We start from the raw sequence: 56,748 nt of genomic DNA, 5'->3' as shown, positions 1-56,748 counted from the left end.
TGGTAATCGCCTTTTTCTACAGAGCCTGAAATCGGTTTGATTTCTCCTAGAATACTTTTTAAAAGAGTTGTTTTCCCGATTCCATTTGCTCCTACAAGGGCAATCTTTTGACCTCGCTCCATTTTTAGATTCAGTGGCTTAGAAAGCGGCTCTTCGTATCCAATGACTAAATCAGATGTTTCAAAAATTAATTTGCTTGAAGTACGAGCACTCTTAAAGTTAAACTCTGGTTTTGGACGCTCTTGAGCTAGTTCAATTACTTCCATTTTATCCAGCTTTTTTTGACGGGACATGGCCATATTTCGTGTCGACACGCGCGCTTTGTTTCTCGCTACGAAATCTTTTAAATCTGCCATTTCTTGCTGTTGTTTTTTATAAGCTGCTTCAAGCTGCTGTTTTTTCATCTCATATACTTTCATAAAATCGTCGTAGTCTCCTACATAGCGATTTAACTCTTGGTTTTCCATATGATAAATTAAATTGATCACGCTATTTAAAAATGGAAGATCGTGAGAAATTAAAATAAAGGCATTTTCATATTCTTGCAAGTAGCGTCGTAGCCACTCAATATGCTGTTCATCCAAGTAGTTTGTAGGCTCATCAAGTAAAAGAATTTCTGGTTTTTCAAGCAATAGTTTGGCTAGCAATACTTTTGTACGCTGTCCGCCACTTAAATCCTGTACGTCACGATCTAAGCCGATATCTTCTAATCCTAATCCGCGTGCAATTTCTTCGACTTTTGCATCGATAACGTAAAAGTCATTGTTTGTTAAGAGGTCTTGAAGCGTACCGACTTCTTCTAATAGTTTTTCGAGTTCTTCTGGTGATACATCCGCCATTTTCTCATAGAGGCCATTCATTTGAGCTTCTAAATCAAATAAATATTGAAAAGCACTTTTTAGTACATCACGAATAGAAAGGCCGCGCTCTAATGCCGTGTGCTGATCTAAATAGCCAACGCGCACTTTTTTAGACCATTCTACTTTTCCCGCATCCGGTTCTAGCTTGCCTGTAATGATGTTCATAAATGTTGATTTACCTTCGCCGTTTGCTCCAATCAAGCCGACGTGTTCACCTTTTAACAATCGAAATGATACATCGTTAAAAATCGCACGGTCACCAAAACCATGGCTTAGATTTTTTACGTTTAATACACTCATGCTGACACACCTTTTCTTTTAAAATATCTATCGTACGTTTCGTTATAAACAAATTGATTCATAACGATTATAGCGAACTTATATACATAAATCCATATGAGTTTTCCAGCCTTGAAAGTCATATAAAATTCACTCGCGTCTTCCTTTCACTTGATTCATACTATATATATCAATGTAGAAAATCCTTCATGACGACGGGACGGTTATATCGAATCATTCAAATAGAGTATATAGAAGAATAAAAAGGCAGGGGGAAAAGAAATGAACATTTATACGATACTAGTGGCAGGAAGAATGCATAAGGAGCTGGAGGAGATAATCAAACAAAAGCAGCTGTCTCAGACGTTTCGATTTATGGAAGAGCAAGACGTTACAATGGAAGATTTAAACTGGGCTGACGCGCTTTTATCCTTCGGTCCAACGAATTACTTTAAAGACCATAGCTTCAAATGGATTCATTCTCTCGGTGCAGGAGTTGATCGGTTCTTAGAAAGTGCGGATTGGAAAAAGAGCGTGATGTTAACACGTACGGTTTGTTCATTTGGTCAGCGGATCAGTGAATATTGTCTTAGCTATATGCTAGCTGAACTTCAGCACCACGCACAGTTTCAGCATCAGCAAAAACAAAAGCGGTGGAAAGCGGTAGAGCCTCAGCAGCTTTCTGCTCAAACGGTCATCATTTATGGAACAGGTGAAATCGGCGGACGTCTTGCAACCGTTTTAAAATCTTTTGGTGTACGAGTGATAGGAGTATCTAAAAGTGGAAATGAAAAGCCGTCATTTGATCAAGTAGTCTCGATTTCAAATGAGAGAGACTTGCTAAAAGAAGCTGATTGGATTATTAGTACAATGCCACTAACGAATGAAACAAAAAGCTACTTTGACCAAAAATGGATGAATTTAGTTGAGAATGCATACTTTATAAATGTTGGACGAGGTGCAACTGTAGATGAAAATGCGTTAGTAGGGGCTATTGAGCAAAAGCGTATTCGAAAAGCATACATAGACGTATTTGAACGTGAGCCGTTAACGAAAGAATCTTTTTGGTGGAATCATTCACATATCATCATAACACCTCATATTTCGGCGGTGACTACGCCTGCAGAAGCCGTAGAGTGCTTTGTTGAAACGCTGCAAAAAGTTGAGCAAGGCGAATTGCCTTCTAACTTGGTTAATATTGAAAGAGGTTATTAAAGCATTATGATGCGCGTTTCCGCTATGAGGATGGTATACTGAAACTTGCTTTTCTTGGACGAAAAGAATGAAATCTGTTCTTCTAGGGGGGAACAAACGTTGAAGCAAGAAGAATTATTTGAACAAGCACGTGTATTTATAGAGACGTGTTACGCTGAACTTGAAAAAAGCGAAGCGGACAAAAACAGGCGATTAAAAGAAATTCATCAGCAAATTATGTCACTCGGACATTATGATCATACATTTGAAGAGTTAGAGCACGGAGCTCGCATGGCTTGGAGAAACAGCAATAAATGTATCGGACGACTATTTTGGCAATCGCTCAATGTATTTGATAAGCGAGAGGTGAGCACAGTTGAAGAGGTAAGAGACGCTCTTTTTCACCATATTGAATATGCAACAAATGACGGGAAAATCCGGCCTACTATTACGGTGTTTAAACCGAAAACGCAAGCAAAAGAACCGATTAGAATCTGGAATCATCAGCTAATCCGCTATGCTGGGTACGAGACGGAATACGGCGTGATAGGAGATCCTGATTCTGTTGCGTTCACGGAAGTTTGCCAAAAGCTGGGGTGGGAAGGTGAGAAAACTCACTTCGATGTTCTTCCTCTGGTCCTGCAAGTTAATGAAGCGTCACCTCGATGGTTTGAGATTCCAAAACATTTAGTGAAAGAAGTAGCTATTACGCACCCAGAACTTCCTGAATTTGAAGACTTACAGTTAAAATGGTACGCTGTCCCGATGATTTCAGATATGAAGCTAGAAATTGGAGGGATTGATTACGTCGCAGCACCATTTAATGGATGGTACATGGGGACTGAAATTGGTGCCCGAAATTTGGCGGATACGTATCGCTATAATCAACTTCCAAAAATAGCTTCTATGATGGGATTGAATATGGATTACAACGCGACGCTTTGGAAGGACAAAGCTCTTATTGAATTAAACGTTGCGGTGCTTTCTTCTTTCAAACGAGAAGGTGTTAGCATTGTAGATCATCATACGGCTGCTCAGCAATTTCACTTGTTTGAAGAAAGAGAACAAAAAAATGGCCGGGAAGTGACTGGGAACTGGACATGGTTAATCCCACCGGTTTCACCAGCTACCACACATATTTTTCATAAGCTTTATAAAAATAAAGTATTATCACCAAATTATTTTTATCAAGACGCTGCTTATTAAATGAACAAAAAAGAGAGTACAAATTTGTACTCTCTTATTACACGTTAATTAATTTTTGTGTTTATCAAGCAAGTTAGCAAGTACATATGTTTTGTACTTTTCCACTTTGCGGCCTTCATGGTTGCGAACTCCTCGTTTTTTAAGTTCCTCAACATACCAACCTTTGCTTCCTACGTGCATACTCAAACACCCTTTCGTCATTTTTTTAGGATGAACAGAATGAGGTTCATTGTCTGCTCGAATGGAGACATCTTGTCTTTCCAATACGTGCCTCATTGTAACATCTTTTATTTTATGATGAAAGGGAAAAAGGTCAAAAAAACGAGAATGATTTCAGGTGAATTTTAGTTTGTTCATTCCTCGTTTTTTTGAGATAGGAGGAGGAGGTTTAATTCGTCTTTATTTTGGATTAGATCTTCTAATGTATACTGATCTAACACTTTAATGAAGGCTTGCATGGCTTCATGCAAAACACTTTTTAACTTGCAGACGGGGCTAATAATGCAGAAGTTTCCTTCACGGTCAAAACATTCAACAATATGAAAATCTTCTTCAGTTTGACGTACCACTTTGCCAATATTAATGTCTTTTGGAAGCTGAGCTAAACGAATACCGCCGTTTCGTCCTCGGATCGTTTCAATTAAGCCAAGTTTTCCAAGTTCGTGAATGATTTTCATAAGATGGTTCTTTGAAATATTATACGCTTCAGCAATTTCTTTTATATTGCTTAGTTTATTATTATCGCGAACGCCTAAATATAATAAAACTCGCAGTGAGTAATCTGTATATTGTGTGAGCCTCATCTTTTTACCTCTTCTCTTATCAGCAGCTGATATATCTATAATAGCATGTCTATATCTAAGAAATACAGAAAGAATGCTCACATTTTTGACAGGGTGAATTTGTGAACATTTCTTTAAATATGTATATAAAATATATCTTTTTAAGTAGGATATGAGTATTATAAAGATGTATTAAAAATATATCTTTTAAAAATGAATCTTTCGGAGGCGAAAGTTATGAAACAAACAACTATTTCTATTGTAAAAAGTACAGTTCCTGTTTTAGAAAAGCATGGTCAAGCAATCACAACTCGTTTTTATGAAATGCTTTTTGAACAGTATCCTTCTTTAAAAAATGTATTCAACCAAACAAATCAAAAAACAGGACGTCAGCAAATGGCGTTAGCTAATACAGTTTATGCCGCTGCGCAGTACATCGATCGGCTTGAAACGCTGCTTCCAGTTGTGAAGCAAATCGCCCATAAACATCGCAGTATCGGCGTGAAAGCAGAGCACTATCCAATTGTCGGCGAGTTCTTATTAAAGGCAATTAAAGATGTTTTAAAAGAAGCTGCGACCGATGAGATTATGGAAGCTTGGAAAGAAGCTTACGGTGCCATTGCAGACGTATTCATAAGTGTGGAGCAAGAGTTATATGAAGAAGCTGAAGAAAAAGGATGGAAAGATTATAAAAAACTAATGGTTCATAAAAAAGTAAAAGAAGCAGAAGGCGTGTACTCGTTTTATTTAGTATCACCTGATCAAAAAGCACTGCCTGCTTTTCTGCCAGGTCAGTACGTGAGTGTACGAATTCCTGGTCAAGAATATTTATCCATTCGCCAGTACAGCTTATCTGGCTATCCAAACCAACCATACTATAAAATTACGGTGAAAAAAGAAAAACAAATGGAAGACGGGGTCGTGTCAACGTATTTACATGATCAATTGAAAGAAGGAGACTTGCTTGAAGTCAGCGTTCCAGCAGGAGATTTTGTCTTAAAAGAAAATAATAAATCAGTATTTATCAGCGGAGGTGTAGGAATTACTCCAATGATGTCAATGCTTCATCAAGCATTGGAAAACAATCAAGAAGTAACATTTATTCACAGTGCTAAAAATGAGCAGTTTCATGCAATGAAACGAGAGCTTCAATCGTTGTCAGAGACATATACGTTTGAACAGCACGTTTTCTATAGTCAAGCGCAAACAGATCAGCATGATGAAAACATAACGTATGGTCGCTTAACTAAAAAAGAGCTAGCTAAATATGCCGGCGATAAACATGCATATTATTATGTTTGTGGATCTTCTTCATTTACACAAATGGTGTTAGAAGGCCTAGATGAAATGGGCATTTCCCAAGAAAATATCATGTATGAATCGTTTGGCCCGAAAATGAGTATGACTCCTTCCGCATAAATGTATGGAAAAAGGGTAAAAAGCTAACAGTAGACAATACTGTTAGCTTTTTTTATGAAAGGGAGTTTAAAGATGACAAATAAGCAGTATGACATGGTGGGAATAGGAATAGGCCCTTTTAATTTAGGCTTAGCGGCCCTTGCTGAGCCTCTTGATGAAATTGATGCAGTCTTCTTTGATAAAGAAGAGAAATTTGAATGGCATCCGGGCATGTTAATTGACGGCACGGACTTGCAGATTCCGTTTCTAGCAGACTTAGTTACATTTGCAGATCCAACAAGCCCCTATTCTTTTCTAAATTATATTCACAAGCAAAAGCGCTTGTATCCGTTCTTTTTCTTTAATCGTTTTGACATTCCGCGTCAAGAATACAACGAGTACGCAAAATGGGTAGCGGAGCAGCTATCTTCCTGCCACTTTTCTTCAAAAGTTGTGGACGTGATACCAAAAAATGAAGAAGAGTATTATGAAGTAAAGGTAGAAACACCTGAGGGAATTCAAACGGTAAATGCTAAACACGTTGTAATGGGAACAGGAAGCATTCCACTTGTGCCTCCGGCTTTTGAAGAAAAGCTAAATGAGCATATTTTACACAGCAGCGGCTATTTACATAAAAAAGAAGAGATTCAAAAAGGAAAGCATGTAACGATCGTTGGTTCAGGGCAAAGTGCTGCCGAGATTTTTCTGGATTTACTAGAAGAACAGACTGAACATCATTACCACCTTACATGGTTTACAAGATCCTCTAATTTTTTTCAGCTTGATCAATCCAAGCTTGCTCAAGAGTTATTTTCGCCAGACTATGTAGATTACTTTCATTCGCTGGCTTTTGAGGAACGTACAAGCACGGTAGAAGATTTAAACCCCCTACGTCACGGAATTGAATCTTCTACCTTAACGAAAATCTATGATTTACTCTATCATCGTTCACTTAAAGGAAGAGTACCCGTTACGATTCAAGCTTCGACCGAAGTAAGTGACATTCATAAAAAAGCAAATGGATATGAGCTGGAGTGTAAACAATTAAAGGCTGATCGCTCTTTTCAATACGAAGCGGATCGTTTGATATTATCCACGGGCTATAAGCCAAAGATTTCGCCGTTCATCGAACGAATAAAAGATGATATCGAATGGGAAGATGACAAGCGTTTCAACGTCACAAAAGATTACCGGCTTGTCTTTAAACAACCCCGTAACCACCACTTTTTTACGTTAACTAACATTGAACATTCACACGGATCTGGCGCAACAAATCTTGGTTTATCCGTTCAGCGTAATCAGCGTATTCTGAACGTAATTGCAGGTAGAGATGTGTATCCAGTTCCAGAAGAGACGACGTTTCAGACATTTAATTTGTTTTGAATGTCTGATTTATAAAAACCTACACTGTGTTTTTAGATTATTGTAGAAAAGTTTTTTACTCATAAACCATGTTTAAAAGAATAGTGTACGGGTATTTTATTTATAGAACATTAGTACACAAATCAATTAAGGAGTTGCTTAGAATGAGTAAGAAAATTGCAGTATTAGTAACAGATTTATTTGAAGATGTGGAATATACAGATCCAGCCAAAGCCTTTGAAGAAGAAGGCCATACGCTAACAAAAATCGATGTGAAAACAGGCGAAGTAACAGGTAAACAAGGCGAAACAACATTAACAATTGATAAAGCAATTGCCGATGTAAAACCAGAAGATTTTGACGCATTGTTTTTACCCGGAGGCTTCTCACCAGATATCTTGCGTGCGGACGATCAAGTCGTAGCTTTTACAAAATCATTTATGGATGAAGGCAAACCGGTTATGGCTATTTGTCACGGGCCACAGCTGCTAATCAATGCTGAAACATTAAAAGGACGTGACGTAACTGGTTTCAAATCAATTGCTATTGATTTGAAAAATGCAGGCGCAAACTTCCATGATAAAGAAGTTGTGGTATGCGGTAATCAACTAGTTACAAGCCGTACACCAGATGATATGGAAGCATTCGTACGTGAATCAGTAAACGTCTTAAAATAAGTAAATAATATTAGTAAAACTTTCTGTAAAAGGCGATAACAGGGTGGTTTACCACTCTGTTGTCGCCTTTTTTGTATGTAACGTTTTTGACGAGGAATTTACAGTTATATTACCGCATTGGATGAAGCTATTTCTCAAAGTATATGAAAACCTTTTACTATCAATAGCTAGAAGCCGCGTAATATAATCGAAATATTTTTTACATAAGTGTTAGTATAATTTTGGTAGCTTAAAAGACGTTGCGAGTTTCATAGTTTTCGTGCAACAATGAGGGTGCATCACGAGGTTGGCTTGCTACAAGCTTAGATGCGTTGCGGTTTTACAAAAAACTTTATTATCACATAGGAGGATTTCAAACATGAAGAAAAGGTTTCGTATTGCCACTGTCGCAGGTGCCGTATCATTAGGATTACTAACAGCAGGACAAGCAAATGCAGCAGCTCCTGATTGCAACACTCCAAAACAAATTACCATTAAAGATGCTCAAGCAGCACAAAATATAAATGTAGACGAGCTATTAAAGAAATTTAACGCTCAAGGACAATCTGCTCAAGCAGCAGCTCCACAGCAAGAAACACAGGCACCAGATCAAGCTGAAGCAGCTCCACAGGAACAAGCACAAGCACCAGAGCAAAGTGAAGAAGCAAAAGCTCCGGAGCAAACACAGCAAAACACAAAAGCTCAACAATCAGAAAATACTGATAAAGCAGAGCAAACCAAAGATGCTAGTCAATTTGAACAAAAAGTAGTAGATTTAGTAAACCAAGAACGTCAAAAACAAGGTTTAAAGCCTTTAACACTTAACAAAAAATTAAGTGACGTTGCACGCACTAAATCAAAAGATATGATGGACAAAGGGTACTTTGACCACAATTCACCAACATATGGTTCACCATTTGATATGATGAAACAATTCGGCATTGAATATACAACTGCAGGTGAAAACATTGCAAAAGGTCAGCAATCTCCTGAAGATGTAATGAATGCTTGGATGAATAGTGACGGTCACCGCAAAAATATTCTAAACCCTGATTTCACTGAAATTGGTGTTGGATACGTAAAAGGTGATACTACGTACTGGACTCAACAATTTATCGGTAAGTAATACAAAAAGAGCAGGATATACCTGCTCTTTTTTGCGTTTTTAGCTGTCCAATTTGGGTATAGTAAAGTAAGAACACGTAAAGGAGTGCCTTACATTGGGACGTATATTAAAAAAAATTCTAGTCGCTGTTTTTCCCATCCTTTTAAAAGAAGGATATCGTCATTATAAAAATCGTAAAACTCGAACTACGCCGTCTAAAGGGTATAAATAAAAAGGACTCAAAAGAGTCCTTTTTGTTTTATGCTTGAACGGGGATATGCTTGAATTCTTTTACGTTAAATAATCCTTTGTCGGTTAATTTTAGACATGGGATAACAGGCAAGCTTAAGAAAGATAACGTCAGCAGCGGGTTGAATTTCTGTGAAATATCAAGCTCATGAAGAGCCCCGTGAAGCTGCTTAAGTAAGCTATTTACTTCATTGTAAGGGTGAGGTGACATTAACCCTCCGATGGAAAGAGGGAGGGAACCAATCACTTCATTATCTTTTACAATAACAATACCTCCGCCGATTTCTTCAATTGCCGCAATTGCTTTTGCTAAATCCTCATCATTTGTTCCTACGGCTACGATATTATGTGAATCGTGAGCAATCGTAGTAGCGATCGCTCCGTCTTTTAGCTGAAAGCCTTTTACGATCCCAAGACCAATATTTCCTGTTAGATGATGGCGCTCAACAACAGCCATTTTCAGCTGATCGTTTTCTACAGAAGGCTGAAATTCGTTTTGCTTTACTTGAACTTCTTCTACAATATGATTTGTAAGCAGGCTGTTTGGATTAATTTCAATAATATTAGCCCGATTGTGCTGAAGTGGTATCGTAAGTTTGTTAATAGAAAACTCTTTCAAATGAACAGAATTCATTAGTTCTGTCGGAAGATCAATTTGTTCTTCTTGCACAGACAGCATCTCTCCATTTTCAGCAATGAGCTCTCCGTTTTGATAAACATGTGCTGCAGATATATCGGTTAAGTCGTCCAACAGAATAAAATCAGCTTTGTAACCAGGAGCAACCGCACCTCTATCTTTTAACCCGTAGCATTCAGCGGCATTTAATGAAGCCATTTGAATCGCAATTAACGGATCCAGCCCGAGTTCAATAGCAAAACGAACATTGTAATCAATAGAGCCTTCCGTTAATAAATCATCTAGATGTTTGTCATCGGTACAGAATAAAAATCTGCGCGCGTTGCGTTCATTTACAGCAGGTAACAATTGTTTCAAATCTTTAGCAACAGAACCTTGGCGGATTAGAACATACATCCCGCGCTGAATACGTTCAATTGCTTCTTCTGCTGTTACGCATTCATGATCTGTTGAAATATTAGCGGTACGATAAATGTTAACGCCCGTGGCATCTAGCCCTGAGCCGTGCCCATCAATTACGCCGTTTGCATCGTTAGCTGCTTGTAATTTATCGAGCATATCGTCATCTCCATCTCGAACAGCAGGGAAATCCATCACTTCTGCTAATCCAAGCACGCGAGAGTGAGAGAAAAATGGCGCTAAGTCAGCTGCTTTTAAGACGGCTCCAGAGCTTTCAAAAGGAGTTGCTGGCACGCTTGAAGGTAAGTTCACAAATACGTCTAAAGGAATGGAATCCGAGTTTTGAAGCATAAACTCAATGCCAGATTTCCCTGAAACATTCGCAATTTCATGAGGATCCGTTACGACAGTTGTAACGCCTCTAGGTACAAGAAGTTTTGAGAACTCTTTAGGTGTAACCATTGATGATTCAATGTGAACGTGTCCATCAATGAACGTAGGCGAAATGTATTTTCCTTTTGCATCAACGACGTTATTCCCGTCGTATTGACCTATTCCAACAATCACTCCATCAGCAATCGCAATATCGGCTTCAATGATGGAAAGCGTAAAGACATCGATAATTTTCCCGTTTTTCACTACAAGATCTGCAGGTATTTTTTTATTGGCAACAGCAAGCTGTTTTTTTAAGGTTGTTTTTGTATTTGACATGAATGTGACTCCTCTCATTGTATAACTGAATAACAATGAAGGACTATGTAAGGGAGAACATAAAGAAGAATAAAAATGCAGTATGAATGATGTTCAACCCTCGTAGTCCAACTATTTACGGTAGTTCGGTAGAAACTCTTGGACCCTATTTCCAAGACTATACGAGCTTTAGGTATTTCGATACATTCTATAGACAAATAATAAAAACGTCAATTCCTAATAAAAAAGAAAGATTTTTGGGAATATTTCATCTATGTGTATGTAAACGATTTAACTCTTATTTGCTCGCTAAAAGGTGCAGCATTCATGTATAGAAAAAAATGTAGAAAAAACCGTCAATGGCTATTAGTCATTGACGGAGGTGTCATTAAGCTTGTTTACGCAGTGTACCTAATTCTTCCGCGATCGCTTGCATTTCACTTGGGCTAAAAGAATCTTTTCTCATTACCATATCGTATAAGTACTTTAAGTCTTCATACATTTCTTCGTCAAAAGCTTCGGCTTTAATTGCTCCGATATTTAGCATGCGCAATTTTTCACTGATGCTATCGACCATATGTTTAATATTCTCTGGAGATTTTACTGATAAATCCACTTTGTTCATCCTTCCAGTTGCGTTTTTTTTATTGTAACATGTTTTTATCGTGTGAACACTTTTATGTCAGGTTCTTATCCACAGAAGAGTGGAAACGATATAAATAAAAGAAAACTATTTTTTAGTTTAAAAATGATTGTATATAATGTTTGTAATAAGGGAAAGGAGTCGAGACTATGATTAACGTATTATTCGTTTGTTTGGGAAATATTTGTCGTTCACCCATGGCAGAAGCGGTCTTTAAAGATATGGTGAAGAAAAAAGGGCTACAAGGACAAATTCACGTAGATTCTGCAGGCACAGGAGGCTGGCACAAAGGAAATCCTCCTCATGAAGGGACGCAATCTATTTTAACGAAAAACAACATTGATTTTAAAGGGCAAACAGCAAGACAAGTGATTCAAGAGGATGTAGCTAAATTTCATTATATTATTGGAATGGATGTCGAAAATGTAGGAAATCTGAGAAGAATGGCTGGACATACTAAAACAGGTTATATTGCAAGACTTTTGGATTTTGTGCCCGATTTACATATTGAAGATGTGCCTGATCCTTATTTCACGGGAAATTTTGACGAAGTATATGACTTAGTTCAAGAAGGATGCAAGGCTCTTTTAGACGAAATTATAGAAAAGCATTTCTCAGAATAAGTGATACTTAAAAAATAAAAAACGGAGGAGAAACGACAAATGGGTAAACGAAATAAGCTAGTAGAAGGTATGGTCATTGGAGCAATTATAGGAGGAGCTGTTTCTTTATTTGATAAAGAAACCAGAAGTTCCGTCATTCAAGGAAGTAAAAAACTGAAAGACAAAACAAAAACTCTTATTCAGCATCCTGAACTTGTGACGGATACTGTGAAAGAGAAATATGAAACGATCCGTACGACCATTGAGCAAGTTTCTGAAGATGTATCATTTGTAGCAGGAAAAGTAGAAAAGTTAAAAGAAACAACCCCTCAGGTGATGGAAATTGTAAACGATACAAAAGAAGCATTTGTAGAGAAGTATGGTGATGAACAAAAATAAATAAGGAGGCACATATGGCTGGAATATACATAAATAACATCGTAAAGTTTGGCAAAGAACTCATGGGCCGCATTCATCGAGATGAGCTGCCCAGCTTATCAGCTGAATTGGCTTATTATTTGCTGCTCTCGCTATTTCCTTTTTTAATTTTCTTAATTACGCTGATTGGATTTTTGCCATTGGAATCAACAGATCTGCTTGACTTGGTCGAAAATGTAGCGCCACAGCAAACGCTGCACATGATTGAAAGCAACGTTTCTCATATCATTGGTTCTCATAATGAAAAACTATTGTCCTTTGGTATCATTGCCACGATGTGGTCTGCTTCAAATGGAATTAATGCGATCGTAAGGGCATTTAACCGAGCGTATCACGTACAAGAAAATCGGCCGTTTTTAGTGGCGAGAGGCATGGCAGTTCTCCTTACTTTTGCGATGATATTTGTTATTATTGTAGCGCTTTTACTTCCTGTTTTTGGTCATATGATTGGTCTTTATTTATCGTCTACGTTTGGATTTTCAGAAACTTTTCTCGCTTTATGGTCTGCTTCCCGCTGGATTATCAGCGGTCTCATTTTGTTTACTGTTTTTACGGGGTTGTATTACTTTGCTCCTAATAAAAAGCTGCTGATTCGAAATGTTGTAAAAGGAGCGGCTTTTGCTACGGTCGGATGGACAGTGGTATCGATGCTATTTGCGTACTACGTCAATCATTTCAATAACTATACGGCTACATATGGAAGCTTGGGCGGAATTATTATCTTGCTTATTTGGCTGTACCTATCGGGGATGATTATCGTTATTGGAGGAGAAATTAACGCTATTTTCTACGACCGCCGAGTCAAATCTTCATAGTCACAAATTGGGATGAAATCATTCGCAAGATATGAGCATACTAACCAAGTGAAAGGGAGGTTTTACATCATGACAAAGCATACAAAAAAAGACGGAAGCAATACAAAGCAAAATAAAAAGAGCCAGCCAAAGCATAAAACAAGCAACAGCCAAAATGGACAAAACGGTTACCATTAAGGCATCGATTTCCATAATAAAAAGCCTAACAAATACGTTAGGCTTTTTTTCGTTAAGATTTTAGCAAGCGAAGGCCATTTAAGATAACTAAAATGGTGCTGCCTTCGTGACCAATAACACCAAATGGCATATCAAGCACTTGGAAAAAATTAGAACAAATTAATAAAAAGATGACGGCAATAGAAAAAATAACGTTTTGCTTCACAATTGAGTTCATTCGTCTGGAAAGAGCTACTGCATCCGAAATTTTTGATAAATCATTTTTCATTAAAACAATATCTGCCGTTTCAAGTGCCACATCCGTTCCTTCTCCCATAGCTACTCCAACGTTAGCAGTAGCGAGAGCAGGTGCATCGTTAATCCCATCTCCCACCATTGAAACGGTAGGGAATTTTTCTTTTAACGCTTTAATTTTATCTACTTTCGCTTCAGGCAAGCATTCTGCAATGTATTCATCGACGGCACATTCTTTTGAAATGGCCTCGGCTGTTTTTTCGCTGTCTCCTGTAATCATGACGGTATGAATACCCTGCTCTTTCAGAGATTTAACAGCTTCTACAGCTTCTGTTCGTACAACGTCTTTTAGCGCAAGCAATCCCACAATACCATGCTGGTCTTTTGCGTACACAATCGTTTTTCCTTCACTGGCAAGCGTAGATGAAATCCCATTTTCAAATTCAGCTGCTTCTTCTTTACCTACAAAATCTGCTTTTCCTATCTTCCACGTATCTCCTTGAAGAGACCCAATCACACCGTATCCGGGAACGTCTTCAAGTGAATCTGGCTGAACGAGCGTCAATTCCTGCTTGTTTTTCACAAAGTCAACAATGGATTGAGCAAGCGGATGATTAGACTGACGTTCAATTGATGCTATTTTAATAAGAAATTCCTGTTCGTTTATATCAGAACGTACAATAACATTTGTCACTTCTGGCTTTCCTTTTGTTAACGTGCCTGTTTTGTCAAAAGCAATTGCGCTTAAATGGCTTAACCTTTCCAAATGCACGCCGCCTTTGAACAAAATTCCTTTTTTTGCTCCGTTTGAAATAGCAGACAGCGAAGCAGGGGTGATAGATGCAACTAGGGCGCAAGGAGACGCTACAACTAAGAGAATCATTGCTCGGTAAAATGTCTCAGTCCAGCTCCATCCAAGCACATAGTGGGGGAGAAACAGCATAACTGCCACAACCGATAGAACAATTTTTACGTATGTGCCTTCAAATCGTTCGATAAACAATTGAGAAGGAGACTTTTCACTTTGAGCCGTTTGAACAAGTTGAATGATCTTTTGAAACAGCGTCTCAGCACTTGGCTTTGTCATTTTAATGGTAATGGCGCCTTTCACATTCACCGTGCCCGCGAATACTTCATCGTCGAGCTGTTTTAGTACAGGGACAGATTCACCCGTAATAGCCGCCTGATCAATCGTTGTTTGACCTGAGACAACAATACCATCGGACGGCACTCGTTCACCCGGCTTAACTAACAGCAAGTCTCCGATTTGTAAATCTGAAATGGAGACAATTTCTTCTTGGTCTCCAATCAGCCGCGTTGCTTCTTGCGGCTGCAAATTCATTAAGGCGCTAATTTCTCGGTTGCTTTTATTCATGGTGTACGTTTCTAATGCACCGCTTAGTGCAAAAATGAAAATAAGCATAGCACCTTCTGTCCAGTAGCCAATTACAGCCGCTCCAATGGCAGCAATAATCATTAGCATTTCGACGTTTAATTCTTTATTTTCAATCGTTTCTTCAATGCCTTCTTTTGCTTTAGCAAATCCACCTATCACATAAGCTAATACAAAGAGCGTAATAGATACAGCTGTATCCTGCTGTTTTGAAATCAGCCAGCCGGCTAAAATAAGCACTCCGCTCAACAGTGCAGCAATGAGTTCACCATGTGTTTTTAATACGTTGACAGCAGAAGATGTTTGCGGCGTTTGTTCTTGTTTTTTAGGTAACGCATTTTCCATACAAATCCTCCTTGAACGATAATTGAGAAAAATAATCACAATCATTACCCCTAAAAAAGCACGAAAGCTGCCATCTCAGCGATAGCAGCACACTTTTTCCATTTATTATCTTTTGAATTGGGATATTTAGTATAGTATAGCACGGAACAAGCAAGTAGGTAACAACTAATGCTTAAAAAATAAAAACAGAATGCAGCTGGACGTCTGCATTCTGTAAAAAACGTACTACATATCTAAATGCTCTTCATAATATTTATAAGCGGAAGTGTAAATGTGCTCGATATCGGCATCCGTCATGTACATTAAGGTTTCACGGTCAATCCCCTTCATTGTTTCAATAAATGTAATCATGTTTTTACGTTCTTGTCTGCTCATTTATTATTCTCCTCTCCATCTGTTTTAATACAGTTTATTATATTTAATTGTATTATATAACAGAAAAAGTATTTTGTGTGGATTTTTTTTTAAAATAGGCAAAAAAATTTTGAAAGACGTAAATAATTGACTATAGAGAAAAAGGTATTTTATAATTCATATATGAACATATGCTCATATACTTGCATATAATGAACGGAGAGATGTTATGAAAAAAGATGAACATTCGTTTTTATCACCTCAAACAGTAGAAGAAGCATCAAGAATACTAAAAGCTATTTCAGATCCTACGAGAATGAAGATTCTCTATTTGCTATTTCAAGAAGAGTGTTCAGTCGGTCATATGGTTGAAGTGCTTGGTGTTTCACAATCAGCTATTTCACATCAGTTAACTCACTTGCGTCATTTACGTTTAGTAAAATATCGCCGTGAAGGGAATACGTATTTCTATACGTACGATGATGAACACGTGGTTGGAATACTGCATCAAGTGATTCAGCACGTAGAATGCGCACATAACGATTAGAAGGAGGGGCTTTGCATGAGTCATGATCATCACCACCATCATCATCATGGTCATCATCACCATTTTGATACACAGCGTGAAGGCAACAAAAAAGGTCTGTTAATTGCACTAATTATCACCGCGGGTATTATGGTTCTTGAGTTTGTTGGAGGGCTTTTTACAAATAGTTTAGCGCTATTATCCGATAGCGGACACATGCTGTCTGATACAAGCTCACTTGCTCTTAGCCTCATAGCCATATGGTTTGCTAACCGAGCTGCGTCGGCTAAAAAAACGTACGGTTATTATCGTTTTGAAATATTAGCGGCTCTTTTTAACGGAGTGGCACTGTTTGTAATAGCAGGGTTTATCATTTATGAAGCCTATCAGCGCGTACTGGAGCCGCAGTCTGTAGCAAGCGGCAGCATGATGCTGATTGCTGCTGTTGGTTTACTCGCTAATTTAATCAGCGCATGGTCACTTATGAGACAAGGCGATGTAAAAGGAAATGTAAATTTGCGCAGCGCTTACTTACACGTATTGGGAGATGCTTTAGGGTCTATTGGAGCTATTGTAGCGGGACTTCTTATGATGCTGTTTGGATGGTATATTGCTGATCCGATTATTTCTGTAGTTGTGTCTGTATTAATTTTAAAAAGCGCTTGGGGCGTGCTTGCTCATAGCGTTCATATTTTGATGGAAGGCTCTCCTGAGGGAGTGGATCACAGTGAAATAAAAAACCTTCTTGAAAACATTGAAGGAGTCAAAGATGTGCATGATTTACACATTTGGACGATTACTTCAGGACTGGACTCATTGAGCTGTCATATGCGCGTAGAAGATGAAAAAGATTGTCAGCAGATTTTGCAAAAAGCCATTGATTTAGTACACGATCACTGTGGTATTGAGCATACGACGATACAAATTGAAAAATCAGCTCTTCAGCACCGGACGCTAAAAGTTTAAAAACAAGCGAGAACTTATAAGTTCTCGCTTGTTTTTTGCTGCATAGGCATTTTTTGTCCGAATACAAAAAGAAGGATAAAAATAAAGCCAAGCATCCCGCTAATAATATTAAAAAAGCTGACATGATGAAAGAACTGAATAAAAGTACCGCCTATGTAAGGACCGGCAAGGCTTCCGATACTAAAAGCAATGCCGCATAGTAAATTACCTGTAGGAAGCAGACGAGTAGGAATCAAATCCGTCATATAGCTGATTCCTAAACTAAACGTAGAACCTACAACCATGCCTGCTATAAATAAACACGCTACTAATGGAATAGCGGTGTCTTCCAAGAGACTTGCTGTAAAAAAAGTCACGGCTCCAATTGATAAAATCCATCCTAATACCAATTTCCGTCCGAATTTATCGCTCAGTATGCCAAGAGGAAGCTGAAACACAATAGCTCCAACTGCAAAGGAAGTCAGCAGCAGTGAAATAAACTCTACTTGCAATCCAATTCGTAAACCGTATACAGGAAAGCTGCCGTTCAGTGATGACTCTAAAAAACCATATCCAAAAGGCGGTAAAAAAGCAATCCAAGCATATTTAGCCGCTTTAGAAAATCGCTTAGCCGTTTCTTTTAATGAATTAACCTCAACTCCCTGAAGGGGAAATTCATTTTTTATCAAAAATAAAAATACCCACGTTAGAAGACATAGAGCAGAAGAAATCATAAAAGGCAGCGCTTGATTAATTTCAATTAACGGCGTCATTAAAGGACCAACAGCAAAACCAATACCAAAAAAGAGCCCATACAGTGAAATGTTTCTACCTCTTTTATCAGCAGGGGAAGACGATGTAATCCACGTTTGAGTTCCAAAGTGCAGCGCGTGATCTCCTATTCCAATAAATAAACGGAGCACAAACCAAAATACAACAGATTTCCACAGGGGAAACAAAGCTAAAGATACAATAACTAAAAGTCCTCCTGCTGCGATAATTGGCTTGTATCCGTATCTGCGAAGCGGCGCTTCCATGAAAGGAGAAATAAATAAGATGCCCAGGTACAATCCAGTTGCGTTTAATCCGTTTATAGTAGAGGAAAGACCATCTTTCTCAAAAATAATAGCAATTAAAGGCAGCAGCATGCCTTGGCTGAATCCAGAAATGGCGACAAGGCTAACTAAAATCCAGAAACGTTGTTGATGAGTAGCACCCATAGCATTTAACCTCTTTTTATCTATATTTTGTCAATCCAACTGTTTAATCGTACAAGGAAAACGCTTTATTGACAAGGATATAAACAGGCCGTGCTGTCCATTTGACATCTTTATGTAAGGGGAGTAGAATAAAACGTGTAAATATTTACATGTTTTTATTTACAATTAAGAGGTGATTGCTATGATAGAACCAGGGCTGAAGAAAATAGCAACATTCACAATTAATGTTGGTACACCCGTCGTTATTGGTCATACAGGATTAGGAAAAAAACAGTTTATTCCCATTAAGTCAGGTACTGCAGACGGGGAAATAAAAGGCTTAATTCTTCCAAGTGGAGCGGATTCTCAAATTATTCGTTGGGATGGCCGCGTCGATTTATCTGCACGATATGTCATTCAAACAGAAGATGATGAACTTATTTATATTGAAAACAATGGAATACGTCAGGTTAGTGAAGAGTTTAGAGAACAGGCTGCTGAAGGTGAAATTATACCTCCAGAGCACGTTTACTTTCGTACGATTCCTGTCTTTGAAACTGGAAGTGCAAAGTATAAGTGGTTACAGGACCGCATGTTTATAGGCGCTGCTGTAAGAAACCCAGAAAGCGTTGTGCTAGACATATACGAAGTTTTATAAATCAAATCAAAGGAGAGGTATAGACATGGAAAAATTTATTGGAAATCATATGATTTACACATACGAAAACGGATGGGAATATGAAATCTATATTAAAAACGAAAATACAATCGATTATCGTATTCATAGCGGAATGGTGGCAGGACGATGGGTTCGTGACCAAAAAGTAGATATTGTGAAATTAACAGAAGGTGTATATAAAGTATCTTGGACTGAACCAACGGGGACAGATGTATCTTTGAACTTTATGCCTGATGAAAAACGCATGCACGGAATTATTTTCTTCCCAAAATGGGTACATGAACATCCTGAAATTACCGTGTGCTATCAAAATGATTATCTTGATTTAATGCATGAATCCCGTGAAAAATACGAAACATATCCGAAATACGTGGTTCCCGAATTTGCTGACATTACATTCATCAAAAATGTCGGAGTAAACAATGAGGAAGTTATCGCTCAAGCGCCTTACGAAGGAATGACGGATGATATTCGCGCTGGAAAATTAATTTAATACGGAGTCATACAAAAGGCTAGGACAAAAGTATATTAGTTGAAGGAAGATCCGAACGAATTTGATTCTTGATCAAGAATCAAATTCGTTCGGATTTTTTTATTGTGATGGTGCCCGGAAATAAACCGCGGTGTAACAAGTGATCTATAGTGAGAGTAGTTGGTTATATAAAAAACGGTTTATAATGAAGGAAAGGAGTGAAGAAAATGGAATTTAACATGAAAAAAGAGGCGGGGTTTACGACAGATTTTCCTTATGGAGAGCTACATATCGCCGGAGATGAAGAGCATGGCTTTCGTCCGTATCAGCTAATGACATCGTCAATTGCCGTGTGCAGCGGAGGCGTGTTAAGAAAGATTTTAGAGAAAAAAAGAATCGCTTTTTCCGATTTACACATCCAAGCTGATGTAACGCGCAATGATGAAAAAGCGGGGCGAATCGAAAAAATTCATTTGCACTATATCATCACGGGAAAAGACCTGCCATTAGACAAAATTGAAAAATCGATTGAGCTAGCCCGAAAAAATTGTTCAATGCTACAGTCGGTTATTGACAGTATAGAAGTGACAGAAACCTTCGAAATAAAATAAAAGTGGACATTGTCCACTTTTATATTTCTTTTGGTTTGCTTCCGGCTTTATCAAAATAGCGCATGCGTTCAGGAGTCAGCTGAAGAAGCAAAAAATTTGGGTCATCTGGACTTTTAATCCACTCTTTTAACTTTTCATTCCAAAATTTCTTTTTTAACTCTTCGTTTGTTTCTACATTTACTTTGGCTTCTACCTCTACATACGGATCACTCCAACCTTGCCCATCATAGCCTAACAAAATATGAACGTAAGGGTTTTTTTCTAGTTCTTCGACTTTGTGGGTATCTTTATTGGTGGCGGTGTAAAGCACAAGATCTTCATGAAAAAACATCATAAAGCGTGAATAAGGTTTTCCATCTTGAATCGTAGCTAACGTTCCGATTGTATAGTCATCCAGTACCGATAAAATTTGATTTTTTACATCATTACTCATTTTTTCACTCCTCATTCTATCTCATTATCCTTGGTAGTTTGGCTGATTTTTAAATATCTTAATCAAAAATCAATTAGAGGTTTATCATTTATAAAAATAGGTTAAAAATACTAACATTGACGGTGAGTCTATACAAATTCCATTAATTTTATATGATTGATTTTGTTGTCAAAAAATGAATAAGGTAGGTGTACATATCGATGATCAATCGGATTTTTCTGATAGCGGTTATTCTTGGGGTGCCGCTATCTGTTATTGGGCACATGATGCACTGGTCAGATGTTCTTATGTTTATTATTTACTGTTTAACAATCATTGCCCTCGCAGCTTTTATGGGAAGAGCTACAGAGAGCTTAGCTGTTGTAGCTGGTCCTCGAATAGGCGGTCTATTGAATGCTACCTTTGGTAACGCTGTAGAATTAATCATTTCGATTTTTGCTTTAAAAGAAGGCCTTACAGCCGTGGTGCTTGCATCGTTAACCGGTTCTGTATTAGGAAATCTCCTTCTTGTAGGCGGTCTTTCATTCTTTATCGGGGGACTTAAATTTAAGCGTCAAGAATTTAATGTCTATGATGCAAGACATAATTCTGGATTATTGATCTTTGCCGTTATCGTTGCGTTTGTTATTCCTGAAGTGTTTGCTAGCGAAATGGACGAAGCGAAGACCATGTCTCTAAGTGTCGGAATTTCCATTATTCTCATCATCTTATACTTAGCGGCGTTATTCTTTAAGCTGGTCACGCATCGAGGCGTGTATCAGCATAAAAGTGAAGAAGTGGAAGAACATGAGGAGCCAGAGTGGTCAATGTGGAAAGCGATTGCGGTTCTCTTTTTGTCTACGTTAGCGGTGGCTTATGTATCCGAAAGCTTGGTAAGTACAATCGAAATTGTCTCGGAAAGCTTTGGCTGGAGTGAGCTGTTTATCGGGGTCATCATTGTAGCGATTGTTGGGAACGCGGCAGAGCATGCTTCCGCTATTATTATGGCCGTTAAAAATCGCATGGGTGTAGCTGTTGAAATTGCTGTTGGATCAACTTTACAAGTAGCGATGTTTGTAGCACCAATATTAGTACTTGTTTCGCTAATGTTCGAAAGCCAAATGTCTCTTGTTTTTACTTGGCCTGAGTTGATTGCGATGGTAACAGCCGTATTTTTAACGATTGCGATTTCTAATGACGGAGATACAAACTGGTTTGAAGGCGCAACTCTTTTAGGTGCTTATATTATTATGGGAATTGGTTTTTATCTCATTTAAAAAAGAAACGTTCACTTTATGTGGACGTTTCTTTTTTGTGAGTGAATAGAAGAATTTCCCTTTTGGTATTCAGGATAAAACAGGGGATGTTTGAAAAAACTATGGTTGCATTCATTAACGATGTTGAAAGGAGTTTCTAGATGTTACGTAAATTGCTTTTATTTGTGTTTACCATCATTATTTCGTTTTCATGTTCAACGAAGATCGCCATTGCAAAAACAGCTCAGCCTACCATCAACGTGCCTTCTTCAGCTTTAAATATTTCAAAAGAAAATACGTATCCAAATGCTAGTCAAGACACGCCTTATTTGCAGCCGAGTGAGTTCACAAAAGAGCTCATTGAAACGTCAAATGTAAAAATTGAAAACCCTGATTTAATTCGTATATTAAATGAATCAAACATTTCTAAAACTCCATGGGCAATTGGATTCAGAGCAACCATTTTTTTAGGACAGTGGCCGTTAAATTATGAATCAACAGAAACAAACGTTAACTGGCAGCACCAGCGAATCAATACGAATCATTATGATAACAGAGCAGGAAAAACTCAGTACAAAATGATGTACAGTCAGGAAAATCAAAGCCATGTAAAAGGCGGATTAACGGCAAAAGTGCCTCAGCCTGATCATGTTAAACAAATGATGCTAATTGAAGCAGCTAAAAAAACAAAGCTCACTTTATCATTTCAAACGTTTGTAGGTGCCGGAACGAAAAAAGACCAGGTGTATAACGTAGCTCCTAAAAAAGTAGGTTATCTCTATGCGTACACGCCTGCTGTAAGTGAAAAGGGAAAAGTAACGTATGGGGAAGTATATGTAACGGTAAAAGGCAGCAAGCGTTCAATTGTGGTGAGAAATGTAACGTCTCAAGGAATTGGAGCATGGATTCCAGTACAAGATTATGTCTCCTTAAGTTTCGGGGCTTACGATCAGCCGAGATAACAAAAAAAGAGATTCCAGTGGTGGAATCTCTTTTTGTTATTTTGTAATGTTCGCTTGGAGTTTGCTAAAATCAGTATCTTGATAATAGCTGTTTTTTACCAAAATATTAGGTCCCAAACAAGAGACCGCTGAACAATGGCAGCTAAGTTCTTTAGAAATTGTGCTTTGCTGCCACGTATCAAAAGCGTCTGTAAGCTTTGTATCTTGAATGTTGCCAAGAGGAGGCGTATCACCAAAATCAGTTACGATAATATCTCCGTCGAAAATATTTACATTTAGGCGAGAACGTCCGTCAGGATCGTTTCGAACGGTTACATTTTTACTGCTATACAAGCGCTGTAAAAGCGTTAAGTCTTCCTCGTTATTACTGCATGCATAAAACGGCAGCGTGCCGAATAGCATCCACACATTTTCATCTCGAATATCAAGAAGGTGATGAATCGCTTGACGCATTTCAGGAAGAGATAATGTCTCTAAGGTGCTGGCAAAGTCACTTGGATACATAGGGTGTACTTCGTGACGCTGACAAAGCATTTCATCCACAATTTGACGATGAATTTTTTCCATATGAGGAAGCGTACGTTTATTTAACATCGTTTCAGCTGATACCGTTACACCTGCTTTTACAAGCGCGCGGCTGTTTTCAATCATACGGTCGAAATATTTGGCGCGCTGCTCATAAGTAGGCTTTCGCTCCATCATTGCAAAGCCAGCTTCCACAAAATCGTCCATCGTTCCCCAGTTGTGAGAAATATGTAAAACATCTAAATAAGGAATGATTTGTTCGTAACGAGCAAGATCTAATGTTAAATTTGAATTAATCTGTGTACGGACACCTCGTTCGTGTGCATACTTTAATAAAGGCACCACATAATTTTTCACAGAAGATAGAGACATCATAGGCTCTCCGCCCGTGATGCTTAACGCTCGAAGTGTTGGAATTTCATCGAGACGTTTTAAAATTAAATCAAGAGGCAGTGCGTTTGGGTCTTTTGGCTGCAGCGTATATCCAACTGCGCAGTGCTCACATCGCATATTACAAAGCGTCGTTGTTGTAAATTCAACGTTTGTGAGCGTCGGTTTGCCATATTGTTTCATATCTAAATACGCTTCCCACGGATCGAACTCCGGGGTAATTCGTTGTAAAGTGGCCATAAAAAAACTCCTTTTATTTTTCCGTAAAGTGAAATGATGATGAAAACATCTCACGGTCCGTCCTGCTAGACTAAATTATACGTCCCATTCAAAACGGACACCAGTGACTATTATGGATTTTATTGCTTTTAGTTGTCAAATATGAAAGTATTCGTTAGGATATAAGGAAATAAGAATGAAAAGCTACATCAGGAGGGTTTAAAATGGGAAACGCCGTTCGAGATAAAGATTCACAAGTACGTTATTTAAAAGATCGTTTAAATATGTTTGTACACGTATTAGACTCTATGGAGCCTGAAAACACAGATCTAGAAGATATTGACCGTTTGATTACAATGATTGATGACCTAGAAGCAAAATGTGAGCAGTTTAAAAAAGATAAAGAATGAAGAAGAAAAAAGCGCTAGAAAAACTAGCGCTTTTTTGCTTGAAGTGGAAATCCTCCTATAAAGGTCTTTCGAAACAATTTTTGAAGGAGTATAATAAATTTTGAAAGTTGTACGACAGATAGATAAATACATACATTAGCGGGATATGGGAGGAATTAAGTGATGATTGAAGCTTTAAAACAAAGCATGTACGATTTAATTGTTGAAACATCTACAAAATTGCCAAAAGACGTTCGACGTGCTATCGCAAAGGCAAAAGCGCGTGAAAATGCAGGAACGCGTGCAGCAATGTCTTTAGCGACCATTACCAATAATATTAAGATGGCGGATGATAATTTATCGCCAATTTGTCAAGATACAGGTATGCCAACATTTAAAATTAAAACCCCTGTAGGAGTGAATCAGCTTCAAATTAAAGAAGCGATTTATTGGGCAATTGAAGAAGCAACAAAGCACGGAAAGCTTCGCCCTAATTCTGTAGATTCGTTAACGGGAGAAAACAGCGGTAATAATTTAGGCGGAGGCACGCCGGTTATTAAGTTTGAACAGTGGGAAAATGACTATATTGATGCGCGTCTTATTTTAAAAGGCGGCGGCTGTGAAAATAAAAACATTCAGTATAGCCTGCCTTGTGAAGTAGAAGGGTTAGGCCGAGCTGGCCGTGATTTAGACGGTATTCGTAAATGTGTGATGCACTCAGTATACCAAGCGCAAGGCCAAGGCTGTAGCGCCGGCGTCATTGGTGTTGGAATCGGTGGCGACCGTACAACAGGCTATGAATTAGCAAAAGAGCAGCTGTTCCGAAACTTAGATGACGAAAATCCAAACGCTCAGCTGAAAGAATTAGAAGAGTATGTAATGGAAAATGCTAATAAGCTAGGAATCGGTACAATGGGCTTTGGCGGAGAAACGACATTACTTGGCTGTAAAGTCGGCGTAATCAATCGTATTCCTGCTAGCTTCTATGTGTCAGTTGCGTATAACTGCTGGGCTTACCGTCGCTTAGGTATTAAAATCAACGCTGATACAGGAAGCGTTCAAGAGTGGCTGTATCAAGAAGGCGAAGAAGTAGATTTTAATAAAAATGCAGGTGCAGAAGAGAAACAAAATGCGGATGAAACAAAAGAAGTTGTATTACAAGCACCTATTACAGAAGAGCAAATTCGTGAATTAAAAGTTGGTGACGTAGTGCGCATCAACGGTATGATCTACACAGGACGCGACGCTATTCATAAACATTTAACAGACCACGATGCGCCAATTGATTTAAATGGACAAATCATTTATCACTGTGGCCCGGTTATGTTAAAAGATGAAGATGGAAAATGGCACGTAACCGCTGCAGGACCAACAACAAGTATCCGTGAAGAACCTTACCAAGGAGATATTATGAAGAAATTTGGTATCCGCGCGGTTATCGGTAAAGGCGGTATGGGTCCTAAAACGCTTGCTGCTCTTCAAGAGCACGGGGGCGTATACTTAAATGCTATCGGAGGAGCTGCGCAGTACTATGCTGATTGTATCAAGAGCGTAGAAGGCGTTGATTTGATGCAGTTCGGTATTCCTGAAGCAATGTGGCATCTAAAAGTAGAAGGCTTTACAGCTGTAGTGACGATGGATTCACACGGAAACAGCTTGCATGCAGATGTAGACAAGTCTTCATTTGAAAAGCTTGAGCAATTTAAAGAACCGGTATTTAAATAAACATACGTCGGGAACGTATGGTAAAAAGTAACGTTCATGAACGAGAAAATTGAGTGGATACTAAGCGTAAAATGACTTCCGAAAGGAGCTTCTTATGCGCCGGTTCACCTTTTTTCTCGTTTTTTTATTCGTGATGTCAACAGGCATAGCATCTGTTGAAGCACAAATGTATCGAAACACTCCGATCAGCTGGGGATTTCAAAAAAGTAAAAATCACAAGCCTGCATCCGCAGGTACAGCTTATGAACACATTCTTGCTAAGTATGATGCGTTTTACCTCGGCGATACAACTAAAAAAAATATTTATTTAACGTTTGATAACGGTTATGAAAATGGCTATACACCGCAGGTATTAGACGTGCTCAAAAAAAGAAAGGTTCCTGCGACGTTTTTTGTAACAGGACACTATTTAAAAGAAGAGCCTAAGCTAATTAAGCGAATGGTAAAAGAAGGGCATATTGTCGGCAATCATTCATGGCATCACCCTGACTTAACTCAAGTGGATGATGCACGTTTTAAAGAAGAGCTGCAAAAAGTAAAAGATGAATACAAGAATATTACCGGTCGTGATGAAATGAAGTATCTCCGCTCACCTAGAGGTGTATTTAGCGAACGAACGCTAGCTCTTTCAAAGCAAGAAGGCTATACGAACGTATTTTGGTCACTAGCATTCGTTGACTGGAAAGTGAATGAACAAAAAGGCTGGCGCTACTCATACGACAATATGATGACTCAAATACATCCAGGTGCGATCATGCTTCTGCATACCGTTTCAAAGGATAACGCAGATGCGTTAGATCAAGCGATTGTGGATTTAAAAAAGCAGGGCTATACGTTTAAAAGCATTGATGATTTAATGAACGAACGCAAACAAATGAAGAAAAGTCCTTCTAAAACGAAATAAAGATAAAAACCGACGGGAATATTTCTTCTGTCGGTTTTTTGCTGTTGAAGTGTTATAATATGCGTTGATGTCTTTTTTAAAGCGATACGGTCCAATAAGTTTTAAGCAGCTAAAGACCGTTAATAACTATATAAAGAATTTAAACTAATCGGAGTTGGTCTCATGAATAAACCCAAAACTGAAATGAAAGTTCAAAAAGGACAAACGTTTCCGTTGACGATAAAAAGACTCGGTATTAATGGAGAAGGCGTAGGCTATTTTAAGCGCCAAGTCGTCTTTGTACCGGGAGCATTACCGAATGAAGAAGTGGTTGTAGAAGCAACAAATGTTCAGCATAAGTTTGCCGAAGGGAAAATCAAGCGAATTCGCAAAAAATCTCCTCATCGCGTAGAAGCACCCTGTCCGATTTACGACCAGTGCGGAGGCTGCCAGCTTCAGCACTTATCTTATGAAGGTCAGCTAGAATCCAAGCGGGATATTGTTCTGCAAGCGTTCGAACGTCACAGTTCATTAAAAAAAGTAGAGGAAAAAACTCGCCAAACGATTGGTATGGAAGATCCGTGGCGCTACCGTAATAAATCTCAGTTTCAAGTCGGCGTGGACAAACAAAAAGTCATTGCTGGTTTGTATGGACTGAATTCTCACCGCTTGATTGATATTGAAAACTGTCCCATTCAGCATAAAGCTACAAATCACGTGACAAAAGAAATAAAACGAATTTTACAAGACCTTCAAATTCCTATCTACAATGAGCGTAAACGCCGTGGAATTGTGCGTACCATTGTATCTCGAGTAGGGTTTGAAACGGGTGAAGTTCAAATTGTCTTGATTACGGCTAAAAAAGAAATTCCGAAAAAAGAGCTGCTGATGAAAGAAATTCAGCGCCGCCTACCGGAAGTGAAATCACTCGTACAAAACGTAAACGGTCAAAAAACATCGCTTATTTTTGGAGACGAAACGTTTACACTTGCTGGAAAGTCGGTGATTCAAGAAACGTTAGGTGATATCTCATTCGAACTTTCAGCGCGTGCATTTTTCCAACTGAATCCTCTCCAAACGGTGAAGCTATATGAAGAAGTAAAAAAAGCAGCTGCGCTAACAGGCAGTGAAAAAATCGTAGATGCTTACTGCGGAGTAGGGACAATTGGCTTATGGCTTGCTAAAGATGCCAAAGAAATTCGCGGAATGGACACGATTGAAGAATCCATTGTAGACGCGCGAAAAAATGCCAAAGATCATGGATTTGAGCATGCCACGTACGTAACAGGTCCGGCTGAAAAATGGATGCCGCAGTGGGTAAAAGAAGGCTGGAAGCCAGACGTTATCGTCGTTGACCCGCCGCGAACAGGCTGTGATGACAAGCTTCTAAAAACAATTTTACAAGTAAAGCCAAAGAAAGTGGTTTACGTATCTTGTAATCCATCCACATTAGCCAAAGATGTGCAGCAGCTGTCGAAGGCTTATAACGTTGATTACATTCAGCCTGTTGATATGTTCCCTCATACAGCGCACGTGGAGAATGTGGTGAGTTTGACGTTAAAGAAATAAATAGATGAAGAGTAAAGGGCAGATTTGGTTCTGCTCTTTTTTTATTTGAATTGGACTCTTGTTGGAAGAAAAAATATTCTAATATATCTAATTTGAATTATTGGAAAGTTAGGTTTTAGAAAGCATTGGAGCACCGAAAAGAAGTTTTATTAGTACTTATATTTCAGTAAATGAACTGAAATTTCATTTTTTATAGAGATGATAAACGCCAATCTAGTCTTGAAAACCCACACCCTCAACCACTCCAAGAATACTATAGTAATAAAACTGATAAAAAGTATATACAGAGGGGCAGAGGTCAAATGGACTCAATGTTTTTGAAAGGGCTTACGGGTAAAGTGGTAACGCCGAAAGACCCCATTTATGAGGAAGCTCGTCAGGAGTGGAATCGTGCTATTGATAAATTTCCGCTTGTGATTGTGTACTGTGAAAAAAAGCAGGATGTTGTAAATGCAATTCAATGGGCGCGCAAGCATCGTGTAGACATTCGCATTCGATCTGGCGGTCATCATTATGAAGGGTATTCTACGGGTGACTGTGTATTAGTCATTGATATCAGTCGGTTAAACGGGTTGAAATTGGATAGGAAACGGAACATCTTAAAGATGGAGGGAGGAGCAAAGAATACGGAAGTGTATGATTTTATCGGTTCGAACGGATATGTGTTTCCAGGAGGAACGTGTCCGACTGTTGGGGTGTCTGGCTTTACGCTCGGAGGAGGCTGGGGGCTTTCGAGCAGACTTTACGGATTAGGCTGTGACAGCTTGATAGAGCTAGAGTTGGTCAATTATGAAGGAAAGATTATTAAAGCAAACCAATCGTGTAACGCGGATCTTTTTTGGGCATGCCGAGGTTCTGGTGGCGGTAATTTTGGCGTTGTGGCAAGCATGACGTTTCAGCTTCCAAAACCGACGAACAGCTCTGTGACGCTTGTTCGCTTCTTTTATGTAGGTACTACAAGAGAAAAACAGGTACAAGTGATGAATATATGGCAAAGCTGGCTGCCTGAATTGGACAAACGTATGACGCTAGTTGCCAGTTTTTATAATGCAGAAGGAGAAGGATTGGGCATATTTGCGAACGGCTTCTTTTACGGATCTCCAGAAAGAGCTCGAAAGATCTTGCAGCCTTTTGCAGAGGTGGAGGGGTTCCGAGTCGAGCTAGAGTCATTATCTTTTCTTGAAGCGGTACAAAAGATAGAAGCAACCTATCCTCCGTCTGAAAAATTTAAGTCAACGGGAAGATTTGTGCAAAGAAGTTATTCAGTTGGCGAGCTTGAAAATCTTGCAGATCTCATACAGCGTCCAGCAGAAGGTTCCGTTTACGCCGCGATTTCTTTTTATGCACTAGGAGGAGAAATTCGCAGTGTTGGTAACAGAGAAACGGCCTTCTTTTACAGAAACGCTAGATATATCCTGGGCTTTCAATCTGTATGGACAGACGATGCGTTTGCACGAGCAAACAGAGAGTGGCTGTATAAGCGATTTCAATATATTAAACGTATTACGAAAGGCTCCTATGTGAATTTCCCTATCAGCAACCTTAGAAACTACGAGTATGAGTATTTTGGAGACAACGCAGAGAGATTAGAAAGAGTAAATAAAAAGTACGATCCATTTAACGTATTTAGGTTTCCGCAGGGACTCAGGTAGCATGTAGAAAAGGATACTAAGTTGACGATTGAACCTGTTTCATTACCTTCTTTCGAAGAAGGTAAATAAATGAAAGTCATCTTTCTTGTTGACAAAGCATCCAACTGGTATTAGAATAAACAACTATTCGACAGTCATTATCTTAATCGAAAAATTTAATACGTAGAAAGCTATGATTGCTATGGATCACACTATAGCAGGAGCAGCTTCTGGAGAGATCGCGATAGTTTCGCGACGCCGAAGGGTTCACAATCTCAGGCAAAAGGACAGAAGAGTACCGGATATTTATTTGGTATGTTACTAATTGGTAGCATGTACCATAATATTTGTTATTCTTATGACCATGAGATTGGAGCGCATCCAATCTCTTTTTTTATTGGACTTTATTTTGTAGTCCGCACGATCGCATCAAAGGTTTTATTGTTAGGAGGAGTTAGAGTTGGAACAACGAGAATTAAAGAGGGATTTATCCAATCGTCATGTTCAGCTAATCGCGATTGGAGGAACCATTGGGACGGGATTATTTTTAGGTTCTGGTAAAGCCATACAGCTTGCAGGTCCCTCTATCATCTTTGCTTATTTAATTGTGGGTATTGCGCTTTTCTTTGTGATGAGAGCGCTAGGAGAACTACTGCTGTCTAAAGCAGGTTATCAATCGTTAACAGATATTGCTGAAGAGTATCTTGGACCATGGGCTTCATTTGTCACAGGGTGGACGTACTGGTTTTGCTGGATCATGACAGCTATGGCTGATGTGATTGCCGTTGGCGTATATGTGAAATATTGGTTCAATATTCCTCAGTGGATTCCTGCACTTATTTGTGTAATCATTTTATTAGGACTTAACTTATTAACCGTAAAATTATTTGGAGAATTAGAGTTTTGGTTTGCTTTAATAAAGGTTATTACGATTCTTGCGTTAATTGTTATTGGCGTTATTTTACTGGTAATCGGATTTAAAACAGATGCAGGATCCGTTACGGTTCAAAATCTTTGGAATCATGGAGGACTGTTTCCAAACGGTGTTTCAGGTTTCTTACTTTCATTCCAAATGGTTATTTTCGCATACGTCGGGGTTGAATTGGTAGGGGTATCGGCAGCGGAAACATCAAATCCCCAAAAAAATATTCCATCGGCCATTAATAAAATTCCGCTGCGAATCTTATTTTTCTATGTTGGAGCGCTTATCGTCCTTTTATTTATTAACCCGTGGATGGAATTGAATGCAGCAGAAAGCCCATTTGTTAAAACCTTTAGTTTAGTCGGAATTCCGCTTGCTGCTGGAATTATTAATTTTGTTGTATTAACTTCAGCCGCTTCTGCTTGTAATAGCGGAATGTTTTCAACAAGCCGTATCTTATATAACTTAAGTAAAAATGACCAAGGGCCATCTACGTTTGCAAAACTGAACAAAAACCACGTACCAAGCAACGGATTGTTTGTATCTACGCTGGTTATCTCGGCGGGAGCTTTGTTAAGCAAACTGATACCAGATCAAGCTTTTGGCATCGTAACAACCATCAGCGCTATTTGTTTCATTTGGGTGTGGAGTATCATTTTGATTTGCCATCTAAGATATAAAAAAACGCGTCCACAGCTGCATGCAGCATCAACATTCAAAGCACCGTTAACACCATTTATAAACTATGTTGTGCTAGCGTTGTTTGCAGTGATTCTTATTATTATGCTGTTTTCTGATGCGACGCGCCCAGCCTTATTGTTGACACCCGTTTGGTTTATTCTCTTATTTGGTTTTTACGGGGCTAGAAGGAAGAAGAAATAGTAAATGGGTGACCTCATCATTTCGTGATGGGGTCTTTTTATTGGAAGATAAATAATTGATTTCTACTGTATGAAGAAAATGCAGTAAGCAAAGTTTATATAAGAACCCTAAAAAAGTTTTAGCAGAAAATACAGTGAAAAAGCTCATAGTTTTCTGATAGTAATGTAGAACCAAATGCTTTTCTTCTATGTCTAAAGGTGGAATTCTATCATTTACATGGAAAAGTTTTCATTTTGCAGTACAATGGAGGTAGACTTCATTGAATTAAGGTGAACAAACATGAAATGGTTTAAATCTCATACGTTTTGGAAAATCTTCACGATTAATGTGCTTCTTATTTGTACCGTACTGACGCTAATGTTTATAGTTTCAAGAGTGATGCTGCCTAATATTTCTCAAGATCAATATCGACAGGTAACTGATAAAACCGTCAAGAGAATGAAAGAGCAAATTAACATCGTTATTAAAGATATTTGGAGCTTGGGCGACGAGGTACAGCAAGATCCTATTTTTTTATCAGATGATGAACAAGAGATAGACAAAGAACTGCAGAAAATAGTTAATATTTCACCGTATATCGATAGCGGAACCATTTTTAATACAAAAGGGTATGTGGAGCATTATTACCCAGATGATTTAAAGAGTATGAAGCACGTGAACTTAAGTAAAAGAAAATATTTTCAAGAAGCGCTGCGAACTAAAAAAATATATTTAAGCGATGTCGTTTCAGCAGACACAAAGCATTACATTGTGGTGATGGCAATTCCTATTTTGGATGAGCAGCAAAATGTAAAAAAAGTTATAAATTTAGCGCTGCGCATTGAAGAAAATAAAAGCTTTCAATCCATTTTTCAAACGTTCGATATAGGAGAGAACGGCTATACGTTTATTGTAGACCGCAATGGTAGAATTATTTCACACCCTGAGAAACAGAGAATCGGTGAAAATGCCAGGGAAAATGAAATCGTTCAGGAAACGATGAATCATAAATCAGGATATCAGCGCGTTGTGAACACCGAAGGTAAGTACTTCTTTGCGTCATTTGAATATATTCCTGTTTTGGATTGGGGAATTGTCGCTGAATTACCCGTTGAAGAAATTTACAGGCCTTATGAAACGTTTGAAAAAACGCTTTGGACCGTTTCAGGTATTACAATTTTACTGCTTTCTTTTTTTACTGCGTTATATGCAAGGCAAATTGTGAATCCTATTCGTAAACTATATGAATTGGCGGGACAAGTAGCGCGCGGGAATTTTAATCAAAAAATTCCGGAACGAGAAATTGAGCGGGGGGAAATCGGTACTTTATCTAAACAGTTTAATGAAATGATTAGCTATATACGCCATTCTAAAGCAAATTTACAGCAAAAAGAAAATCAGCTGCAGGAACAAAAAACGTTTTTAAGACAAGTCATTGACATTAATCCAAGCTATATTTATGCCATTAATCAAAAAAGGGAGTTCATTCTTGTTAATGAATCTTTTGCGATGCTGCTAGGTGAAAAATCTGATGACTTGATTGGACAACCAATTGATAAATATCAATTCAACCTTCAATCAGATCTTTTATATAAAGGGACGTTTTCAAACTGTACGCAAAAAGGGATGGTATTAGAAGAACAGTTTAAAGATTCGAAAGGAAACCGGCGCTGGGTCGAAACAGCAAAACTTCCTATTATGAATGAAAAACAGGAAGTGATTCAAATGCTGTGCGTATCGACAGATATTACGGAGCGTAAAAAAGCAGAAGAGAAGCTTAGAACTTCTGAGAAGCTTGCCGTTGTAGGAGAACTTGCAGCTGGAGTTGCTCACGAGATCAAAAATCCTTTGACTTCTTTAAAAGGTTTTGTTCACTTATTAAAAGAACAAAATCCCAAAGATGCTTTGTATATAGATATCATGGAAACTGAATTAGAACGAATGAATGGAATCGTAGAAGAATTTTTGATGTTAGGAAAACCTCAGGTTATGAATGTTGAACCCTTGAATATGCAAGCGCTTGTTCAAGAAGTGTGCTCGCTTCTTGAACCTGAAGCAGTAGAAAAAAAGGTAGCTTTCATATTTGAAAGGGATGAGCAATTACCGCAGGTATATGGAGATAAAAATCAGTTAAAACAAGTATTTATTAATATTATTAAAAACTCTATCGAAGCAATGCCTGAAGGAGGGGGTATTCATATTACGATTAAAGCAAAAGAAAACCACCTTTGGCTGCAGCTTGCTGATGAAGGGCAAGGTATTCCTCCTGAACGGTTAGCGAAGATAGGTGAGCCTTTTTATAGTACAAAAGAAAAAGGTACAGGTTTAGGGCTGATGGTCAGCTATCGGATTATTAAAGCTCATCATGCGCAGATGACATTTTCTAGTCAGTTAAATCAAGGAACAAGTGTGGATATATTGTTTCCAATCATAAAAAAGTAGGGGAAGTTCCCCTACTTTTTATTATTATACTTATAATATATCAAAAGCTTTCATGTTACTAAAACAAACGAAAGTGCTAAAGAAGATATCCACAGGTTAACAAGAAGTTAACTGCTGAATTGTATAGGATATTCACAACTTTATCCACATTATTCACATTTTTTCAGAAAATTTACATAAAAATTACCCACTGTCATTTCAAGTTATGAAAGCGGTAATATACATATCTGATAAAGTTATGCACATTATCCACATAATTGTGGGTAAACTTTGTGGATATAGTAAAGTATTAAAAAATCGTAAATCATACGCATGAAATCTTCGCGTTATTATCTTTACATAATATAAAACGTCCTTCCGATACACAGTGTACAGAAAGGACGTTGGGATGATCAAGCGTTGGATAGAGATGTTTTGCCTCACTTATTTTTTCGTGTAGCCGCCTGCACGGTCTGCTTTTTTAAACTCGCGGCCGTAATAGATTTCTTGAGCGCTACTTAACGTATTTTTTGCGTTTTCTTTTCGTTTTTTTTCAGACATAAAAAAACCTCCAATTAACGTTTTTCGATCATGCTACTTATTTTTTCCAGAATCTCTCGTTTTTAATCATAAAAAAAGCTCTCCGTGTAACGGAGAGACTCTTACGCTTCTTTAAGCTGGTGATCTTCTTGAACGTCTTGTTCGTGACGCAGGTAGTATAATGTATACAAGTCTTTTGGAATTTCGTATAAATCATATACGTCTTCATGTTGATTAATTTCATCGTATAAAGCTTTGTGTGTTTCATTCGCAAGTACTGCATAAGGCAGTTTTTCGGCAGCCTTAATAGACCTGATGTTGATTTTGCGGATTCGCATAAAAATTCGCTCTATATTTAACTCAAAGAACAGTTCATTAAAGAACGCTTCTTTTGCAATTTGATTATATCCTTTTCCGTGAAACGGTTTGCCAAGCCAAGTGCCTAAAAAACCAGCTTGATCCTGTACATCAAATAAATTAATGGTGCCGATAGGGTTACCCCATTCATCTAAAATCGTGCGAGAAATAATTTCTCCATGATCTTCTGCTTCCATCGTTTGTTTAGTCACAAATAAAAATTCTTCATAGGAATGGGCTTTATGACGAACAAAAGGGAAGACATCAGGATGTACCATGAGTTCGTATAGAGATTGACAGTCATTTAGGTCACGTTTTTTTAACATAACTTTTCCCTCCTGATCGAGGGTATATACAGACTCCAATCAAGTCCCCACCCTCGAAATTTTTTAATAATTAAAAAAATTTCGGGGTGGGAATCGAACCCACTAGAACCAGTTACCTGGTGGCGCACCATTTGCCTTCCCATTACAAGTCAACAAACATAAAAAGTCAACGTGTGATGTTTATGCTTTTGTGAAATTCACATGCTTCTAAACGTATCATACTAAAAAAAATAAAAAAAGAAAATAGGTAAAATGTTAATTTTTTTTAAATAATATTTTACCATCTATCATGGTGAAAATAGGCTTTGCTAAGTAGTGAAAGGGATGATGGCTCCATAGCACTAAATCAGCGTCTTTTCCTGCTTCGATACTGCCGATTCGATGATCAATACGGAGATTCCGAGCAGCAGTAATCGTGATGCCTTCTAATGCTTTTTGCTCTTCGAGTCCTTCACGTACGGCAATGGATGCGCAAATATTTAAATACTGAATAGGCGTATAAGGATGGTCCGTTGTAATGGAAACTTCTACTCCTTCATTGCAAAGAGCTTGATAGGTTTTCCACGTTTTATTCTTAAGTTCAACCTTTGAGCGGCGTGTTAAAGTTGGACCTACGCTCACTTTTAAATTTCTTCCACCCAGCTCTTTAGCAATTAAATGGCCTTCTGTACAGTGCTCAATACGGACGTCTAAATGAAATTCATCTGCTAAGCGAAGAGCTGATAGAATATCATCGGCTCTATGAGCATGAATCCGAACTGGAATTTCTCTATTCAGTGCTTGAGTGAGAGGTTTGATGCGCAAATCATCTTTGTTGTCACTGCTTGCTGCGTGATAAAAGGCTTCTCGCAGCATCCCCATAATACCCATTCGCGTAATCGATTCTTTATTGCCGTGGCTGTGAATTCGTTTTGGATTTTCTCCTAGCGCAATCTTAAGTCCAGCTGTCTCTTGAATTAACATTTGAGAAATGCTTGTTCCAGCTGTTTTAATAACGGAAGTTGTGCCTCCAATCACATTTGCACTTCCTGGCATAATGTGTACAGACGTAATACCCGCTTCAATGGCATCTTTAAACCCAGGATCTAAAGGATGTACACTGTCAAAAGCTCGGATATGTGGAGTCATAGGTTCAATGGTTTCGTTAGCATCATTCCCGGCCCAGCCGGTTCCTTCATCATATAATCCTAGATGTGTATGAACATCAATAAATCCAGGGAATAAATAACGCTGTTTGCAGTCAATGACTTCTACTCGAAGAGGTGGCTGCAAGTTTGGCCCAATTAAAACAATTTTTCCATCTTGAATGAGCACATCACTATTATAAATAGGTTTTGACGTAATAGGATAGAGCGTTGCATTTTTTAAGAGAATGGTTTTCATAAAGTTACTCCTATCTATCGGCAGCTTAGTCACCTGTTTTAGGGAAATAACAGAAAATAACTAGAGTAAATCTCGCAATGCATCTTCTAATACAGTATATGTAAAAATGTAATTCTGTTGAATCAATTTTTCAGGTAAAACGCGCTGTCCCTTTAAAATAATCATACTCATTTCTCCCATCAGCAGTTGAAGGCCAAAGCTAGGTACGGGCATCCAATGAGGACGATTCAACACTTTTCCAATCGTCTTTCCAAACTCTTTCATTTGAACGGGATTTGGGGCAGTGACGTTAACAGCTCCCTCTATTTGTTCGGTATGAATACAGTAATCAATGATCTTCACGACGTCTTGAAGATGCACCCAAGACATCCACTGTTCTCCGGAACCGACTGTTCCTCCTGCAAATAATTTATAAGGAAGGGCCGTAGAAGGAAGTGCTCCGCCATCTTTCCCTAATATAACGCCGAATCTTGTTAAGACAGTACGAATATTGAGTTCCATGGCTTTTAACGCTTCATTTTCCCACTTTTTTACCGTTTCAGCCAAAAAGTCTGTCCCGATCGATGGAGAAGCTTCTGTGAACGTTTCTTTCGTTGATGTCCCGTAATAACCAACGGCGCTTGCATTTACATAAAGTGACGGTTTTTCGGGTAAAGAAGCCATAATGCGAAGAATTTCTTGAGTAGAAGAAAGGCGACTTTCCACGATGGCTTTTTTGCGTTCGTCCGTCCAGCGGCCACTGTTAAGTGAAACGCCAGCTAAATTGATAAAAACGTCTGCTCCTTCTACATGCTCTTCAGGTTGGCTGTTTTCTTGCATCCACTCTACATATTTAAGTTTCGGATCTCTTGCAGCTTTATCTGCATTGCGTGTTAAAATATATACATAATGTTTTTGTGTTAAAAAATGTTTTGTTAAAGCTTTACCTACGAATCCAGTTCCTCCAGCAATAACAATTTTCATACGAACTTCCTCCTTTATTGAGATAAATAAAAATGTGTATGATACGTTTGGCGGTTCTTCAGCCATCAATTTAATAAGAAATATGAGGTGAAGGTTAATGCCTGTTGTCACAAAGATCACAACGCAAAAGAATAGCGGTGAACGTTATAATGTGTATTTAGATTATGGTAAAGGTGAAGAGTTTAGCTTTGGTGTTGACGAAAATGTCCTCATCAAATATGACTTAAAAAAAGGTCGTGAGCTTGATGAATTTGAATTAACGGAAATTCAGTACGCAGATGATGAGAAAAAAGCTTATAATTTAGCGATCATTTACTTATCTTATCGAATGCGCTCTGAAAAAGAGGTACACGATTATTTAAAGAAAAAAGAAATTAACTCTACTATTATTCAACAAGTTATTCAGAAACTAGTCAGCCACCGTTATTTAAATGATGAAGAGTTTGCCAAAGCATTTGTGTTAACTCAGATGAACACAACACCAAAAGGACCAAATGTGATTCAAAGAGAATTAAAAGAAAAGGGGATTTCTGATTCCATTATTACCCTTAGTTTATGTGAATACCCTGAAGAACAGCAAATTCAAACTGCTGTAAAATTAATTGAAAAGTTAAAAGGGAAATATAAAAAATTATCTCAAGTAATGATGAAACAAAAAATGGAACAAGCATTGGCAGTGAAGGGCTATTCGTTTTCTGTTATTCAAGAAGCATTTCAGCGAACGGATACAGAAAAAGAAAGCGATGAGGTTTGGGAAGCTCTGCAATATCAAGGAATGAAAGCTCATCGTCGTTTTTCAAAGTATGAAGGCTGGGAATATCAGCAAAAAATGAAGCAGGCTCTTTATAGAAAAGGATTCTCCATTGAACAAATTCAATCATTTCTAGATTCTATTGAAGAGGAATAGAGCGGGGAAAAAAGTATGTTAGTTGAAGGAAGATCCGAACGATGAATCGAGATTCTTGATAGAGAATCCAACTCGTTCGGATTTTTTTATTGTGATGCTTCAATCTTTTTAAAACAAAATATCTTCTGAATCATTCTGCTGTTTATAAATAATCTCAGCGATTTCTGAAGCTGAGCGCAAGCGGCTTTTATCTTTAATGTGGTTGTTGTGATCCCAAAAAGGAGTATTCATGCCTCCCATATAAGCTGCCGTCACATGAAGGTTGGTATCTTGGTACTCCACTTTTAAACTTTCTGTAAATCCCCTTACGCCAAATTTACTTGCCACATAGACGCTTTCATTGGCTTTCCCTCGAAGTCCTGCAGTTGAAATGATATTCATAACTTTAGGTTCAGGTCTCGTCAAGAGATGAGGCATAAGCGCTTGCGTTAAAAAAATAGTTCCTTTTACATTTGTATCGATGATTTCATCGATTGCTTGTTTTGTATAATCTGTCAAAGGACCAAAATGTCCAATGCCTGCGTTGTTGATAAGGATATCTACTGAATGCTGCATCAGCAGTTTTTCTACAGATTTTCCTACCTCTTCATACTGTGTAATATCTACAGACATCGTATATACGTTTTCTCCTAGCTCATGCTGGGCCTCAGTTAATTTCTGTTGATTGCGTCCAGCTAGAATGACGTTGCAGTCTTTTGCGTAAAGTTTTGCGAGTTCTTTTCCAAGACCCGTCGCACCGCCTGTGATTAGCACTGTTTTCATTCCCAAAACTCCCTTTTCATAGTCTCCCTTTAGTTATACCTTTTGTTATAATAAAATGAAAGCAAACAAGGGGGAAAGCAGCATGTCTGAAAAACGTTACAGTGATATGACGACGTATGAACTTCAACAAGAAATTGGGTCTCTTCAAGAAAAAGCACGAAAAGCTGAACAGCTTGGCATGGTCAATGAGTATGCAGTATTAGAAAGAAAAGTAACAATGGCTAGATCGTACTTATTGGATCCTGAAACGTTTCAAGCAGGGGAAGTATATGAAATTCAAGGAGATCCGGGTTCATATTTTAAAATTGATTATATGAACGGAGTTTTTGCATGGGGGTTTAGACTTGGCTCACCGCAAAACGAAGAGGCATTGCCTATTTCCATGTTGAAAAAATAAAGGGACGAACAAGCAGCACGAAGTGTGCTGCTTGTTTGATATCTATATTCGCTTTACTTTTAAACAAATAAGCAAAGCAAGCGGTTATTCTTCGCGCTCATTAGAAGCATGCATACGTTCTTGCGGATGCGTATTGATCGTTCCATTTGCACGTTTTGAAGCGTATTCTGCTTTTGCTCGAGGTTCGCCTTCAAACTTAGTATGATGTTGGTTTGTAAAATCTTTTGCTTTATTGCGCATCGATACCTCTCCTTTTACAACAGAAAGCGTTGCGGTTATGATATAGTACATGAGGGAGTGAATAACTCCGCATTTATAGTGTAAGTTAAAAGTGCAAACATACTCATAAAGAATTTTGGTAATCGAGGTGTTCTTATGAACGATATATTCGAAAGATTAACGAATCAGCTATTAAGCAAAAATAGTTCGCTTTCATACGCTCAAGCCCGTACATGGGTCGAACTTTTCTGGGAAGATTTTGAGTCATCTTACGCAAAAGCAGGATATGATTATAAAGGGAAAGAAGCGACGGAAAAGGTTGTTACGATGTACATCAACAGCTACGGTGACAAACTTCATGAAATCGCGGTTAAAAACCCTAAATATCAGCATTTATTAAATAACGATGACTATTTAAAACATTAAATAAAAACGAACCGTCTTCTCAAGACGGTTCGTTTTTGGGTTTCATATTTGTTCTTGTTATGATTAGTGCGGGAGGTAATCAAGCTTTTTACGCAATTTTTTCTCACTGAAAATCCAACCAGTGTACGAACAAATAATATTTAAATCGTAATCAAGCTGGACCACGGCTACAAATGGATAGTAGTCTTTGCTGCGGTAGCGTAAATCAATAAAGCGCACTTCAATGTGGTCGTTATATTCGTCCAGTTCCCATCTATAAATAGGTGAAAAGGAAAGGAAAGCAGATAAATTTTCATCTTTTTTCGCTACTTCAATTACGGCCGATTCAGGAATTGGAACTTTATCAAACGTATCATAAATAAAAATTTCTTCTCCGATTGCTCTTCCTACATGAAAGTACTTTTCGGTCGTCACGGCTAAGTGCCAGTGAGTGAAACGCAGCGTAGGAGAGATATTGAGCTTGATAACATCAGGAAACTGTTTTCGAAGCTTCTTGGCGATTTGGTGGCGCATATAAAAGCGCAGTCCATAGTAAAACGCCAATAACACATATAGCGTAATGAATGTTGGGCCTGGCTCTGCTCCAATAAACCAGATTAAAATTGCGAGCACGTGGGCTGAGAAAATCACGTAATCAAACGTGTTGATTACGCCAAGCGCAATCCATTTATTTGTGAAAGGCCGTAAAGCCTGCGTGCCATAAGCGTTAAAGATATCAACAAAAACGTGAATAATGACGCCTGCAAAGGTCCACATCCATAGGTGCAGCAAGTTAGCTCCTGGCAGCAGAAGCGAAAGAATGAGCACGATAAGCAAAGGCCATAAAATAACAGCCGGGATAGAATGTGTAATTCCACGGTGATTGCGGATATACTGTGCATTGTTTCGCAGCTTTAAAACAGTGTCTAAATCAGGTGCTAATGACCCGGCCATTACGCCAATCATCACAGCATCCATTGTGGCTGTATTCGCAGATACAGTGGGGTCTAATGTTGCAAGGCCGCCCAGAGCGATTCCCATTGCAATGTGTGTACCAGTATCCAGAGCGAACTCCTCCTTTGTAAGATGATGACGATCTTAGATTATTCTAATTCAGCATGAAAGCTTGATTTAAAGCAAAAAATCTCATTTTATTATTAACGCAGCAAATCGGCTGTTTTTATTCATTATTTGAACAATTCATTTTACTATTCATATTTGTAGTTGTTATAAGGTTATCATAAAGTTACTAAGATTCAAAAAGCAACACATTGTATATGTATAGTTAATACCTCGGAGGCTATGACGTGAAACAAAGTAAAGATATTGTACAAAATTTTGATATTCAAGCATTTCAAAATGACTTAATCTCTTGGTTTGAGCAGGAACAGCGCATTTTACCTTGGCGTCAAGATCAGGACCCTTATAAGGTGTGGGTATCTGAAATTATGCTTCAACAAACGAGAGTAGATACGGTCATTCCTTATTTTAATAATTTTATTAGCAAATTTCCCACTATCAAAGACTTAGCTTATGCGAATGAAGATGATGTGTTAAAAGCGTGGGAAGGATTAGGCTATTATTCTCGTGCCCGTAATTTGCAAACTGCGGTTCGAGAAGTTCACGAACAATACGGGGGAGAAGTTCCAAATACGCCAGCAGAAATCTCCAAACTAAAAGGAGTGGGTCCTTATACAACAGGGGCCATTTTAAGTATTGCATACGGAGTGCCGCAGCCTGCTGTAGATGGAAATGTCATGCGTGTGCTATCGCGCATTTTATCCGTTTGGGATGATATTGCAAAACCGAAAACAAGAAAGTTGTTTGAAGAAATCGTGCATGAAATTATTTCAACAGATAACCCTTCCTATTTCAATCAAGGTATGATGGAACTTGGTGCCATTGTCTGTACACCAACTTCTCCTTCCTGTTTGTTATGTCCAGTTCGCGAACACTGCCGCGCTTTTGAAGAAGGAGTGCAGAATGAGCTTCCCGTTAAATCAAAGAAAAAAGCGCCGCGTGCTCTTCAGCTTGCTGCAGCGGTGATTAAAGACGGTGAAGGAAATTATCTAATTCATAAGCGTCCAAGCAAAGGACTTTTAGCTAATCTATGGGAATTTCCAAATATAGAAGTAGATCTTAGTATAGCGCCAGATCATCAGCAGCTTCAGGCGTTTATTCAAAATGAGTACGGAGCTGATATTAAAATCCATGCGCCTTTTACCACAATTCAGCACGTGTTTTCTCATATCGTCTGGAACATCACAGTATATGAAGCAGAGCTTGCAAGTGATATCAGTGCATTAAAAAATTTGAAAGTAGTTTCTGAAAAAGACTTAGAACAATATGCATTTCCGGTTTCCCATCAAAAAATCTTAAAAGAATATTTGCTTGTTAAATAAAAGAAGCGTGGATAAACTCCGCGCTTCTTTTTATTTAATCATATGATACGTGCGTGCCGTGTGTATAATCTGCTTCGTGGCGCTGTAACCCGCCTCGTGCTTCAATTTCTTTAATAATTTGCTGATGAATACTTTGTCCTTCAGCATTTAAATACGGCGTCATTTGCTGTAAAGAGTGATGGAAAAACGCAAGCTCGCTGTCTTTCCACTCGCTTTTAGAAATCATTGAAAGAGCCGTCATGTCTCGACCTACATACATTCTATTCACCTCGTTCATTTCATCAAGTTTTATCTATTTTCCCTATATTACTTGTTTCTTATGCGATAAAATCAGTACAATGTAAAGATAATATGATACATAAGGGAGATGACATCATGTCACAAAAGGTAGCACTAGTTACGGGAAGCAGCAGAGGTATTGGTAAAGAGATTGCTTTACGTCTTGCTAAAGAAGGATACGATATTGTATTAAACTATGCACGAAGCAAAAGTGCAGCGCAGGAAGTAGCGGAAGAAATCAAAGCATTAGGCAGAGAAGCATTAGTTGTTAAAGCAAACGTAGGAAAAGTAGAAAAAATTAAAGAAATGTTTGAGCAAATTGATGACGCATTCGGTCGCTTAGACGTATTTGTAAGTAATGCAGCTTCAGGAGTTTTACGTCCTATTATGGAATTAGAAGAAACTCACTGGAATTGGACAATGGACATCAATAGCAAAGGATATTTATTCTGTGCACAAGAAGCGGCTAAACGTATGGAAAAAGTAGGCGGAGGAAAGATTGTTACCATCAGTTCGCTCGGTTCTATTCGCTATTTGGAAAATTATACAACAGTAGGCGTGTCAAAAGCTGCTGTAGAAGCATTGACCCGCTATTTAGCAGTGGAGCTTGCTCCAAAAAATATTGTGGTAAATGCTGTATCTGGAGGTGCTGTGGATACAGAAGCATTAAAGCACTTCCCAAATCGTGATGAACTGTTAGATGATGCGCGCAAACATACTCCAGCTGGTCGTATGGTGGAGCCAAAAGACATGGTAGATGCAGTGATGTTCTTAGTCTCCGATCAAGCAAATATGATTTGCGGTCAAACGCTTATTATTGACGGAGGGCGTTCACTTTTAATGTAAGGTAAATGTATTTTGTGCTTGCGCCTTAAAATACTGAAAAAAGTTTGCATACCCTATTTACCTCCCGGGCATATTAATTTTCGTGGAGGTGATTACAATGGCAAAACAAACTAACAAAACAGCATCTGGTACAAGCACACAACACGTGAAAAACCAAAATGCTCAAGCATCTAAAAACAACTTCGGTACTGAATTTGGTAGCGAAACAAATGTACAAGAAGTGAAGCAACAAAATGCACAAGCAGCGGCAAACAAAAGCCAAAATGCTCAAGCATCTAAAAACAACTTCGGTACTGAATTTGCTAGCGAAACAAGTGCTCAAGAAGTGAGACAACAAAACGCACAAGCTGAAGCAAAGAAAAACCAAAACGCTGGTAAATACCAAGGTTAATATCAAAAGCGAACTTAACGTCTTTCAAACGGCGATGTTAAGTTCGCTTTTTCTTATATAAAAAGCAACAAAGTATGACAAAACTTCTTGAAACTTTACACAACTCGTCAAAGGAATCTGTCTCACCTAAACAGAATGTTAACAGAAGTGCCGCGTGTATGGTTAAAGCAAATAGGGAGGAGCTATCGTATGAAAAAATTTGATCAGCTAGTGACTCAACAATTGGAGACCATGGATCAACTTCTGTTTTTGCAGTCTGAGATTGAGCGCTGTCAGGAAATCGAAGGTGAACTAGTAAAACTTCATGAAGAAGCAAAACTTCATTCTGTGCAAGATGAAATTAGTGAAATGAAGCTAAAACTAAAAGAGATTCAATTGACGTTTGAAGCACAAACCGAAGACATTATTCGTACATATAAAAGTGAAGGGGCTTGCTCTACACTTGCTTAATGAACATTGATGTGTCACTTCCTCTCTTTTTTAAGGCTGCTAAGCAAAGGAAAAGTAGGGGGAGTGACTTTTTTGAACTCAAGAAGGTTAGCACATTTGTGTTAAAATGAGAGAGAAACCGTTATAATAAACATAAGACAAATGGAGACGTTATATGAATTTTTTTAAGTGCTAAAATGAAAGTAGGTATTGGAGATGGGAATTCCGGTGGAAGGAGAAACAATTCAAATACACAGCTACAAGCATAATGGACATATTCATCGCGTGTGGGATCGGACAACCGTATTAAAAGCAACCAATAACTTAGTGATTGGAGGAAATGATCGTACAGTCGTTACAGAATCAGATGGACGAACATGGGTCACAAGAGAGCCAGCAATTTGTTATTTTCATGCTCAGCAGTGGTTTAACGTCATTGGGATGATCCGTGAAGATGGAATTTATTATTACTGCAATATCAGTTCGCCGTTCATTTATGATGACAATGAAGCGCTCAAATATATTGATTATGATTTAGATATTAAAGTCTATCCAGATATGACATACACCCTTCTTGATGAAGATGAATATGAGAAGCATCGAAAAGAAATGAATTATCCAGAAGTGATTGACCGTATTTTACATAATCACGTCGAGGAGTTAAAAGGTTGGATTCGACAGCGAAAAGGCCCGTTTGCTCCAGATTTCATTGACATTTGGTATGAACGTTTTTTAACATATCGGCATTCTTGATGAATGAGCTAGAGAACATTATGTTAGGCCGTCTAAAGCTGACTGTTTGATATAATGTTCTTTTTGGCGTTATGGTCGCCATCTTTTAGAAGAGATAAAAGCACTAAAAAATCGACGCGTGTACATATACTAAGGAAGCTTGCCCTCATAGATAGAAAGGGGAGATTTTATGGGAAGTATAAGACGCTACATGAAGTTTGTACAGCCATACAAATGGCAAATTGTCGGCACTGTCTTAATTGGTATTATTAAATTTGCTATTCCTTTATTAATTCCGCTGCTTTTGAAATATGTTTTGGACGATATCGTAAATGGACATGGCATGTCTTCCTCTGAAAAAGTTCATAAAATGGTGACGATTATGGGGATTTCGTTTGTTATATTTTTAGTGTTAAGACCTCCCATTGAATATTACAGGCAGTATTATGCTCAGTGGGTATCGAGCAAAGTATTATATGATATTCGGGATCAGCTGTTTAGCCATATTCAAAAGCTTAGCTTGCGTTACTATGCAAACACGCGAGCGGGTGAAGTGATTTCACGAGTCATTAATGATGTAGAGCAAACAAAAAACTTTGTTATCACAGGCTTAATGAACGTATGGCTTGATATGATGACGATTGTAATAGCCATTGTGATTATGTTTACGATGAATGTACCTTTAACACTGGTATCGATTATTTTGCTGCCCGTTTATGCGTTCTCTGTAAAATATTTTTACAGTCGTCTGCGCCATTTAACGCGAGTCCGTTCGCAGGCTTTAGCGGAAGTACAGGGTCACTTGCATGAAAGGGTTCAAGGAATCTCTGTTATTCGCAGCTTTGCTATTGAGCCTCATGAGCAGAAACAATTTGATAAGCAAAATTCAAATTTTCTACAAAAAGCAATCAATCATACGAATTGGAATGCCAAAACATTTGCAGTAGTGAACACCATTACCGATTTGGCACCTTTAATCGTGATTACATTTGCTGGATATCAAGTCATCACAGAAAGTCTTAGCGTAGGAACGATGGTAGCATTTGTGGCCTATATTGACCGCTTGTATAATCCGCTTCGCCGCTTGGTCAATTCATCGACTACGCTCACGCAGTCTGTTGCATCTATGGACCGGGTGTTTGAGTTCATTGATGAAGAATACGATATTACAGACAAGAAAGATGCAAAAGAATGTACTGAGCTTCATGGAAAGGTGCAGTTTGAGCACGTTTCATTTGCTTATGAAGAAGAAGAAAAACCTGTGATTCATGATATTAATTTAGATGTAGAAAAAGGAAAATCCGTTGCGTTTGTTGGAATGAGCGGAGGAGGGAAATCCACGCTTATCAGCTTAATTCCGCGCTTTTATGATGTGACAGAGGGGAAAATTCTCATTGATGACATTGATATCAAAACCTATAAAGTACGCAGCCTGCGAGATAAGATTGGAATCGTCCTGCAGGATACGGTGTTGTTTAGTGACACGGTTAAAAACAATATACTGCTTGGAAAGCCAGGAGCGACAGATGAAGAAGTAATTGCTGCGGCAAAAGCCGCAAATGCCCACGATTTTATTATGAATTTGCCCGAAGGATATGATACAAAAGTGGGAGAGCGGGGAATGAAGCTATCAGGGGGACAAAAGCAGCGTATTTCCATTTCGCGCGTATTTTTAAAAAATCCAGCTATTCTTATTTTTGATGAAGCCACTTCAGCTCTAGATTTGGAAAGTGAGCACTATATTCAAGAAGCATTAGCTGAACTAGCAAAAGACCGTACGACTTTCATTGTAGCCCATCGTTTATCTACAATTACTCATGTTGATGAAATTGTACTTTTAGAAAATGGAAGAGTAGTCGAACGAGGTTCTCATGAGGAGTTAATTAAGAAAAAAGGTCATTACTATCAGCTCTTTAACGTTCAGCAGCTTGATACAATTTAAAAACACCACCTATTGTCTAACAATAGGTGGTGTTTTTAATCTTCTTGTCGCTGATGATTAATATCAAATGAGTTAGCATCTTTGTGATAGTTTTGGAACGTATCAATCAGCTTATCAAGATGCTCTAACTCTTCACTATACTCAATGATGACAGAAATTAAAGGGAAGATATGATAAATAACCTTATTCTCTTCATCATTATCGTATATTTTGTACTGCATAAATTTATCGATTAAAGCTCGTTTTCCAACGCAGGCTTCGTTTGGTACAGTAGTGGTTGGCTGTACGCGTAATTTCCCAATGAATTTTAATAATACTTGCTCATGATACATTAACAGGCACTCAACTTCAGATTTGATTAAATCTTGAAATTGCTGTGGCATGACTTGAAGATCATTTTCCACTCGGTGAAGTAGTTTCAAGGTTGTAAGAGCTCGTGTTGTTACGGTAATCATTTGACGAAATAAAACGAGCTTGCGTGACTTAACAAAACGTTTTTTGGTTGAATAAGTGCGTTCTTCTTTGTAAAAATCAAAGATTTGATTCATTTTAGCCACATTGTCTTTCATTTTTTCAATGTCTTCTTTTAACAATGTGTGCTCAGATGCGTGATAAAGATTCATGCGAATCCATTTAATAATTTCTTCCGTTGTGCTTACAATTTTATAATACAATCTTGTTTCATACTTTGGCGGAATAAAAATAAGATTGACAATAAATGCTGAGAATACCCCAAGTAACACTGTACCAAAGCGTATAAGTGCATATTCAACGAAATTATCTCCTGGATTTTCCATGATTGCAATTACTGTCACAAGCGCAAGCCCAATTGTATTATTAATACGTAATTTTAAGTTGACTGCAATGACAACAACAGCGGTAAAACCAATAATGATGGGATGGGTACCAAAAATAAGTCCAAAACAAACTGCAGAAGCAGCTCCAATCACATTCGCCTGTATTTGCTCCAATATCGTTAAATAAGATCTGTAAATAGACGGTTGAATTGCAAAAACTGCCGCAATTGCCGCAAATATTGGAGATGGTAAACTTAGAAATTCACCTAATAACAATGAAAGTGTAATGGCAATTCCCGTTTTTAAGATGCGGGCACCAAGTTTCATGTGCGTTCGTAGTTCCTTTCTGTAAAAAAGTTTTTTCGTTATGAAGAATGTTCCCCAAAACAAATGATAAATTGCAAAAATCAATCCTTCTTTATTACATAACCTGTTGGAAATAATATAAACAATAACATACTATACAAGGTTTAAGAATGGATATCAAGAGAAAACAAGCAGAAAAATAAGGGTATTTCTCGGGATTTTTCGACAGGATGACAAAAAGGAGATGACGCGTAAGAAATGGTTATGAAAGGTGGGAATGTTCTATAAGGAAACCCAAAGGCAAGATAAAAAAGCACTCATTTTCAAACGAGTGCTTTAGAGTAAAAATTAGCGTTCTTCACTTAACTGTTTAAATGCTTTTTCTACAGCTTCTAAAGTGTCGGTAATATCTTTTTCTGTATGAGCTGTAGTAAGGAACCATGCTTCATATTTCGAAGGAGCTAAGTTGACGCCTTGGTGGAGCATTAGTTTAAAGAAGCGTGCGAATAATTCGCCGTCTGTATTTTCTGCTTGTTCATAGTTTTTAACCGTTTCTGTTGTAAAGTAGAGAGTAAGAGCGCCTTTTAATCGATTGATCGTAATAGGCATGTTATATGTACGAGCATGTTTTAAAATACCTTCTTCGAGCATCGCCCCTAGCTTATCTAGCTGTTCATAAACACCTTCTTGCTTTAGTACTTCCAGGCAAGCAATCCCAGAAAGAATAGACGCTGGGTTTCCTGCCATTGTACCTGCTTGATAAGCCGGTCCAAGCGGCGCCACTTTTTCCATGATTTCTTTTTTACCGCCGTAGGCTCCGATTGGAAGACCTCCGCCGATGATTTTTCCAAATGCAGTCAGATCAGGTTTTACACCAAGTAAATCTTGAGCTCCGCCGTACATAAAGCGAAATGCTGTAATCACTTCATCATAAATAACAAGTGCTCCAGCTTCGTGAGTTAATTCGTTAACTTGTTCTAAAAAGCCAGGTTCTGGCTCAACAATTCCGAAGTTTCCAACGATTGGTTCTACTAAAACAGCTGCAATTTGATCGCCCCATTTTTCTAATGCTTCCTTGTAAGGCTCAATATCGTTAAAAGGAACTGTGATGACTTCATTAGCGATACTTTTTGGTACACCTGCAGAGTCAGGAGTTCCGAGCGTAGAAGGGCCAGATCCAGCTGCTACCAATACAAGGTCGGAATGGCCGTGATAGCAACCTGCAAATTTAATGATTTTATCGCGTCCAGTATAAGCGCGTGCTACACGGATTGTTGTCATAACTGCTTCTGTTCCAGAGTTGACGAAGCGCACTTTATCTAATGCGGGCATCGCTTCTTTGAGCATTTTAGCAAATGTGACTTCATGAGCAGTTGGCGTACCGTAAAGAACACCAGTTTCAGCTGCTTTTGTAATAGCTTTCGTGATATGAGGATGAGCGTGTCCTGTAATAATAGGGCCGTAAGCTGCTAAATAGTCAATATATTTATTTCCATCGACGTCCCAGAAATAAGCTCCGCTTGCCTTTTCCATTGCAACAGGCGCTCCGCCTCCTACGGCTTTATATGAACGTGAAGGGCTGTTAACGCCGCCTACAATATGTTCGAGCGCTTCAGCGTGTAATTGTTCTGATTTTGTAAATTGCATGTTATGCCTCCTAATGAAAAGTTCAACTTCTTTATTCTATCAAACTTATTTGTTTCTTGAAAAACATTCGAGAACGTGTATGATAGAAATTTGTGAGCTAACTGCTAGAAAATAGTTCCTCATCTCGCAGAGGAGTTGCTAGCAAGGGCGCCGGAAACAATAAAAGAAACCACTAATACGTCGACGTAACGGAGGGAATACAATGAAAAATGCTATTGAGGTGAATCAACTTCGGAAAGAATTTAAAGCCTATTCTAGCCGCTCTGGCCTTAAAGGGGCATTCCGGGACTTATTTACCCGTAATTATAGAGTTATGAAAGCTGTGAACGATATTTCGTTTACCGTAAAACAAGGGGAAATGGTAGGTTATATAGGAGAAAACGGAGCGGGGAAATCGACCACAATCAAAATGCTGACAGGAATCTTAACTCCTACTTCAGGGGAGATTACCGTAAATGGAATGAACCCTCATAAAGAAAGGGAGAAGTTTGCCCAAACGATTGGAGTTGTTTTTGGTCAACGCTCTCAGCTGTGGTGGGATATTGCCGTACAAGAATCTTTTCGCTTGTTAAAAAAAGTATACAAAGTGTCAGATGAAGATTATAACGCTCATATGGAACATGTTATTCAAACGTTAGATATTGGACCGCTGCTAGATAAGCCGGTGCGAAAGCTTTCTCTAGGTCAAAGAATGCGCTGTGAGCTGGCTGCTGCTCTTATTCATAATCCGCCGCTTCTATTTTTAGATGAACCGACGATCGGTTTAGATGTGCTGGTTAAATTAAAAATCCGCCAATTTTTAAAAGAAATTAATGAAAAATATAATACGACGATTTTGCTTACGACACATGATTTAGCAGATATTGAAGCTTTATGTGAACGCGTTGTAATGCTCGATGAAGGCAGTATTATTTATGACGGATCACTGCAAAAGCTGCGTTCGAATTGGGGAGACCTTAAACAAGTCACGTTTGAATTTGGAACCGCGCCAAATAAAGAGCAGTTGAAGCTATTGACGCAAGGGATGCCTGTTAACTGGATTGAAGGTGATCAAAAATATTTGTGGACAGCGCAGCTTCAAAATAAAGGAGACTTAATGTCACAGCTGATTGCTAAAGTGGTGGCAAAGCACGAAATCAGTGATATTAACATTGAAGAAATTTCAACGGAAGAAATCATCCGCAACATTTATGAAGAAGGTGTTGTGAATGGATAAATATATAGAGATGATACGCATTCGCTTTTTAATGATGCTGGCGTATCGGACGAATTATTACAGCGGAATATTGATTTATGCGATTAATATTGGTGCTTACTACTTTTTATGGTCCGCTATTTATGGAGGAAAAGAGAATATTCAAGGGTTATCCATTACCCAAATGACAACGTATGTAGCCGTTTCATGGATGGCAAGAGCCTTTTATTTTAATAACATTGACCGTGAAATGGCAATGGAAATTAAAGATGGCAAGGTGGCAGTAGAGTTAATTAAGCCTTATAGCTACCTTGGTATGAAAACAATGCAAGGACTGGGAGAAGGGATTTTTCGGCTGCTGTTTTTCTCAGTGCCCGGTATGATTATTGTCGCGTTTTTATTTCCAGTACAGTTTTCAGCCAATGCCGCAACATGGCTTTATTTTGGACTGTCTTTAATTTTTAGTTTCATTATTAATACACAAATTAATTTATTAACGGGTATTACGACTTTTTTTCTCTTTAACAATGACGGACTCATTCGAGCGAAGCGCGTTGTTATTGATTTGTTTTCAGGACTTCTTCTGCCCATCAGTTTCTATCCTTTATGGGCGCAACATATTATGAGCTATTTCCCTTTTCAGGCCATTAGTTATATTCCGAGCATGATTTTCACAAATGGATTTAAAGGGCAGGAAGTAATAAATGCTCTTATTACACAAGCAGTTTGGTCAGGGCTTCTATTTATTCCTATTGCGTGTTTGTGGAACATAGCGAAGAAAAAAATGGTTATTCAAGGAGGGTAGTCTATGAAAATGTTTTATTTTTCGATTTTCTTTCAGTACATTAGTCAATATATGAAAACAAGGCTTCAGTATCGCACCGATATGGTAGTTGAAATCATTTCAGACTTATTGTTTCAAACAGTTAATTTGATTTTTATTTTAGTTGTATTTGGCCATACTCAGTCGCTGCACGGATGGTCACGAGAGGAAATTATCTTTATTTATGGTTTCTTTTTGGTCCCTTTTGCTATTTTTTCGTCTTTCTTTAACATTTGGGATTTCAACGAGCGCTACATTGTCAAAGGTGAAATGGACCGAATTTTAACGCGGCCGATTCACAGTTTGTTTCAAGTTATTTTAGAGCGGATGGAACTGGAATCATTGTTTGGTGGTATCACAGGGATTGCCGTAATGGCTTACGCTGCGTCTTCTTTACACCTTCATTTCCAGTGGTATGATGTTTTTATTTTTCTATTGTTTATTTTAGGAGGAGCGCTTGTATACGCAGGAATTTTCATCGCCTTAGCAAGCATAGGCTTCTGGTCGGATGCCAGAACCTCTATTATGCCTACTATTTATAATATTGGAAACTACGGAAGGTATCCTGTAGATATTTATAACAATGTCATCCGATATGTTTTAACGTGGATTCTTCCTTTTGCATTTGTAGGCGTATATCCAGCTGCTTATTTCTTAGGAAGGTCAGAATGGTACGGATATGCATTTTTAACCCCGGTGATGGGAATCGTCTTTTTTGTAATCTCTATTTTCTTATGGAATACAGGTGTCAAAAAATACAGAGGAGCAGGCAATTAAATGCCTGCTCTTTTTCGTGGCTTCTGAGTAGTAATGAATGGACAAGGATGCGCGTATAGTGGTAGTAGAGTATAAATTAAAGGAGTAGAATGATGGTTATTTTTCTAATCCTCGTTATCATTGTTTTTGTAATCGGTAGTATGAAGTTTCTTTTTGAAAAAGAACTTGGAGAATTTCATTTTTTCTCAATTGGTCATTTCTTTGTCTTGTTTTATTCATATATCACAGTTTTATTGGGGTTTAGCCTTATTTATACAGTGTGTGAGATGGGAAGTATTCCAGTGTTAAGCGGAGGGTTTGAACATGAAGGTCATTACTTTTATACGCTGTTTAACAGCATGTATTTCAGCGCAGCGACGTTATTTTCAGTAGGATACGGAGATATGTATCCGGTTGGAATTGGGAAATTATTTGCAACTTTTGAAGCGTTTATCGGCTACATTATGCCTGCAATCTTTGTGATGCGAACTGTTACCCGCACTTAAACTTGTCATCTTATCTAATATTGGGTACGCTATTCAAAGAAAATGAAAAGCGTAAAGGAGCAGATAAATATGACAGCTGTAGTTGGAGAAAAAGCACCCGATTTTGTATTAATGTCTACAAATGGAGAGCAAGTATCACTCGCTTCGATGAAAGGAAAAAACGTTGTGCTGTATTTTTATCCGAAAGATATGACGCCAGGCTGTACAACGGAAGCTTGTGATTTCAGAGATCAGCATGAAAATTTTGAAGAGCTAGATGCGGTGATTCTAGGAGTGAGCCCCGATCCAATCGACAAACACCATAAGTTTATTGATAAGCACGGTCTTCCATTCTTGCTTTTAGCTGACGAAGATCACAGCGTAGCTGAAGAGTATGGAGTATGGAAACTGAAAAAAAACTTTGGAAAAGAATATATGGGCATTGAACGCTCCACTTTTATCATTGATAAAGAAGGAACGCTCGTAAAAGAGTATCGCAAGGTTCGAGTAAAAGGGCATGTGGAAGAAGCTTTATCATTTATTAAAGAAAAAATGGCATAAAAACAGGCAGATAACTAGAGCAGTTTTAGTCTTTGAACATACAATATCAGTGTAGGGCATACCTCCTCAGATGTTAATATATTTAAAAGTGTGGATTGATTTCCACACTTCTTTTTTTGCATAACATATATGAATAATTTCTACTTATTACATAAAATAGGAATAGGCATCAAGTTGACAAAACGTGGGTAAAACATGTAGACTAATTATAAGAATTATAAAGTAATAATACTTATAGAAGAGGGGTGCATGACGTGTCAAATCATTTACAAGAAGCCCTTGAAACGTTAAAAGGTACTGGCGTTCGTATTACACCACAACGTCATGCTATTTTAGAGTATTTAATCAATTCTATGACACACCCAACAGCAGATGATATTTATAAAGCGCTGGAAGGTAAGTTTCCAAATATGAGTGTAGCAACCGTTTACAATAATTTAAGAGTATTTCGCGAAGTAGGTATTGTAAAGGAACTAACATACGGTGATGCATCAAGCCGGTTTGATTATGTTACAACAGAGCATTACCATGTGATTTGCGAAAGCTGCGGAAAAATTGTGGATTTTCATTATCCTGGTTTAGACGAAGTAGAAAAGCTGGCTGCTCATATTACTGACTTTGATATTAGTCACCACCGAATGGAAATTTACGGAACGTGTCCTGATTGTACGGCTAAAAAAGCGCATTAATAAGCTGATAGTAGTGATACTATCAGCTTTCTTTTTGTTTTTTTCTATTATACTTTTCATCGAATTGTTTTCCTTCAAGAGACCGGTCAAGCGTAAGCGGCTCGTTGCAATACATACACATATCTACGCGCCCTAGCATTTTGGTTTGCTTTTGACATGTAGGGCAGGTTACTTGAACTGCTTTTGTAGAAAGCATGCCAATCCAGAAATAAACGCCGGTACTAGCTACGATGCACAGTAAACCTAAAAGCATAAAAATAGTCATTAGCCAGACTGAAGACCGAAAGAAAATTCCCCCATACATAACAATGAAACCAACAAAGATCAGGCTGAGTGCAAACGTGCGAATCTTGTTAATTTTATTTGAATACTTTATCCCCATCAGTATCCCCCCTATTACCAATATATCATAGAGTGAGACAGTGAATAGTAATAAAAATTGAATCTTCGGAAAATTATCCGTAGTTTTTGAGCTTTCTGAATGATTTCCATAATTCTGAGTGGGATATCCGTTATACATCGTATATAATAAAAAAAGAAATCTTAGTCCATAGCCTTTAAAATTTTGAAAAATATTTGTCTATTACAGTTAGGAGAGCTCAAAATGGAAGATGTTTTACGGCCAATATATCAAGAAAGAGCTAGCAATAAAGACACACTCGGTATTTTACTGATTGAAAAAAAGAAATCAGAATCTCCAGTGACGGATAATTTGGATGCTATCTTATTTATTGTGACCAAAACCACAGAAACTTCTCTTTTTATTAAACAATACGAATATGAAAATGAGCGTGCTGCACTTTATATGGCTTCTGAACAGCAAATGAGTGAATGGATTATGAATGGGACGAACCGCCGTATTATTGATTGGATCTTAAATGGTAAAGTGCTATTTGATCGAAACGAATATATGGAAAACTTAAAGAAACGCTTAATTGATTTCCCTAGAGAAGATCGGACAAAGAGAATAGGTGTCGAGTTTGCTAAGTTGATTCGCCGATTTAAAGAAGGAAAAGACTTTTATGCGTCTAATCATTATTTAGATGCATTCAATCATGTCATTCATGCTCTTCATCATTTAGCACGACTGTCTGTGTTGGAAAATGGATTTCACCCAGAAGTGACAGTGTGGAACCAAGTGAAAAAAATAGAACCTGAAATTCATCGTCTTTACGAAGAGCTAATTATTAGCCAAGAAGAGGTTAGCAAGCGTTTGGAGCTGCTTTTCTTAGCAAGTGAATTTCTAGTCAATAAAAAAACTGAATTGGGTGCGAAGCATCTTGTTCATATTATGAAAAGTGAAAAGCAGGAATGGACGTTTAATGAACTTGTTCATCATCCCGAAATACGCCCTTATGCTATTGACTTAGGAATACTCCTTGAGTTTTTAATTGAAAAAGATATCATTATGGTAAAAAAAGTAGAAACCAAAGGAAAGAGTTTGTACCATAGACACTATGTGGCGAAATGATAGAGAGAGAAAGGGTATCTGATACGGTATGGTTATGACGTATAGATGCCCTGACACATGATTTTATAGTCTGGATAAAAGGTTTTTCTAAAAAAACACGATTTATTTTAAAAAATCTATTGACGCTTTAAAATATCCGTGGTAAATTTATATACGTCGCTGATGAGCGATACTAAATTTATCAAAAACTTGAAAAAACTTCTTAAAAAAGTTGTTGACAAGAAAGAGATAAACTGGTAAGATTAAAAAGTCGCTTAAGAGCGGCGGTTGAACTTTGAAAACTGAACAAAGCGACAAACGTCAACGTTAATTTTTATTTTTTA

At 38.1% G+C, this 56,748-nt stretch carries 60 protein-coding genes and 2 riboswitches (1 of these 62 only partly in view); of the genes, 39 read left to right on the top strand and 21 right to left on the bottom strand.

Annotated elements, in window-relative coordinates; all coding sequences use genetic code 11:
* Positions 1-1,160, bottom strand: the 5' portion of a protein-coding gene (locus ACMX9J_RS25165) for an ABC-F family ATP-binding cassette domain-containing protein (RefSeq protein ID WP_028412463.1). It extends 397 nt beyond the left edge of the window; 1,160 of the gene's 1,557 nt are visible here — the first part of the coding sequence; the start codon lies at positions 1,158-1,160; its stop codon lies beyond the left edge, outside the window.
* A gap of 261 nt (positions 1,161-1,421) precedes the next feature.
* Between ACMX9J_RS25165 and ACMX9J_RS25160 the strand changes: the two genes are divergently transcribed.
* Both ACMX9J_RS25160 and ACMX9J_RS25155 read left to right on the top strand, forming a co-directional pair.
* A complete protein-coding gene (locus ACMX9J_RS25160; RefSeq protein WP_033580734.1) occupies positions 1,422-2,354 on the top strand; it encodes a D-2-hydroxyacid dehydrogenase in 933 nt (310 codons plus the stop codon).
* 99 nt (positions 2,355-2,453) lie between these two features.
* A complete protein-coding gene (locus ACMX9J_RS25155; protein WP_249887166.1) occupies positions 2,454-3,539 on the top strand; it encodes a nitric oxide synthase oxygenase in 1,086 nt (361 codons plus the stop codon).
* A 48-nt stretch (positions 3,540-3,587) separates the two neighbouring features.
* Here the strand turns inward: ACMX9J_RS25155 and ACMX9J_RS25150 are convergent, their stop codons facing one another.
* Together ACMX9J_RS25150 and ACMX9J_RS25145 are read right to left on the bottom strand one after the other, a co-directional pair.
* The gene (locus tag ACMX9J_RS25150; protein WP_016762840.1) at positions 3,588-3,719 is read right to left on the bottom strand and encodes a YflJ family protein; all 132 of its coding nucleotides are present in this window, start codon (positions 3,717-3,719) and stop codon (positions 3,588-3,590) included.
* Between the two features lie 173 nt (positions 3,720-3,892).
* Positions 3,893-4,342 (bottom strand): Rrf2 family transcriptional regulator, encoded by a 450-nt coding sequence (locus ACMX9J_RS25145; RefSeq protein ID WP_028410145.1) that lies wholly within the window; start codon positions 4,340-4,342, stop codon positions 3,893-3,895.
* Between the two features lie 216 nt (positions 4,343-4,558).
* On the opposite strand from ACMX9J_RS25145, the gene hmpA reads away from it, so the two are divergent.
* The 4 genes from hmpA (at position 4,559) to ACMX9J_RS25125 (ending at position 8,863) form a co-directional block, all read left to right on the top strand.
* Entirely contained in the window at positions 4,559-5,740 is a 1,182-nt protein-coding gene (gene hmpA, locus ACMX9J_RS25140; protein WP_047751739.1) for an NO-inducible flavohemoprotein, read from the top strand.
* Positions 5,741-5,812: 72 nt separating this feature from the next.
* Positions 5,813-7,102, top strand: a complete 1,290-nt coding sequence (locus ACMX9J_RS25135; protein ID WP_028412459.1) for a lysine N(6)-hydroxylase/L-ornithine N(5)-oxygenase family protein — start codon at positions 5,813-5,815, stop codon at positions 7,100-7,102.
* Between the two features lie 143 nt (positions 7,103-7,245).
* Positions 7,246-7,758, top strand: coding sequence for a type 1 glutamine amidotransferase domain-containing protein (locus ACMX9J_RS25130; protein WP_013081517.1), 513 nt, complete (start codon positions 7,246-7,248; stop codon positions 7,756-7,758).
* A 358-nt stretch (positions 7,759-8,116) separates the two neighbouring features.
* Positions 8,117-8,863 carry a CAP domain-containing protein gene (locus ACMX9J_RS25125; protein WP_033580739.1) on the top strand — a complete coding sequence of 249 codons (747 nt, stop codon included), beginning with the start codon at positions 8,117-8,119 and terminating at the stop codon, positions 8,861-8,863.
* Between the two features lie 238 nt (positions 8,864-9,101).
* Here ACMX9J_RS25125 and ade read toward each other — a convergent pair whose 3' ends face one another.
* Together ade and ACMX9J_RS25115 are read right to left on the bottom strand one after the other, a co-directional pair.
* Positions 9,102-10,838: an adenine deaminase gene (gene ade, locus ACMX9J_RS25120; RefSeq protein ID WP_047751737.1), complete on the bottom strand. Its 1,737-nt coding sequence runs from the start codon at positions 10,836-10,838 to the stop codon at positions 9,102-9,104.
* Between the two features lie 83 nt (positions 10,839-10,921).
* Positions 10,922-11,023: riboswitch (purine riboswitch) on the bottom strand.
* A gap of 182 nt (positions 11,024-11,205) precedes the next feature.
* Positions 11,206-11,433, bottom strand: coding sequence for a DUF1128 domain-containing protein (locus ACMX9J_RS25115; protein ID WP_013055127.1), 228 nt, complete (start codon positions 11,431-11,433; stop codon positions 11,206-11,208).
* Between the two features lie 176 nt (positions 11,434-11,609).
* Here ACMX9J_RS25115 and ACMX9J_RS25110 point away from each other — a divergent pair, with 176 nt between their 5' ends.
* From ACMX9J_RS25110 to ACMX9J_RS25100, 3 genes are read left to right on the top strand one after another with little or no spacing between them, the layout of a single operon-like run.
* Complete coding sequence (locus ACMX9J_RS25110; RefSeq protein WP_033580741.1) at positions 11,610-12,083, top strand: low molecular weight protein-tyrosine-phosphatase; 474 nt, start codon at positions 11,610-11,612, stop codon at positions 12,081-12,083.
* Positions 12,084-12,122: 39 nt separating this feature from the next.
* Positions 12,123-12,461, top strand: coding sequence for a hypothetical protein (locus tag ACMX9J_RS25105; protein WP_047751736.1), 339 nt, complete (start codon positions 12,123-12,125; stop codon positions 12,459-12,461).
* Between the two features lie 14 nt (positions 12,462-12,475).
* Entirely contained in the window at positions 12,476-13,315 is an 840-nt protein-coding gene (locus ACMX9J_RS25100; protein WP_034267022.1) for a YihY/virulence factor BrkB family protein, read from the top strand.
* A gap of 229 nt (positions 13,316-13,544) precedes the next feature.
* On the opposite strand, the gene ACMX9J_RS25095 is transcribed toward ACMX9J_RS25100, so the two are convergent.
* Positions 13,545-15,464 carry a heavy metal translocating P-type ATPase gene (locus ACMX9J_RS25095; protein ID WP_034267025.1) on the bottom strand — a complete coding sequence of 640 codons (1,920 nt, stop codon included), beginning with the start codon at positions 15,462-15,464 and terminating at the stop codon, positions 13,545-13,547.
* 225 nt (positions 15,465-15,689) lie between these two features.
* Positions 15,690-15,839: a BH0509 family protein gene (locus ACMX9J_RS25090; RefSeq protein WP_013055132.1), complete on the bottom strand. Its 150-nt coding sequence runs from the start codon at positions 15,837-15,839 to the stop codon at positions 15,690-15,692.
* 208 nt (positions 15,840-16,047) lie between these two features.
* Between ACMX9J_RS25090 and ACMX9J_RS25085 the strand changes: the two genes are divergently transcribed.
* Both ACMX9J_RS25085 and ACMX9J_RS25080 read left to right on the top strand, forming a co-directional pair.
* On the top strand, positions 16,048-16,365 hold the full coding sequence (locus ACMX9J_RS25085) for an ArsR/SmtB family transcription factor (RefSeq protein WP_034267028.1): 318 nt from the start codon (positions 16,048-16,050) through the stop codon (positions 16,363-16,365).
* A 15-nt stretch (positions 16,366-16,380) separates the two neighbouring features.
* Positions 16,381-17,310, top strand: coding sequence for a cation diffusion facilitator family transporter (locus ACMX9J_RS25080; protein ID WP_416226365.1), 930 nt, complete (start codon positions 16,381-16,383; stop codon positions 17,308-17,310).
* Positions 17,311-17,324: 14 nt separating this feature from the next.
* Here ACMX9J_RS25080 and ACMX9J_RS25075 read toward each other — a convergent pair whose 3' ends face one another.
* Positions 17,325-18,509: an MFS transporter gene (locus ACMX9J_RS25075; RefSeq protein WP_098999466.1), complete on the bottom strand. Its 1,185-nt coding sequence runs from the start codon at positions 18,507-18,509 to the stop codon at positions 17,325-17,327.
* A gap of 181 nt (positions 18,510-18,690) precedes the next feature.
* Here ACMX9J_RS25075 and ACMX9J_RS25070 point away from each other — a divergent pair, with 181 nt between their 5' ends.
* From ACMX9J_RS25070 to ACMX9J_RS25060, 3 genes are all read left to right on the top strand, one after another.
* Complete coding sequence (locus tag ACMX9J_RS25070; RefSeq protein WP_028412450.1) at positions 18,691-19,146, top strand: DUF3237 domain-containing protein; 456 nt, start codon at positions 18,691-18,693, stop codon at positions 19,144-19,146.
* A gap of 25 nt (positions 19,147-19,171) precedes the next feature.
* A complete protein-coding gene (locus ACMX9J_RS25065; RefSeq protein ID WP_034263740.1) occupies positions 19,172-19,660 on the top strand; it encodes a phenolic acid decarboxylase in 489 nt (162 codons plus the stop codon).
* 206 nt (positions 19,661-19,866) lie between these two features.
* A complete protein-coding gene (locus tag ACMX9J_RS25060) occupies positions 19,867-20,250 on the top strand; it encodes an OsmC family protein (protein ID WP_165635414.1) in 384 nt (127 codons plus the stop codon).
* A gap of 19 nt (positions 20,251-20,269) precedes the next feature.
* Here the strand turns inward: ACMX9J_RS25060 and ACMX9J_RS25055 are convergent, their stop codons facing one another.
* Positions 20,270-20,683 (bottom strand): pyridoxamine 5'-phosphate oxidase family protein, encoded by a 414-nt coding sequence (locus ACMX9J_RS25055; protein ID WP_034263743.1) that lies wholly within the window; start codon positions 20,681-20,683, stop codon positions 20,270-20,272.
* A gap of 200 nt (positions 20,684-20,883) precedes the next feature.
* On the opposite strand from ACMX9J_RS25055, the gene cax reads away from it, so the two are divergent.
* Complete coding sequence (cax, locus tag ACMX9J_RS25050) at positions 20,884-21,939, top strand: calcium/proton exchanger (RefSeq protein WP_034263745.1); 1,056 nt, start codon at positions 20,884-20,886, stop codon at positions 21,937-21,939.
* Positions 21,940-22,079: 140 nt separating this feature from the next.
* The gene (locus ACMX9J_RS25045) at positions 22,080-22,880 is read left to right on the top strand and encodes a YfkD famly protein (protein ID WP_028412446.1); all 801 of its coding nucleotides are present in this window, start codon (positions 22,080-22,082) and stop codon (positions 22,878-22,880) included.
* A gap of 36 nt (positions 22,881-22,916) precedes the next feature.
* Here ACMX9J_RS25045 and yfkAB read toward each other — a convergent pair whose 3' ends face one another.
* Positions 22,917-24,035 (bottom strand): radical SAM/CxCxxxxC motif protein YfkAB, encoded by a 1,119-nt coding sequence (gene yfkAB, locus ACMX9J_RS25040; protein ID WP_034263747.1) that lies wholly within the window; start codon positions 24,033-24,035, stop codon positions 22,917-22,919.
* Between the two features lie 203 nt (positions 24,036-24,238).
* Here yfkAB and ACMX9J_RS25035 point away from each other — a divergent pair, with 203 nt between their 5' ends.
* The 7 genes from ACMX9J_RS25035 (at position 24,239) to ACMX9J_RS25005 (ending at position 34,436) form a co-directional block, all read left to right on the top strand.
* The gene (locus ACMX9J_RS25035) at positions 24,239-24,424 is read left to right on the top strand and encodes an SE1561 family protein (protein ID WP_013081532.1); all 186 of its coding nucleotides are present in this window, start codon (positions 24,239-24,241) and stop codon (positions 24,422-24,424) included.
* A 162-nt stretch (positions 24,425-24,586) separates the two neighbouring features.
* Positions 24,587-26,128 (top strand): fumarate hydratase, encoded by a 1,542-nt coding sequence (locus ACMX9J_RS25030; protein ID WP_325078056.1) that lies wholly within the window; start codon positions 24,587-24,589, stop codon positions 26,126-26,128.
* Positions 26,129-26,222: 94 nt separating this feature from the next.
* Complete coding sequence (gene pdaA, locus ACMX9J_RS25025; RefSeq protein WP_325078057.1) at positions 26,223-27,032, top strand: delta-lactam-biosynthetic de-N-acetylase; 810 nt, start codon at positions 26,223-26,225, stop codon at positions 27,030-27,032.
* A 162-nt stretch (positions 27,033-27,194) separates the two neighbouring features.
* Positions 27,195-28,580, top strand: a complete 1,386-nt coding sequence (gene rlmD / locus ACMX9J_RS25020; protein ID WP_154990665.1) for a 23S rRNA (uracil(1939)-C(5))-methyltransferase RlmD — start codon at positions 27,195-27,197, stop codon at positions 28,578-28,580.
* 302 nt (positions 28,581-28,882) lie between these two features.
* Positions 28,883-30,232, top strand: a complete 1,350-nt coding sequence (locus ACMX9J_RS25015; protein ID WP_165635411.1) for an FAD-binding oxidoreductase — start codon at positions 28,883-28,885, stop codon at positions 30,230-30,232.
* 199 nt (positions 30,233-30,431) lie between these two features.
* Positions 30,432-30,512, top strand: a riboswitch (glycine riboswitch).
* Positions 30,513-30,671: 159 nt separating this feature from the next.
* Positions 30,672-32,015, top strand: a complete 1,344-nt coding sequence (locus ACMX9J_RS25010) for an amino acid permease (protein WP_028412440.1) — start codon at positions 30,672-30,674, stop codon at positions 32,013-32,015.
* 279 nt (positions 32,016-32,294) lie between these two features.
* Entirely contained in the window at positions 32,295-34,436 is a 2,142-nt protein-coding gene (locus tag ACMX9J_RS25005; RefSeq protein WP_028412439.1) for a PAS domain-containing sensor histidine kinase, read from the top strand.
* Between the two features lie 423 nt (positions 34,437-34,859).
* Here the strand turns inward: ACMX9J_RS25005 and ACMX9J_RS25000 are convergent, their stop codons facing one another.
* The 4 genes from ACMX9J_RS25000 to ACMX9J_RS24985 all read right to left on the bottom strand — a co-directional run bounded on the left by ACMX9J_RS25000 (position 34,860) and on the right by ACMX9J_RS24985 (position 37,984).
* The gene (locus ACMX9J_RS25000) at positions 34,860-34,976 is read right to left on the bottom strand and encodes a YfhE family protein (RefSeq protein WP_013055148.1); all 117 of its coding nucleotides are present in this window, start codon (positions 34,974-34,976) and stop codon (positions 34,860-34,862) included.
* Positions 34,977-35,077: 101 nt separating this feature from the next.
* Complete coding sequence (locus tag ACMX9J_RS24995; RefSeq protein WP_013055149.1) at positions 35,078-35,638, bottom strand: GNAT family N-acetyltransferase; 561 nt, start codon at positions 35,636-35,638, stop codon at positions 35,078-35,080.
* A 255-nt stretch (positions 35,639-35,893) separates the two neighbouring features.
* Entirely contained in the window at positions 35,894-37,021 is a 1,128-nt protein-coding gene (locus tag ACMX9J_RS24990; protein ID WP_033580772.1) for an amidohydrolase, read from the bottom strand.
* A gap of 60 nt (positions 37,022-37,081) precedes the next feature.
* Positions 37,082-37,984: a TIGR01777 family oxidoreductase gene (locus ACMX9J_RS24985; RefSeq protein ID WP_028412437.1), complete on the bottom strand. Its 903-nt coding sequence runs from the start codon at positions 37,982-37,984 to the stop codon at positions 37,082-37,084.
* Between the two features lie 97 nt (positions 37,985-38,081).
* On the opposite strand from ACMX9J_RS24985, the gene recX reads away from it, so the two are divergent.
* Positions 38,082-38,891 carry a recombination regulator RecX gene (recX, locus tag ACMX9J_RS24980; protein WP_416226364.1) on the top strand — a complete coding sequence of 270 codons (810 nt, stop codon included), beginning with the start codon at positions 38,082-38,084 and terminating at the stop codon, positions 38,889-38,891.
* A 108-nt stretch (positions 38,892-38,999) separates the two neighbouring features.
* On the opposite strand, the gene ACMX9J_RS24975 is transcribed toward recX, so the two are convergent.
* Positions 39,000-39,653, bottom strand: coding sequence for an SDR family NAD(P)-dependent oxidoreductase (locus tag ACMX9J_RS24975; RefSeq protein ID WP_340926036.1), 654 nt, complete (start codon positions 39,651-39,653; stop codon positions 39,000-39,002).
* A gap of 82 nt (positions 39,654-39,735) precedes the next feature.
* Between ACMX9J_RS24975 and ACMX9J_RS24970 the strand changes: the two genes are divergently transcribed.
* Positions 39,736-40,050: a YfhH family protein gene (locus ACMX9J_RS24970; protein ID WP_028412434.1), complete on the top strand. Its 315-nt coding sequence runs from the start codon at positions 39,736-39,738 to the stop codon at positions 40,048-40,050.
* Positions 40,051-40,134: 84 nt separating this feature from the next.
* Here the strand turns inward: ACMX9J_RS24970 and ACMX9J_RS24965 are convergent, their stop codons facing one another.
* Complete coding sequence (locus ACMX9J_RS24965; RefSeq protein WP_028412433.1) at positions 40,135-40,290, bottom strand: small, acid-soluble spore protein K; 156 nt, start codon at positions 40,288-40,290, stop codon at positions 40,135-40,137.
* Positions 40,291-40,425: 135 nt separating this feature from the next.
* Between ACMX9J_RS24965 and ACMX9J_RS24960 the strand changes: the two genes are divergently transcribed.
* Complete coding sequence (locus ACMX9J_RS24960) at positions 40,426-40,695, top strand: YfhJ family protein (protein WP_028412432.1); 270 nt, start codon at positions 40,426-40,428, stop codon at positions 40,693-40,695.
* Positions 40,696-40,758: 63 nt separating this feature from the next.
* On the opposite strand, the gene ACMX9J_RS24955 is transcribed toward ACMX9J_RS24960, so the two are convergent.
* Positions 40,759-41,739 carry a metal-dependent hydrolase gene (locus ACMX9J_RS24955; RefSeq protein WP_074682687.1) on the bottom strand — a complete coding sequence of 327 codons (981 nt, stop codon included), beginning with the start codon at positions 41,737-41,739 and terminating at the stop codon, positions 40,759-40,761.
* A gap of 242 nt (positions 41,740-41,981) precedes the next feature.
* Between ACMX9J_RS24955 and mutY the strand changes: the two genes are divergently transcribed.
* Complete coding sequence (gene mutY, locus ACMX9J_RS24950) at positions 41,982-43,076, top strand: A/G-specific adenine glycosylase (protein ID WP_028412430.1); 1,095 nt, start codon at positions 41,982-41,984, stop codon at positions 43,074-43,076.
* A 34-nt stretch (positions 43,077-43,110) separates the two neighbouring features.
* Here mutY and ACMX9J_RS24945 read toward each other — a convergent pair whose 3' ends face one another.
* On the bottom strand, positions 43,111-43,335 hold the full coding sequence (locus ACMX9J_RS24945) for a hypothetical protein (protein ID WP_014461827.1): 225 nt from the start codon (positions 43,333-43,335) through the stop codon (positions 43,111-43,113).
* Positions 43,336-43,451: 116 nt separating this feature from the next.
* Between ACMX9J_RS24945 and fabL the strand changes: the two genes are divergently transcribed.
* The 5 genes from fabL (at position 43,452) to ACMX9J_RS24920 (ending at position 47,695) form a co-directional block, all read left to right on the top strand.
* Positions 43,452-44,201: an enoyl-[acyl-carrier-protein] reductase FabL gene (fabL, locus tag ACMX9J_RS24940; RefSeq protein ID WP_028412429.1), complete on the top strand. Its 750-nt coding sequence runs from the start codon at positions 43,452-43,454 to the stop codon at positions 44,199-44,201.
* A gap of 97 nt (positions 44,202-44,298) precedes the next feature.
* Positions 44,299-44,592 carry a gamma-type small acid-soluble spore protein gene (locus ACMX9J_RS24935; RefSeq protein ID WP_028412428.1) on the top strand — a complete coding sequence of 98 codons (294 nt, stop codon included), beginning with the start codon at positions 44,299-44,301 and terminating at the stop codon, positions 44,590-44,592.
* 189 nt (positions 44,593-44,781) lie between these two features.
* A complete protein-coding gene (locus tag ACMX9J_RS24930) occupies positions 44,782-45,042 on the top strand; it encodes a YgaB family protein (RefSeq protein ID WP_014461824.1) in 261 nt (86 codons plus the stop codon).
* Positions 45,043-45,237: 195 nt separating this feature from the next.
* Positions 45,238-45,774, top strand: coding sequence for a DUF402 domain-containing protein (locus ACMX9J_RS24925; RefSeq protein ID WP_013055163.1), 537 nt, complete (start codon positions 45,238-45,240; stop codon positions 45,772-45,774).
* A 169-nt stretch (positions 45,775-45,943) separates the two neighbouring features.
* On the top strand, positions 45,944-47,695 hold the full coding sequence (locus ACMX9J_RS24920) for an ABC transporter ATP-binding protein (protein WP_013081549.1): 1,752 nt from the start codon (positions 45,944-45,946) through the stop codon (positions 47,693-47,695).
* Between the two features lie 35 nt (positions 47,696-47,730).
* On the opposite strand, the gene ACMX9J_RS24915 is transcribed toward ACMX9J_RS24920, so the two are convergent.
* Both ACMX9J_RS24915 and ACMX9J_RS24910 read right to left on the bottom strand, forming a co-directional pair.
* Positions 47,731-48,819, bottom strand: coding sequence for an FUSC family protein (locus tag ACMX9J_RS24915; RefSeq protein ID WP_013081550.1), 1,089 nt, complete (start codon positions 48,817-48,819; stop codon positions 47,731-47,733).
* Positions 48,820-49,146: 327 nt separating this feature from the next.
* Positions 49,147-50,445, bottom strand: coding sequence for a glutamate-1-semialdehyde 2,1-aminomutase (locus tag ACMX9J_RS24910; protein WP_028412426.1), 1,299 nt, complete (start codon positions 50,443-50,445; stop codon positions 49,147-49,149).
* 202 nt (positions 50,446-50,647) lie between these two features.
* Here ACMX9J_RS24910 and ACMX9J_RS24905 point away from each other — a divergent pair, with 202 nt between their 5' ends.
* The 6 genes from ACMX9J_RS24905 (at position 50,648) to perR (ending at position 54,954) form a co-directional block, all read left to right on the top strand.
* Positions 50,648-51,661, top strand: a complete 1,014-nt coding sequence (locus ACMX9J_RS24905; protein ID WP_047751720.1) for an ABC transporter ATP-binding protein — start codon at positions 50,648-50,650, stop codon at positions 51,659-51,661.
* Positions 51,654-52,445 (top strand): ABC transporter permease, encoded by a 792-nt coding sequence (locus ACMX9J_RS24900; RefSeq protein WP_013055168.1) that lies wholly within the window; start codon positions 51,654-51,656, stop codon positions 52,443-52,445. The genes ACMX9J_RS24905 and ACMX9J_RS24900 overlap by 8 nt, the downstream gene beginning before the upstream one ends.
* 9 nt (positions 52,446-52,454) lie before the next feature.
* Positions 52,455-53,240, top strand: a complete 786-nt coding sequence (locus ACMX9J_RS24895; protein WP_013055169.1) for an ABC transporter permease — start codon at positions 52,455-52,457, stop codon at positions 53,238-53,240.
* Between the two features lie 92 nt (positions 53,241-53,332).
* Positions 53,333-53,725, top strand: a complete 393-nt coding sequence (locus tag ACMX9J_RS24890; protein WP_013081554.1) for an ion channel — start codon at positions 53,333-53,335, stop codon at positions 53,723-53,725.
* A 69-nt stretch (positions 53,726-53,794) separates the two neighbouring features.
* Positions 53,795-54,265 carry a thioredoxin-dependent thiol peroxidase gene (gene bcp / locus ACMX9J_RS24885; protein ID WP_028412424.1) on the top strand — a complete coding sequence of 157 codons (471 nt, stop codon included), beginning with the start codon at positions 53,795-53,797 and terminating at the stop codon, positions 54,263-54,265.
* A 254-nt stretch (positions 54,266-54,519) separates the two neighbouring features.
* Positions 54,520-54,954 carry a peroxide-responsive transcriptional repressor PerR gene (gene perR, locus ACMX9J_RS24880; protein ID WP_013055172.1) on the top strand — a complete coding sequence of 145 codons (435 nt, stop codon included), beginning with the start codon at positions 54,520-54,522 and terminating at the stop codon, positions 54,952-54,954.
* Positions 54,955-54,976: 22 nt separating this feature from the next.
* On the opposite strand, the gene ACMX9J_RS24875 is transcribed toward perR, so the two are convergent.
* Positions 54,977-55,336, bottom strand: coding sequence for a YgzB family protein (locus tag ACMX9J_RS24875; protein ID WP_014461817.1), 360 nt, complete (start codon positions 55,334-55,336; stop codon positions 54,977-54,979).
* 222 nt (positions 55,337-55,558) lie between these two features.
* Here ACMX9J_RS24875 and ACMX9J_RS24870 point away from each other — a divergent pair, with 222 nt between their 5' ends.
* Positions 55,559-56,425 carry a nucleotidyltransferase-like protein gene (locus ACMX9J_RS24870; protein ID WP_013055174.1) on the top strand — a complete coding sequence of 289 codons (867 nt, stop codon included), beginning with the start codon at positions 55,559-55,561 and terminating at the stop codon, positions 56,423-56,425.
* The last annotated feature ends 323 nt before the right edge of the window (positions 56,426-56,748 follow it).

Origin of the sequence: Priestia sp. RMT2NF4 (assembly GCF_047872835.1) — a bacterium.
GTDB classification, from domain to species: Bacteria; Bacillota; Bacilli; order Bacillales; family Bacillaceae_H; genus Priestia; species Priestia zanthoxyli.
The sequence above is the reverse complement of the archived record's forward strand: the minus strand, read 5'-3'. Positions and strand labels throughout refer to the sequence as shown.

Bases quoted from the DNA above. Each gene is read 5' to 3' on its own strand.
- fabL (WP_028412429.1), top strand. From the start codon at position 43,452: ATGTCACAAAAGGTAGCACTAGTTACGGGAAGCAGCAGAGGTATTGGT.
- pdaA (WP_325078057.1), top strand. From the start codon at position 26,223: ATGCGCCGGTTCACCTTTTTTCTCGTTTTTTTATTCGTGATGTCAACA.
- ACMX9J_RS25000 (WP_013055148.1), bottom strand. From the start codon at position 34,976: ATGTCTGAAAAAAAACGAAAAGAAAACGCAAAAAATACGTTAAGTAGC.
- ACMX9J_RS24895 (WP_013055169.1), top strand. From the start codon at position 52,455: ATGTTTTATTTTTCGATTTTCTTTCAGTACATTAGTCAATATATGAAA.
- ACMX9J_RS24985 (WP_028412437.1), bottom strand. From the start codon at position 37,984: ATGAAAATTGTTATTGCTGGAGGAACTGGATTCGTAGGTAAAGCTTTA.
- ACMX9J_RS25035 (WP_013081532.1), top strand. From the start codon at position 24,239: ATGGGAAACGCCGTTCGAGATAAAGATTCACAAGTACGTTATTTAAAA.
- ACMX9J_RS25080 (WP_416226365.1), top strand. From the start codon at position 16,381: ATGAGTCATGATCATCACCACCATCATCATCATGGTCATCATCACCAT.
- ACMX9J_RS25100 (WP_034267022.1), top strand. From the start codon at position 12,476: ATGGCTGGAATATACATAAATAACATCGTAAAGTTTGGCAAAGAACTC.
- ACMX9J_RS24925 (WP_013055163.1), top strand. From the start codon at position 45,238: ATGGGAATTCCGGTGGAAGGAGAAACAATTCAAATACACAGCTACAAG.
- ACMX9J_RS24905 (WP_047751720.1), top strand. From the start codon at position 50,648: ATGAAAAATGCTATTGAGGTGAATCAACTTCGGAAAGAATTTAAAGCC.
- bcp (WP_028412424.1), top strand. From the start codon at position 53,795: ATGACAGCTGTAGTTGGAGAAAAAGCACCCGATTTTGTATTAATGTCT.
- ACMX9J_RS25130 (WP_013081517.1), top strand. From the start codon at position 7,246: ATGAGTAAGAAAATTGCAGTATTAGTAACAGATTTATTTGAAGATGTG.
- ACMX9J_RS24870 (WP_013055174.1), top strand. From the start codon at position 55,559: ATGGAAGATGTTTTACGGCCAATATATCAAGAAAGAGCTAGCAATAAA.
- ACMX9J_RS25150 (WP_016762840.1), bottom strand. From the start codon at position 3,719: ATGCACGTAGGAAGCAAAGGTTGGTATGTTGAGGAACTTAAAAAACGA.
- ACMX9J_RS24915 (WP_013081550.1), bottom strand. From the start codon at position 48,819: ATGAAACTTGGTGCCCGCATCTTAAAAACGGGAATTGCCATTACACTT.
- ACMX9J_RS25085 (WP_034267028.1), top strand. From the start codon at position 16,048: ATGAAAAAAGATGAACATTCGTTTTTATCACCTCAAACAGTAGAAGAA.
- ade (WP_047751737.1), bottom strand. From the start codon at position 10,838: ATGTCAAATACAAAAACAACCTTAAAAAAACAGCTTGCTGTTGCCAAT.
- hmpA (WP_047751739.1), top strand. From the start codon at position 4,559: ATGAAACAAACAACTATTTCTATTGTAAAAAGTACAGTTCCTGTTTTA.
- ACMX9J_RS25090 (WP_013055132.1), bottom strand. From the start codon at position 15,839: ATGAGCAGACAAGAACGTAAAAACATGATTACATTTATTGAAACAATG.
- ACMX9J_RS24875 (WP_014461817.1), bottom strand. From the start codon at position 55,336: ATGGGGATAAAGTATTCAAATAAAATTAACAAGATTCGCACGTTTGCA.
- ACMX9J_RS25095 (WP_034267025.1), bottom strand. From the start codon at position 15,464: ATGGAAAATGCGTTACCTAAAAAACAAGAACAAACGCCGCAAACATCT.
- ACMX9J_RS24995 (WP_013055149.1), bottom strand. From the start codon at position 35,638: ATGTTAAAAAAACGTGACCTAAATGACTGTCAATCTCTATACGAACTC.
- ACMX9J_RS25045 (WP_028412446.1), top strand. From the start codon at position 22,080: ATGTTACGTAAATTGCTTTTATTTGTGTTTACCATCATTATTTCGTTT.
- ACMX9J_RS25055 (WP_034263743.1), bottom strand. From the start codon at position 20,683: ATGAGTAATGATGTAAAAAATCAAATTTTATCGGTACTGGATGACTAT.
- ACMX9J_RS24935 (WP_028412428.1), top strand. From the start codon at position 44,299: ATGGCAAAACAAACTAACAAAACAGCATCTGGTACAAGCACACAACAC.
- ACMX9J_RS25105 (WP_047751736.1), top strand. From the start codon at position 12,123: ATGGGTAAACGAAATAAGCTAGTAGAAGGTATGGTCATTGGAGCAATT.
- recX (WP_416226364.1), top strand. From the start codon at position 38,082: ATGCCTGTTGTCACAAAGATCACAACGCAAAAGAATAGCGGTGAACGT.
- ACMX9J_RS24890 (WP_013081554.1), top strand. From the start codon at position 53,333: ATGGTTATTTTTCTAATCCTCGTTATCATTGTTTTTGTAATCGGTAGT.
- ACMX9J_RS25030 (WP_325078056.1), top strand. From the start codon at position 24,587: ATGATTGAAGCTTTAAAACAAAGCATGTACGATTTAATTGTTGAAACA.
- rlmD (WP_154990665.1), top strand. From the start codon at position 27,195: ATGAATAAACCCAAAACTGAAATGAAAGTTCAAAAAGGACAAACGTTT.
- ACMX9J_RS25065 (WP_034263740.1), top strand. From the start codon at position 19,172: ATGGAAAAATTTATTGGAAATCATATGATTTACACATACGAAAACGGA.
- ACMX9J_RS24900 (WP_013055168.1), top strand. From the start codon at position 51,654: ATGGATAAATATATAGAGATGATACGCATTCGCTTTTTAATGATGCTG.
- yfkAB (WP_034263747.1), bottom strand. From the start codon at position 24,035: ATGGCCACTTTACAACGAATTACCCCGGAGTTCGATCCGTGGGAAGCG.
- ACMX9J_RS24975 (WP_340926036.1), bottom strand. From the start codon at position 39,653: ATGAAAACAGTGCTAATCACAGGCGGTGCGACGGGTCTTGGAAAAGAA.
- ACMX9J_RS25015 (WP_165635411.1), top strand. From the start codon at position 28,883: ATGGACTCAATGTTTTTGAAAGGGCTTACGGGTAAAGTGGTAACGCCG.
- ACMX9J_RS25070 (WP_028412450.1), top strand. From the start codon at position 18,691: ATGATAGAACCAGGGCTGAAGAAAATAGCAACATTCACAATTAATGTT.
- cax (WP_034263745.1), top strand. From the start codon at position 20,884: ATGATCAATCGGATTTTTCTGATAGCGGTTATTCTTGGGGTGCCGCTA.
- ACMX9J_RS24930 (WP_014461824.1), top strand. From the start codon at position 44,782: ATGAAAAAATTTGATCAGCTAGTGACTCAACAATTGGAGACCATGGAT.
- ACMX9J_RS25110 (WP_033580741.1), top strand. From the start codon at position 11,610: ATGATTAACGTATTATTCGTTTGTTTGGGAAATATTTGTCGTTCACCC.
- ACMX9J_RS24910 (WP_028412426.1), bottom strand. From the start codon at position 50,445: ATGCAATTTACAAAATCAGAACAATTACACGCTGAAGCGCTCGAACAT.
- ACMX9J_RS25135 (WP_028412459.1), top strand. From the start codon at position 5,813: ATGACAAATAAGCAGTATGACATGGTGGGAATAGGAATAGGCCCTTTT.
- ACMX9J_RS24965 (WP_028412433.1), bottom strand. From the start codon at position 40,290: ATGCGCAATAAAGCAAAAGATTTTACAAACCAACATCATACTAAGTTT.
- ACMX9J_RS24990 (WP_033580772.1), bottom strand. From the start codon at position 37,021: ATGAAAACCATTCTCTTAAAAAATGCAACGCTCTATCCTATTACGTCA.
- ACMX9J_RS25125 (WP_033580739.1), top strand. From the start codon at position 8,117: ATGAAGAAAAGGTTTCGTATTGCCACTGTCGCAGGTGCCGTATCATTA.
- ACMX9J_RS25160 (WP_033580734.1), top strand. From the start codon at position 1,422: ATGAACATTTATACGATACTAGTGGCAGGAAGAATGCATAAGGAGCTG.
- ACMX9J_RS24970 (WP_028412434.1), top strand. From the start codon at position 39,736: ATGTCTGAAAAACGTTACAGTGATATGACGACGTATGAACTTCAACAA.
- ACMX9J_RS24945 (WP_014461827.1), bottom strand. From the start codon at position 43,335: ATGTATGTAGGTCGAGACATGACGGCTCTTTCAATGATTTCTAAAAGC.
- ACMX9J_RS25005 (WP_028412439.1), top strand. From the start codon at position 32,295: ATGAAATGGTTTAAATCTCATACGTTTTGGAAAATCTTCACGATTAAT.
- ACMX9J_RS25145 (WP_028410145.1), bottom strand. From the start codon at position 4,342: ATGAGGCTCACACAATATACAGATTACTCACTGCGAGTTTTATTATAT.
- ACMX9J_RS24920 (WP_013081549.1), top strand. From the start codon at position 45,944: ATGGGAAGTATAAGACGCTACATGAAGTTTGTACAGCCATACAAATGG.
- ACMX9J_RS25075 (WP_098999466.1), bottom strand. From the start codon at position 18,509: ATGGGTGCTACTCATCAACAACGTTTCTGGATTTTAGTTAGCCTTGTC.
- ACMX9J_RS24960 (WP_028412432.1), top strand. From the start codon at position 40,426: ATGAACGATATATTCGAAAGATTAACGAATCAGCTATTAAGCAAAAAT.
- ACMX9J_RS25060 (WP_165635414.1), top strand. From the start codon at position 19,867: ATGGAATTTAACATGAAAAAAGAGGCGGGGTTTACGACAGATTTTCCT.